This is a genomic window from Enterobacter sp. 148H3, from assembly GCF_034107425.1.
GTDB classification, from domain to species: domain Bacteria; phylum Pseudomonadota; class Gammaproteobacteria; order Enterobacterales; family Enterobacteriaceae; genus Enterobacter; species Enterobacter vonholyi.
Map to the genome: position 1 here is coordinate 1 of NZ_JAWNEI010000013.1, position 57256 is coordinate 57256.

The window sequence follows — 57256 nt, forward strand, 5'->3', positions numbered from 1 at the left end:
AATACACACTTAGAATACTAAATAGTAAGAATGATGGGTTGCAATATTGACGACTAGCGTTTTTCATTCATCATAGCCAATTTTATTAAACTATTCTTATATTTTACACCTGCATCCGATTTTTTCACATCAAATATATCGTCCAGAAATGGATAACACCCCCATAAATACTCACTTGTGAAATACAAAGAATGCCAGGCGTAGAATGTTTACAAGCGTCATAAACACATTTCGATTTATATAACCCACTAAAAATCGCCACAGGAAATATGCACTTCGGTCGAACAACGTTGCGAAGTACGCCGCAGTTTTTTGATATATACCATTAGAAAGTAACCCGTCACAGAACAATTTAGAGTAGCCGTTCCTGACCTGGGCATCCATGTGTTCTTTGTCACAGCAGGAATTAGGATTATGTGTGATAATTCTAATCTCGCAGGTTTAGAATGTCATCACACAACCGACTAGCCGAACTAAACGAACTCCATTACCTTGCGAACTGCATTTCTTAAAACTTAACGACCAAGATTATTACTAAACTCTCGGTCCAGGAAAAGCAGAAACTCTTTTCCAGAGCGCAGGTTAAGTTTAGCCGCAGCACTCGCCGTTTGTTGATACACCGTTTTTTCACTTAAACCAATTCTGCGCGCTATGTTTTTAATCGAGTTTCTCGAACTGTAGTATTGAGCAAACAAACGCTCGCTATCAGTCAGCGCTACCAGTCTTCTACACTCGTAAATACGCTCCAGCACAGCCTTTAGGCTATAACCAGTATGCATTTGATTCTTCAATACTGTGAGCGGTGAATCAAGAGAAATGACATTCAAAGGAAATAATATCTTTGAGCCAATATCATCCCCCACCAATAGAATTCGGCGACAAGATACCAAATCCCTGGAGTATATTTCGTATAATATATCTATAAGTGCATTGAAAGATTCAGTATCAATTACACAGGTATCTTCTGTTAAATTAAGCTCATCGTAAACAGAGTGAAGCGCAAGTCGCAGGAAATTATTTTTCGTAAGTACAACCAATGCCATAAAGTTTCACCACACCCAACCAGCACAAAAATATTGCGTGAATTTGCAAAAAGAATAACCTTTAGTATAAAAACAGCCTTATACACTTTAAAAATCATTGCGATACCAATATACCAGGCCACATCATTTATTCGTCATACTGTTTTTAGCGCCAGAAATAAGGAGGTGTCCGTTATATTGCTGCTATGTATCAAATATTGATCTTACCCGACCTTAAAATGAACACTGTATTTCTGCTAAAATCACTTCGTGAGCAACACAATATTAAGATAAAATATTTCCCTGCATCTTATTGATGCTGAAAGGAGTTCACCCGTCACCTGCAAACAAAATTTATACCTGAAGGAACTAAAACATAATGGCCCATAGACCCGCCGAGAATATACGTTCATGTACGTTAATGACAGGGCGAAATTTGTTTATAAATAGACATTATGTTATTCGCTGATTCAGGAGCAAAACAAATACTTAACAAATGTAGCGCGCCGTTACCCCCAATCAATACACCAGAGATGGCTATTACGTAGAGTCCCTAATGAGGAGGTGATGGTCTGCTGTTCGTGAAACACATCAGAATTGGCCACGCTTTCCCTCTGGTTGGATGAGGCGAATCTAAAGCCCAATGATATACTGGACGGATGCTGGAGCTTACAGCCTTTTTTACTACTACATACAGGCGAGAATTCCAGCAGCCAATATTACTACTCACTTTGCCACGGCACGCAAAGCTACGGGGCTACTCCGGGAAATGCCCCACCGCCCTCCATGAGCTTCGCGTTTGTCTGTCCGGCTAGATGCGAAACAACGTGATGATGAGTTCGCCCGGGCATACGTCTCGCGAGAAGTGCGAGAAATATCGTGACACAAGGGGCTGTGAGTGGGCTATAATTTCGAGCTAATTTCGAATGATTTTGAAATACCGCCTGTAACGCTATGAATTACATGGCAAAATAAGCAATGAATATAAGGATTAAAGCTATGGGTTTTCTTTCCGGTAAGCGCATTCTGGTGACTGGCGTTGCCAGCAAACTGTCCATCGCATACGGCATCGCTCAGGCAATGCATCGCGAAGGCGCTGAGCTGGCGTTCACCTACCAGAACGACAAGCTGAAAGGCCGTGTTGAAGAGTTTGCCGCGCAGCTGGGTTCCAGCATTGTTCTGGAATGTGACGTTGCACAAGACGAAAGCATCGACGGGATGTTTGCTGAACTGGCAAAAGCATGGCCGAAATTCGACGGTTTTGTTCACTCCATCGGCTTCGCTCCTGGCGACCAGCTTGACGGCGACTACGTGAACGCGGTTACCCGTGATGGCTTCAAAATCGCTCACGACATCAGCTCCTACAGCTTCGTTGCGATGGCAAAATCATGCCGTGCGATGCTGAACCCGGGCGCAGCTCTTCTGACTCTGTCCTACCTTGGCGCTGAACGTGCTATCCCTAACTACAACGTTATGGGTCTGGCGAAAGCATCTCTGGAAGCGAACGTACGCTACATGGCGAACGCAATGGGTCCTGAAGGTGTACGCGTTAACGCCATCTCTGCAGGTCCTATCCGCACCCTGGCAGCTTCCGGTATTAAAGATTTCCGTAAAATGCTGGCTCACTGCGAAGCGGTTACCCCGATTCGTCGTACTGTTACCATTGAAGATGTTGGTAACTCTGCAGCATTCCTGTGCTCTGATCTTTCCGCGGGTATTTCCGGCGAAGTGGTTCACGTTGACGGCGGCTTCAACATCGCTGCAATGAACGAGCTGGAAATCAAATAAGCTGTGACTCTCTTCCCGCACGGGAAGAGAGTATTTCCCCCCGCGTCACCCCTTCGTTATTCCGTTCTGCTATTTGTTATCACCTAACAATATTTTTCCCTTTATCTGCCTTAAGCCAGGATATTGATCGCCATTTTGAGATCAAGGAACGCACATGGAACAACGCCGTTTTTCCGGCAAAGGCCACTGGTATCACGAGACCCAGTCAAACCACGCGCAGACGGATGTTCTGCCCCTGGTGCCCGAAGCCGCTAACGTCGACGATCGTTTTTTGCTCGATTTAGCCTTGCCTGATGAGATTGTCGCCGCCTGTTCTGGCTGGCTTGCTCCTGCCAGAGCCTTATGCCACCAGCTGTTTCCGCTCTCGATTCCCGTGAACCGCCTGCATACGCTCAGCGCCTACGATCGGCTCAGTACCGCGCTAACCGTCGCACAGGCCTGCGGCGTTCAGCGGCTCTGTAACCACTATGCCGCCCTCCTCGCTCCGCTTCCCGGCCCGGACTCCTCGCGCGAAAGCAACCGACGTCTGGCGCAAATTACGCAGTATGCCCGCCAGCTTTCCAGCTCTCCTGATGTGATCGATGATAAAGCCCGCAACCAGCTTGACGAGGTGGGCCTGTCCACGTACGACATCGTGGTAATTAACCAGATTATCGGCTTTATCGGTTTTCAGGCGCGCGTGGTCGCAATTTTTCAGGCCCTGCTGGGACATCCTGTTCGCTGGTTGCCGGGACATCATATTCAGCCGCACACGCTCCCCGCGAGCCACGATGCGTGGACGCCGCTTTTACCTGTCGTTGAGCTGCGCTATGCGAATGCGCATCAGCTTGAGTCCTTGTCCCGCTGGCAGGCTGAACCCGCGCTTCAGGCGTTGACGCCGGTTCTTTGTCATGAGCCGACGCTGCTCGATCTGACCGGCGAAATCCTGTTAAACACTCGCGAAGAGATCCTGCTGACGTCCACCTCACTTTCAGCGGCGCTCGAACTGCTGACACGCTCTCCGGACCGCTTCAGCGCCGCGCAGTTTACCCCGATCACGGATCAAGGGCTCACGGGCGAACAAGCCATCAAGCTGCTTACCCGGAGTGCATTTGATGGCTGGCTTAATCGTCTGAAAGTCGCGTTTGGTAAAGAGGAATAACCACACTCATTACCCAAAGACCGCTTGCTGAGACAGTGAGAATCGCGTAAAACTGTCAGCCGCTCAATGGCTACGAAAATAGAACATTATGTTTCAGGACAACCCGCTGCTAGCGCAGCTTAAACAGCAACTGCATTCCCAGACGCCGCGTGCAGAAGGGGTCGTAAAAGCCACGGAAAAGGGCTTTGGCTTCCTTGAGGTTGACGCGCAGAAAAGCTACTTCATTCCGCCTCCGCAGATGAAGAAAGTGATGCATGGCGATCGCGTCATGGCCGTCATTCATACCGAGAAGGACCGCGAGTCTGCCGAGCCGGAAGAACTGATCGAACCGTTCCTAACCCGTTTTGTGGGTAAGGTACAGAGAAAAGACGATCGTCTTTCTATCGTGCCGGATCATCCCCTGCTGAAAGATGCTATTCCCTGCCGCGCCGCCCGTGGCGTTGAGCACGATTTTAAAGAAGGTGACTGGGCCGTAGCAGAAATGCGCCGTCATCCTCTGAAAGGCGATCGTGGTTTTTATGCTGAACTGACCCAGTTCATCACCTTTGGCGCCGACCATTTCGTACCATGGTGGGTCACGCTGGCACGCCACAATCTTGAAAAAGAAGCGCCGAACGGCGTGGCAACCGAGATGCAGGATGAGGGTCTGACCCGTCGAAATCTCACCGCTCTGGAGTTTGTCACCATCGACAGCGCCAGCACAGAAGATATGGATGACGCGCTGTACGCTGAAGAGAGCGCCGATGGCAAACTGCACCTGACCGTTGCCATTGCCGATCCCACCGCCTGGATTGCCGAAGGCAGCAAGCTGGATGACGCGGCGAAAATCCGTGCGTTCACCAACTACCTGCCGGGCTTCAATATTCCGATGCTGCCGCGCGAATTGTCAGACGATCTCTGCTCGCTGCGTCCAAATGAAGTGCGCCCGGTCCTTGCCTGCCGCATGACTATCGCCGCAGATGGCGCGATTGAAGACGATATCGAGTTCTTCGCCGCCACTATCGAATCGAAAGCCAAGCTTGCCTACGATAACGTCTCAGACTGGCTGGAAAATACCGGTAGCTGGAAACCTGAATCAGACGCCATTGCCGCGCAGATCCGTCTGCTGCATCGCATCTGTCTCAACCGCGGCGAGTGGCGTAAAACTCACGCGCTGGTGTTCAAAGACCGCCCGGATTATCGCTTTGTTCTGGGCGAGAAAGGCGAAGTGCTGGACATCGTGGCCGAACCGCGACGCATTGCAAACCGCATCGTTGAAGAGGCGATGATTTCCGCCAACATCTGTGCCGCACGCGTGCTGCGCGACAAACTGGGCTTTGGCATTTACAACGTTCACACCGGGTTTGACCCGGCGAATACCGAAGCGCTGGCGGCCCTGCTGAAGAATCACGATGTGCACGTTGATCCGGAAGAAGTGCTGACGCTGCCGGGCTTCTGCAAGCTTCGCCGCGAACTGGACGCGCAGCCGTCAGGTTTCCTGGACAGCCGCATTCGTCGCTTCCAGTCCTTCGCTGAAATCAGCACCGAGCCTGGGCCGCACTTTGGTCTTGGCCTTGAAGCTTACGCCACCTGGACATCGCCGATCCGTAAGTATGGCGATATGGTTAACCACCGTCTGCTGAAAGCGATTATCAAAGGTGAAACCATTGCCCGTCCTGAGGAGGACACCACGCAGCAGATGGCCGATCGTCGCCGTCTGAACCGCATGGCGGAACGTGACGTCGGGGACTGGCTGTACGCACGCTTCCTGCAGGATAAAGCAGGTACGGATACCCGTTTTGCCGCAGAGATCATCGATATCAGCCGTGGGGGGATGCGCGTCCGTCTGGTCGATAACGGCGCTGTCGCGTTTATTCCTGCGCCATTCCTGCATGCGGTTCGCGACGAAATGGTCTGTAGTCAGGAAAACGGTACCGTGCAAATTAAAGGTGAAACAGTTTACAAAGTCACCGACGTGATTGACGTTAATATCGCCGAAGTTCGCATGGAAACCCGCAGTATTATCGCGCGTCCTGTCGCCTGATAACCGCTTACATTGTCGGTCTTTTCGTTTCGGAAGGGCCGACAATTTTTATTTTAATCCTCGCCACAAAATCATTATTTTTCCTTACTATTTTCAGTATCCCTTCGCCTAAAACCGCCATAATTATCTACAGTAAAAGAGTGTTGTTATATTCGGTTGCATGAATTTTTATACGCTCAGTATCCTTTTTAACCTGACTCGTTTTATTATAAGAAAGCAGGGAAAAACAACAGGTTCACTTCGGTTTTGCCGCTGTTTCTCAACGGAAAAGTCGACAACAAATGAATAATTTGTGCGCTAATGAACAGCTGCGGGAGAAAACATGATGGACGATCTGGAGCAGAATTTGCTGTTTCGCTACATGGGGACTCACAGCCCGTGGTGGCGCTTATCAGCTGACAGCAACGCTCTGCACCTTTCCACCAGCGAAAATGCCGATGTCACTCAGGTCGTGGCGCTGGACGATGAACAGGCCGATCTCATCCGTCATTTAACCGTTATTACCTCCAGCATTTCCATGTCGCTCTCCCTGTACGGAGAAGATGTCCCGGTTCATCTTGTGGGTCGTAAAATTACCCGTAACGAGTGGGCCGGAACCGCTTCCGCCTGGAACGATACGCCCTCCGTGGCACGCGATCTGGCTCAAGGGCTCTCTTTTGCGGAACAGGTTGTCTCTGAGGCCAACTCCGTCATTGTTATTCTCGATCGGCACGGCAATATCCAGCGTTTTAACCGGCTTAGCGAAGAGTATACCGGCCTGAAAGAGCAAGAGGTGATTGGCCAGAACGTGTTTAAGCTGTTTATGAGCCGCAGCGAAGCGGCCGCTTCAAAGCGCAATATTACCGGTTTTTTTCGCAACGGCAGCTCCTACGAAGTCGAACGCTGGATCAAAACGCGTAAAGGGCAGCGGCTGTTTCTGTTCAGAAACAAATTCGTTCACAGCGGCAGCGGTAAAAATGAAATTTTCCTTATCTGTTCCGGGACAGATATTACCGAGGAACGCCGCGCTCAGGAGCGGCTGCGCGTGCTGGCCAATACCGATACCATCACCGGCTTGCCAAACCGCAATGCGATCCACGATCTGATTTCTGACGCCATCGTCAACCGCGGCGACACGCAGGTAGGCGTGGTGTATCTCGATCTGGATAACTTTAAAAAGGTCAACGACGCTTACGGGCATATGTTTGGCGATCAGCTGTTACAGGCTGTCGCCCTCGCCATTTTGAGCTGTCTGGATGAGGAACAGGTGCTGGCGCGACTGGGCGGTGATGAGTTTATCGTCATGGCCACCAATACCTCACAGGGCTCTCTGGAGGCGATGGCGTCGCGCATTTTAACCCGTCTGCGCCAGCCGTTCCGAATCGGTCTGATTGAGATTTATACCGGCTGCTCTCTGGGTATCGCCCTCGCCCCGCAGCATGGTAGCGACCGGGAAAGCGTCATTCGTAACGCCGATACCGCCATGTACACCGCCAAAGAGAACGGCCGGGGCAAGTTCTGCGTCTTCTCACCCGAGATGAACCAGCGCGTATTTGAGTATCTCTGGCTCGATACCAACCTGCGTAAAGCACTGGATAACGATCAGCTTCTAATCCACTATCAGCCCAAAATAACCTGGCGTGGGGAAGTCAGAAGCCTTGAAGCACTGGTCCGCTGGCAATCACCAGAACGCGGCCTGATCCCGCCGCTGGAGTTTATCTCTTATGCCGAGGAGTCGGGGCTGATTGTGCCGCTGGGCCGCTGGGTGATGCTTGATGTGGTTCGCCAGGTGGCGAAATGGCGCGATAAGGGAATTAACCTGCGCGTGGCGGTGAACGTCTCTGCACGACAGCTGGCCGACCAGACTATCTTCAGCGACTTAAAGCAGGCGCTGAAGGATCTGAATTTTGAATACTGCCCTGTCGACGTTGAGTTGACCGAAAGCTGTCTTATCGAGAACGAAGAGCTGGCGCTGTCCGTGATCCAGCAGTTCAGCAGACTCGGGGCGCAAATTCATCTGGATGATTTTGGCACCGGCTACTCTTCTCTTTCGCAGCTCGCCCGCTTCCCTATCGACGCCATTAAACTCGATCAATCCTTTGTCAGGGACATTCATAAGCAGTCCATTTCACAGTCACTGGTGCGCGCTATCGTCGCGGTGGCGCAGGCGTTAAATCTTCAGGTGATTGCCGAAGGTGTGGAAAATGCAAAAGAAGACGCCTTTCTGACCAAGAACGGCGTCAACGAACGGCAGGGTTTTCTGTTTGCTAAGCCTATGCCCGCTGCCGCATTCGAGCGATGGCTAAAACGATATCAAGCGCGAAATCAACGTTAACTGGCTTTACGCAGACCCGCCGCATGATGGCGGTTTTGCAGCGTGACCAGACGCTCCATGTAGGCGATATCTTTCGGCTCCAGGCAGAAAGCAGCATCCACCCAGTCTTCGGTTATGTCCATCAGTTCACTGCGAGGCAATTGTAGAACGCGGGTACGGGCGCGCAGCATCGCCCTTACGCCGTTCAGTTTTGGCCGCAGCGTATCGATGAAAGTTCGGGTGGAGACATAGCTTTGTCCGGGTTCAAACAGAACATCCACCAGCCCATGCTGTTCGTACCATTCAGCCGTATGGGATTCCCCTTTGTAGATGAGTTCTTCCGCCAGCTTCATGCCCGAACGGCGTGCGACCAGGGAATATCCCCCCATGCCCGGAAACAGATTGAAGGCAATCTCCGGGAAACCTAAACGGGCATCGCGCTGAGCCAGGGCGAAATGGTGCGCCAGAGCGGCCTCAAAACCGCCTCCTAGAGCACTGCCTTCGACCATTGCCAGAGTGATGGCTCCCGTATCAAACCCCCGTGAGGCCGCATGGACGCAATCAACGCAGGCGCGCGCGTACGCCCGCAACGCTTCCCGACGTCCGTTCTGAATGCACTCGACGAAGAACTGTAAGTCACCGCCCACATTGTACATCTCCGGAACCAGCGATCCGGTTACCCAAAAATCAACCGCAAAACCAGACTGGCGAACCAGCCATGAAAAGTTCATGATCTCCTCAATTAACGCATGGTTAAAGCAAGGTCGCGGCTGAGCCCGCAGCATCATCCAGACGGTGTGACGCTCCGCCTCGTAATAACCCGACAGCTGAGTGAACCGTTCAGTATCGGTAAACAGTGTACAGGTAGGCTGATTGATAACTGTCATAGTCTAATTCCTCTTATAAAAAAGCGCCTTGCGCGCAGTTTTAGACTAATCCACTCATTAAGCCTGCTGCATGAGGGGGAATAAATTTATCACTTACGTTTATGTAATTTAGTTATTGCATTTTTTCCCTTCTCTTTTGACCCTAATTTCTGCATCATTGAAAATATTAACTTTTCGCGCCTGGAGTGAGATTATGTCGACTATTGACGCACAAGCTGTAGCACAACGAATTGATACCGTGCTGGATATCCTGGTGGCAGGCGATTATCACTCTGCTATCCGTAATCTCGAGATCCTGAAGTCTGAACTTCTCGCTCAGAATGGCGCTGACAATACGCCTGAAAACGGACAGCCAAAAGCGCCGTGGGAAGTTTAACCCCACTGTCTCCGACCTCGTTTCGCTTTATTAAATGGATGCTATGAATTCCCGACAACAACTCATTTTGCAGATGGTCATCGATCAGGGACGCGTAAGCGTAGTCGATCTCGCTAAAACCACTGGCGTTTCTGAAGTCACCATCCGTCAGGATCTTAATCTGCTGGAAAAACAGAGCTATCTGCGTCGTGCGCACGGATATGCTGTCCCGCTGGACAGTGATGACGTTGAGACGCGCATGATGAACAACTACGCGCTCAAACGTGAACTGGCGGAATTTGCCGCGTCCCTGGTGAACAACGGCGAGACCGTCTTTATTGAAAACGGCAGCAGTAATGCCCTTCTGGCGCGCACGCTTGCCGATCAAAAAGACGTGACCATCATCACCGTCAGCAGCTATATCGCGCATTTGCTCAAAGAGACGCGCTGCGAGGTGATACTGCTCGGCGGAATTTACCAGAAAAAAAGCGAAAGCATGGTAGGCCCGCTGACCCGTCAGTATGTCCAGCAGGTTCATTTCAGCAAGGCATTTATCGGGATTGACGGCTGGCAACCAGAGACAGGTTTTACCGGCCGGGATATGATGCGCTCTGACGTGGTGAATGCGGTGCTGGAAAAAGAGTGTGAAGCCATTGTGCTGACCGACAGCTCTAAATTTGGCGCCGTTCACCCTTACACGATGGGCCCCGTTTCACGCTTTAGCCGCGTGATTACCGACGAGCGGTTGAGCGACGCGCACCGTATTAAACTGGAAGACAGTGGTCTGATCGTCAATATTATTAAAACCAGCGCCTGACTCCCCTCCGCGCCCGAACTTCGGGCGCATACGCCCTTCTTTCTCTGAGATGATTCTTAACCCTGCTTTAAGAGTTTTTACCTGTTTAACCTGCATTAAAGTCGTAAAATTACTGTTAGCGATATAACAGGAAGTGACTATCACCTGCGTGATGAAGTAACGCCTGCGCGACCAGCTTTCACGGGAAAAAGAATTAAGTATTCGATTCGTCTATACTTAATGCGCACATCTTTCCGTGAATCGATAATTCAGGAGAAAGTATTATGACCTTAACCAGCAAAAAATTAGCCGCCGCTGTTCTGGCAATCACTGTAGCAATGTCCCTGAGCGCGTGCTCTAACTGGTCTAAACGCGACCGTAACACCGCTATTGGTGCAGGTGCCGGTGCTCTCGGTGGTGCAGTATTAACGGATGGTAGTACGCTGGGTACATTAGGTGGCGCTGCCGTCGGTGGTATTATCGGTCACCAGGTTGGCAAATAATAACTATCCAAGCCTTCCCCGGTAATGCGATATTTAAACGCATTTCAGGTCTAACATACGCACGTATATAACACGAGCCACGGCATTTGCCGTGGCTCATTTATTTTAGCCGCCTGCCAGTTTGACTTTCATACCTTTGGCTTCCAGCAGAGATTTAATTAAATCACGTTTATCACCCTGGATTTCAATAATGCCGTCTTTCACGGCACCGCCGCAGCCACATTTCTTTTTCAGATCGGCAGCCAGCGCTGTCAGTTCAGCATCATCAAGGTCAATGCCGGAGATTAGACAAACCCCTTTTCCTTTTCGTCCACTGGTCTGGCGCTGGATCCGAACGATGCCGTCCCCCTTTGGACGTTCCACTTTCGCTTTCGGTTCGTCAATACGCCCGCTATCGGTTGAATAGACCAGGCGGCTGTTGGAATCGGTCATTACGCCCCCTTCTTCAGCGATGCGTTAATAGCCTTAAGCGTCTCAGCCGGGTTTGCAGACTGCGTCACCGGACGCCCAATGACCATGTAGTCAACGCCTGCAGCCAGCGCCTGCTCAGGCGTCATAATGCGGCGCTGATCGCCCACGTCGCTGCCTGCAGGACGGATACCCGGCGTGACCAGTTTAAAATCCTTGCCCAGCGCTGATTTGAAACGTACCGCTTCCTGCGCGGAGCAGACGACGCCATCCAGGCCGCAATGCTGGGTCAGACGCGCGAGACGTTCGGCATGTTCGGCGGGTGACAACGTCACTCCCAGGTCGCGTAAATCGTTTTCGTCCATACTGGTCAGCACGGTGACCGCAATCAGCAACGGTGCATCTTTACCGAACGGCAGGAGCGCCTCACGGGCAGCGGTCATCATTCTTGCCCCACCCGACGCGTGGACATTAACCATCCATACACCCAGTTCTGCGGCTGCGGCAACCGCGTGCGCCGTGGTATTCGGGATATCATGGAATTTCAGATCGAGGAAAACGTCAAAGCCGCGCTGCTGCAGATCGCGAACGATTTGCGGTCCAAACAGCGTGAACATCTCTTTGCCAACTTTCAGACGGCAGTCGCGAGGGTCAATGCCGTCGACAAACGCGAGTGCAGCGTCACGCTTATTGTAATCAAGCGCAACAACAACAGGAGAATCCGTAATTACTCGGGAAGTGGAGGATGTAACAGACGTCATGACCAGCCCTTTTCGTCTATGGGCGCGCAGCGGCGCGGAACAGATAAACGGCCAGCATTCTACCTGCCGTCGTCGCAAATTGACAGAATCCATTTATTTCCCTGACAGGCCAGCAAACCGCACGGTGTTGAGAAACCGTAAAACGCCATCAGTATGTTGTAACTAAAATGAAGGCTTTTAAAAAATTACTGCCCGTCCAGGCCACGGATTGGCTTGATAGTGGACCAGGCGCGGCAGGAAGGACAGTGCCAATAGAGCGTATACGCGGTAAAACCACACTTCTGACAACGATAGCGTGGCTTGCTGCGCACCTGCTCGCCAACCATGTCGCGCAGCACCATCAGGCTCTCTTTGGCGCGCCCTTCTTCCGCGTCGTTAAGGTGGTAATCCATCAGCTTATGGAAGACCCGCATGGTCGGATGACGCTGCAGCTGACGCGTAATGTAAACCTGCGCAGTGTCGCTTCCTTCATACTGTTCAACGACGTCTGAGAGCATCAGTTCAGCGGTGGCACCGGTGTTCTCTTCCACGCAGCGACGCAGGAATGCTACCCACTCTTCCTGCTTATCCAACTGCTGATAGCAGGTTTGCAGCATTTCCAGCGTTTCACTGACCAGCTCTTTGTCCTGGTCGATCACCCGCAGCAGGCTTTCAACGGCTTTGGCGTAGTCGCCATTCGCCATAAAGACACGCCCCATCATGATGGAGATTCGCGCGCTGTTGCGATCCGCAGCGGCACCTTTCTTCAGTAACGCCATGGCTTTGTCCATGTCGTCATTGCCCATCTGCTGAAGCGCAAGCTCACAGTAGAAATGGGCTATCTCAACGCGCTGCTTATCTTTCCCCAGCTTCACCAGACGTTCAGCCGTATCAATGGCTTTCTGCCAGTCGCTGGTGGCCTGATAAATCTGCAGGAGCTGCTGCAGCGCGCCGATGCGGAAATCTGTTTCATCCACCAGTTGGGAGAACATATCTTCAGCGCGATCGTACAACCCCGCGGCCATGTAATCCCGCCCCAGCTGTTGCACTGCAAGTAGACGTTGATCGTAGGTCAGAGAGGCGCTTTCCATCAGCGTCTGGTGAATACGAATGGCGCGGTCAACCTCGCCGCGCGAGCGGAACAGGTTTCCAAGGGTGAGATGCGCTTCAACCGTCCCGGTATCCTCTTTCAGCATATCGAGGAACAGGTCTACCGCTTTGTCCTGCTGATTGCTCAGGAGGAAGTTTACCCCCGCAACGTAGTCGCGGGAGAGCCGATTGGCCTCATCCTGTTTTGTTTGTTGCGCACTTCTGCGGCCCATATACCAGCCATAGGCTGCGGCTACAGGCAAAAGCAGAAACAACAACTCCAGCATAGTCGATTATTCCTTCACGACCGGCACACCAGAGCTTTCCGGGATGTCAGACGCAGGGGCAATGTTATTTTCAAGTCGCTTAATTTTACGTTCAGCGCGCGCAAGCGAAACACGGACTTTCAGCCAGAACAGACCGCAAACCAGCCAGCCAATGGCAAAGCCGGCAGCAAATAAGACCGCCAGCAGGCTCGAGACGCGATACTCACCCTGAGCCAGCAGATAGTTAAACGTCACCTGCTGATCGTTTTGTGCACCCAACGTGACTGAAATGACAAAAATCGCCAATACCAGTAAGAAAATGAGTAAATATTTCACATTACTTCCCGTTATGTGGTTCAAGCGAATAAAGTGTGTTCAATTCACCGCAATCAGCCTTATAAACTACCATTTTAGCGACGAGCGCGAAACGGAAAAAGTGACGCGCAGGTCATGGATCTATGGGCAAAATACGGAATATCAACCGTCAGGCGTCGGTTTGGTCCCTTTCGGCTATTTCTGCTTTCTCTTCTGGCGGCGGCGTTAGCGGGCCGCAGAATCGTTCAGTGAGCCAGGTCGCCAGCACGATCAGCAACCATGAGATGAGCGTGGCGACGACCAGGTCGCGCGGCCAGTGCATCCCCAGCAGCAAGCGGCTTCCCATAACCCCCGTCGCCCAGACCAGTAAAATCGCGATCGAAATCGTTCGACGCCTAGGCCAAAGCAGCCCAACCCCCAGCAACGCCCAGCTGGCCGCAAACATGGTGTGACCAGAAGGAAACGCGAACCCCGTCTCTTTCTGCCAGTGTTTACGCAAGAATTTCGGGATATCCTGCTGTTCCGCAAGCTGTTCTTTTACCAGCGCGCCACGATCTTTACGCTTTAAATTGTAGAACTCATCCACCGGAACATGATGGGTTTTTTCCAGCCAGACGACAAAAGGACGCGGCTCCTGAACGCGATCTTTCACCCAGGACTTCACCCCCTGACCGACAATGATAGCGCCACCGAGGATAGCAAAGAGCATCAGTGCTGCGCGCAGGCGAAAGCGCAGGCACCACAGAAACCAGGCGCAGAGGAGTACGTGGGTAATTATTCCCCATGGCTGGGTGACCGTTTCCGTTATCCAGTATAAGGTTTTCAGCCACATGGCATTATGCCCGGGCTGCCACATCCAGCCTGAAAGCCATACGGTCAGAGGCATAATCAGTAAAATGGCCGCACCTGCTGCCGTACGTCTGGCGATTGAAAGCATGTCTTCTCCTTTTTCGCTAAGCGTCACAATCATAACTGAAATTAATCCTTTGGGTGGATATGTCGGATCGTGCGTTTAACGTTCATATAGCATGGTGCCCATTAGGCGAACCTGCTGAGCTTGTGGCAAAATGAACTGATACAGAAAGCAAAACAGGGCAAAGACACGAAACGTGTCAGCCTACTCTGGAGAATCACATGCAGCTTAAACGTGTGGCAGAAGCCAAACTGCCAACCCCATGGGGCGATTTCCTGATGGTGGGTTTTGAAGAACTGGCAACCGGACAGGATCATGTCGCGCTGGTGTATGGCGACATTTCAGGGCAGACGCCGGTACTGTCCCGCGTCCATTCAGAGTGTCTCACCGGCGACGCGCTGTTCAGCCTGCGCTGTGATTGTGGTTTCCAGCTGGAAGCCGCCCTGTCCCATATTGCAGAAGAAGGCCGCGGCGTGCTGCTTTATCACCGTCAGGAAGGTCGTAATATTGGCCTGCTAAATAAAATTCGCGCCTACGCGCTTCAGGACCAGGGCTACGATACGGTTGAAGCAAACCATCAGCTCGGCTTTGCCGCTGACGAACGCGACTTCACCTTGTGCGCCGATATGTTCAAGCTGCTGGGCGTGGACGAAGTTCGCCTGCTGACCAATAACCCGAAAAAAGTGGAGATCCTGACCGAAGCGGGGATCAACATCGTCGAGCGTGTACCGCTGATTGTCGGCCGTAACCCGAAAAACGCACACTACCTTGATACCAAAGCCGCCAAAATGGGCCATCTGCTGAAAGAGTAATGCTAAAAAGCCCGGCACGCGTGCCGGGCTCGTTTCATCAATCCAGCATCTTACGAATCACATAATGTAAAATGCCGTCGTTCTGGTAATAGGTCAGCTCGGTTGCCGTATCTATACGGCACTGGCAATCCAGCACCTCGGTTTTCCCGTCTGCACGGGTTAACTTTACCGGCACCGTTTTACCCGGCTGCAGGCTTTGCAGACCGCTAATCTCAATCAGCTCTTCCCCGGTCAGGCCCAGCGTTTTACGCGTCACCCCCTGCGGGAACTCAAGCGGCAGGATCCCCATACCGATCAGATTCGAACGGTGAATACGTTCGAACGATTCGGCGATGACCACACGAACGCCAAGCAGACGCGGACCTTTCGCCGCCCAGTCGCGGCTGGAGCCGGAACCGTACTCTTTCCCGGCGATCACCGCCAACGGCGTACCTTCCTGCTGATATTTGACTGCCGCATCATAAATCGACACGACTTCCGTCCCCGGCAGATGACGGGTCATGCCCCCTTCCACGCCCGGTACCATTTCGTTACGAATGCGGATGTTGGCAAAGGTCCCGCGCATCATGACCTCATGGTTGCCACGACGCGATCCGTAGGAGTTAAAATCGCGACGCTCGACGCCCCGGCTCTGCAGGTAACGGCCCGCCGGGCTATCGGCTTTGATACTCCCCGCCGGAGAGATATGGTCCGTCGTGACGGAATCTCCCAGCATCGCCAGGATGCGCGCGCCGTGGATATCCTTAAGCGGTGCCGGCTCGGCGAGCATCTCATCAAAGAACGGCGACAGACGAATATAGGTCGAGTCATCCTGCCAGCCATAGGTATCCGAACCTGCAACGTTGATGGCTTTCCATTCCGGAGTGCCCTCAAAGACTTCCGCGTATTCTTTACGGAACATCTCGGTAGAAACCTTCTCAACGGCCAGCGCGATTTCACGCGATGATGGCCAGATATCTTTCAGATAGACAGGGTCATTCTTGCGATCGTGACCAATTGGATCGGTCGCCAGGTTGATATTCATGTTCCCTGCCAGGGCATAAGCCACAACCAGCGGCGGCGAGGCGAGCCAGTTGGTTTTCACCAGCGGGTGAATGCGCCCTTCAAAGTTACGGTTACCGGATAGAACGGCGCCTACCGTCAGGTCACCCTGTTTGATCGCCGTTTCAATGGGTTCAGGCAGCGGGCCGGAGTTACCAATACAGGTCGTACAGCCGTAGCCCACGAGGTTAAAGCCCAGTTCGTCAAGGTACGGCGTCAGTTTGGCCTGCGCCAGGTAATCAGATACCACTTTGGAACCCGGTGCCAGCGAGGCCTTGACCCATGGCTGAGGTTTTAGCCCAAGCTCTACCGCCTTTTTAGCCAACAAACCAGCCGCCATTAACACGCTTGGGTTCGAAGTGTTGGTGCAGGAGGTAATGGCTGCAATAACTACCGCGCCATCCGGGAGCTGATACTGATGTCCGTTCAGAACATAGTCTACGGGGCGATGGTCTTTCTGCGCCACGTTCACCTCCAGCGCATTGCTGGCGGCAAAGGCTTTTGGCACGTCACTCAGCGCAACCCGATCCTGCGGACGTTTCGGCCCGGCGAGGCTCGCCTCGACGCTTCCCATATCGAGTTCTAGCGTACTGGTGAAGACCGGTTCATCACCCGGGTTTCGCCACATGCCCTGCGCTTTGGTATAGGCCTCCACCAGCGCGACCTGCTCTTCGCTGCGCCCGCTAAGGCGCATGTATTCCAGCGTGACATCATCAATGGGGAAAAAGCCACAGGTTGCACCGTATTCCGGCGCCATATTGGCAATGGTGGCACGGTCGGCCAGCGGCAGCGAATCCAGACCATCACCGTAGAATTCTACAAACTTGCCCACCACACCATGCTTACGCAGCATCTGAGTGACGGTGAGCACCAGATCGGTGGCAGTAATGCCTTCAGACAGCTTACCGGTAAGCTTGAAGCCCACCACGTCAGGAATAAGCATGGACACCGGCTGGCCGAGCATGGCCGCTTCTGCTTCGATACCGCCGACGCCCCAGCCCAACACGCCCAAACCGTTAATCATAGTGGTATGGGAGTCCGTGCCCACCAGCGTGTCCGGATAGGCGACCCACTCTTTATCCTGCAACTCACTCCAGACGGCTTTCCCCAGATATTCAAGGTTAACCTGGTGACAAATCCCGGTACCCGGCGGGACCACGCTAAACCGGCTGAATGCCTGCTGCCCCCACTTCAGGAATACATACCGCTCGTGGTTACGTTCCATCTCGAGACGCACGTTCTCGCCAAAGGCGTCATCATCGCCAAAGCGGTCAACGGTTACGGAATGGTCAATGACAAGGTCTACAGGGGAAAGCGGATTCACTTTTGCCGTATCTCCGCCGAGACGCTTAACGGCCTCGCGCATCGCGGCTAAATCAACGACGGCAGGGACGCCGGTAAAGTCCTGCATCAGCACCCTGGCCGGGCGATAGGCGATTTCTCTGTCGGCATGGGCATTTTCAAGCCACCCTGCCAGCGCCTTGATATCATCGAGGGTGACAGAGTCACCGTCCTGCCAGCGCAAAAGATTTTCCAGTAAAACTTTCAATGACTTGGGTAAACGCGAAATGTCCCCAAGCGTTCTGGCAGCCAGCGGCAGGCTGTAGTAATGCCAGGTTTTATTTTCTGCCTGTAATGTGTCCTTACTGGCTTCGCGTAGGGTTAACGACATAAGCTCCTCCTTAATCACAGAGATGCCCCGACAATCATCAGGGCCGTAATTAAAGATAACACAAAGATGTCGTAACGTTTTGATAACAACCCAAATTGATAAATTTAGGATTGGTCCCGAACGGGAAAACAAAAAACCCCGCCGTAGCGAGGTTTTACAATTTAGTGGAGGGCCAACCAGATGAGCTGACTCCAGAACAGAATCGACACGGTAAAAACGCCGATCCATGACCAGTATTTGTGAGACGTCATGTTATTCATCATAGGGACACCAGGCATTATTTATAAAAAGTTCCGAGGTTTGTCCTCAGTGCTATATTGCTGATGTGTATTTATTAAAGAGTACAAAAGTGCAGAGTCGATATTCAGACTATTTGCATCATTACGCAATAAACTAAATTATTGTTTTTTGGGTTCGTCTTCTGCGAACACATCAATAAACGCCTGCTGCTGCGGCGTCAGTTTCCAGGACGCGGGTACAAGAGTCGCAGGTGCTTTACGCCCTCTGTGGCCGTTGTCACGATGCTGACACATCTGTTTTACCGAAGCTGTACGTACCGTCACTGCCATATTCAACCCCAATATTTCCAGGCCAGGAGAGCAACCACCACCCAAAACAGGGTAGAGACGAGAAAGACCGCCAGCCAGGCTTTACGCTTGAGCGCAGGATCCCTTTGCGGTTCTTCACTTCCTGAAGGCATTGCTAACCTCATACAATCGACATCGCTTATCATTTAGGACCAAACAATTGGTACAATTAATCATCTGTTGAGATAAATCCTAAAGAAACTTTAGCCGAAAAGCCAGTGAATTTACGCACCGGAAGGTATGAAATATTCATTCTTTTGACCAGAAATAAATAATTGAAAAGAAAAATTTGCGAAGGCGTTAATTAGTTTCTACTTTTGTCGTCAATTCACGACATTATAACCCTACTGATTAAATGGATAATGACATTATATGACAGGGGATACGCAGATGATGATAATTCTAATTTAGCTTTGAGGCGTTATTTCGGTATCTTTCCCTTAGGGAAAGATACCGGGTGTGATTATTTTTCGGGGAGTTTGATATCTTTAAACATCTCTTCAATATCTTCATTTGAGCGTAATGCAACGGCGGTATCAACAACGTCACGCGTTAAATGAGGGGCAAAGCGCTGAATAAAATCATACATATAGCTGCGCAGGAAGGTGCTGCGACGGAAGCCAATCTTAGTGGTGCTATGACTGAAAACATCGTGCGCATCAAGACGCACCAGATCAGGGTCTGACACCGGGTCCACCGCCATGCTGGCAATAACACCCACCCCCAGACCAAGCCGCACATAGGTCTTAATCACGTCGGCATCCGTCGCGGTAAAGACAATGCGTGGCGTTAACCCTGCCCGGTTAAAGGCCGTATCAAGCTCGGAGCGTCCGGTAAAGCCAAACGTATACGTCACCAGGGGATATTGGGCCAGCTCTTCGATAGTGACGGACCCTTTACCTGCCAGGGGGTGATCGGGGGTCACCACGATAGAACGGTTCCAGTGGTAGCACGGGAGCATCACCAGATCGTCATAGAGGTGAAGCGCTTCGGTGGCGATGGCGAAGTCTGCATTCCCCTTGGAAACGGCTTCAGCGATTTGCGTTGGCGACCCCTGGTGCATATGCAAAGAGACGCGAGGATAACGCTCTATAAAGCCTTTGATGACACCAGGTAACGCATAGCGCGCCTGAGTATGCGTCGTGGCAATATACAGCGAGCCTTTATCCGGCCAGGTATGCTCCCCGGCCACAGACTTGATCGCATCGACTTTAGAGAGGACTTCCCGCGCAATGCGAATGATTTCCTGCCCCGCAGGCGTCACCTGGGTAAGATGCTTACCGCTGCGGGCGAAGATCTGAATGCCTAACTCATCCTCCAGCATACGAACTTGTTTGCTGATGCCCGGTTGCGAGGTATATAACCCCTCGGCGGTAGAAGAGACGTTAAGGTTATGATTCACCACCTCAACGATATAACGAAGCTGCTGTAATTTCATGCCAGACCATCCGATTTAGCGCATGCGGTCAATCGCTTAAGACGATTTAATAATAAGAAATAGGTTAACTATAACCACTATATCATTTATAGCCTGACTGTATAGTACGGAACAAAAAATAATAACAAGGCAATAAAAAAGGGCCGGAAATCCGGCCCTTTTACAGGTAAGTTACGGTAAGGGAAGATTATTTCTTGCCTTCTACCCATTTGCCATCGACAAAGAAGGCTGACCATCCCGTCGCTTTACCCTCTTTCTCTGCCGCAACATACTGCTGCTTGGTTTTACGGCTAAAGCGCACCACGGTTTTGTTGCCTTCCGGATCCTGCTGTGGCGCATCGGCCAGATAACGCAGTTTCTCAGGCAGACGATCGCGGAAGCGATGCAGCTCTTCCACCAGCGGCGCGCGGGTTTCACGCGATTTCGGGAAGGTGTTGGCGGCCAGGAAGACACCCGCAGCGCCGTCACGCAGCACGAAGTACGCGTCGGATTTCTCACAAGGCAGCTCTGGCAGCGGAACCGGATCTTCCTTCGGCGGAGCCACTTCGCCGTTACGCAGAATTTTGCGCGTGTTTTTACAGTCGTCGTTGGTGCACGCCATGTACTTACCGAAACGCCCCATTTTAAGGTGCATTTCAGAACCGCACTTCTCACACTCCACAATCGGGCCGTCATAGCCCTTAATGCGGAACTCGCCCTCTTCGATCTCATATCCGTCACACGTTGGGTTATTACCGCAGACGTGCAGCTTGCGTTTTGGATCGATCAGGTAACTGTCCATTGCCGTGCCGCATTTCTTGCAGCGGCGTTTGGCACGCAGAGCATTCGTTTCCGCATCGTCACCTTCCAGCACGTTGAGAACTTCGTTCTCAGGCACCAGGTTGATGGTGGTTTTGCAGCGCTCTTTTGGCGACAGCGCATAGCCGGAGCAGCCAAGGAATACGCCCGTCGTGGCAGTACGGATCCCCATCTTGCGACCACAGGTTGGACAGTCGATGCTGGTCAGAACCATCTGGTTAGGCAGCATGCCGCCCTCTTCAGGGTCTTTCTCCGCTTTTTCAAGCTGGTCGGTAAAGTCGCTGAAGAAGCTGTCGAGTACCTTTTTCCATTCCGCCTGATGGCTGGCAACCTGGTCGAGGCTGTCTTCCATTTGCGCGGTGAAATCGTAATTCATCAGCTCGCGGAAGTTTGCTTCCAGACGGTCGGTGACGATCTCACCCATTTTTTCCGCATAGAAACGGCGGTTTTCAACGCGCACGTAGCCACGGTCCTGAATCGTCGAGATGATGGACGCGTAGGTCGAAGGACGACCAATACCGCGTTTTTCCAGCTCTTTCACCAGGGACGCTTCACTGAAGCGCGCAGGCGGCTTGGTGAAGTGCTGGGCTGGCACGAGGTCAACCAGCGAGAGTGCATCCCCTTTGTTCACCGCCGGCAGCGTTCGGTCTTCATCGCCTTTACGCAGCGCAGGCATCACTTTCGTCCAGCCGTCAAAACGCAGGATACGACCGCGAGCTTTAAGACGGAACTCACCCGCGCCTACGGTCAGCGTGGTGGAGTCGTACTGCGCTGGCGTCATCTGGCACGCCACGAACTGGCGCCAGATCAGCTGATACAGCTTCTGCGCGTCGGCTTCCATATCCTTAAGCGATTCAGCCAGGACAGAGACATCAGAAGGACGAATCGCTTCGTGCGCTTCCTGAGAGTTCTCTTTGCTGGCAAACTGATTAGCGCTTTCCGGCAGGTATTTCTTACCGAAGTTGTCGCTGATGTAGCCACGCACCATGTTGACCGCGTCCTGGCTCAGGTTGGTTGAGTCGGTACGCATGTAGGTGATGTAGCCCGCTTCATACAGACGCTGGGCCATCATCATGGTCTTCTTCACGCCGTAGCCCAGACGCGTGCTTGCAGCCTGTTGCAGGGTGGAGGTGATAAACGGCGCACCAGGCTTACTGCTGGTCGGTTTGTCTTCACGTTCCAGGACCTGATAGCGTGCCTTTTCAAGCAGCGCCACGGCGGCCATGGTCTGGTCGCGGTTTTCCGGACGGAAAGGCTTATCGTTCTGATGGCTTACCTGCAGCGGCAGAGCGTCACCGCCCGGCGTGGTCACATTGGCGTCAACTTCCCAGAACTCTTCCGGGACGAAGGCTTTAATCTCGCGCTCACGCTCAACGACCAGACGCACTGCGACGGATTGCACACGCCCTGCGGACAGGCCACGGGCAATCTTCTTCCACAGCAGTGGAGAAACCATGTAGCCCACAACGCGGTCCATAAAGCGACGTGCCTGCTGGGCGTTTACACGGTCAATATTCAGTTCGCCCGGCTTCTCAAACGCCTGACGAATCGCATTCTTCGTAATTTCGTTAAACACTACACGGCTGTAGCGTTTGTCATCACCACCAATCACTTCCCGCAGGTGCCACGCAATGGCTTCCCCTTCGCGGTCAAGGTCGGTTGCGAGATAGATGTGGTCTGCTTTTTCAGCAAGCTGCTTCAGCTCGTTAACGACTTTTTCTTTCCCTGGAAGCACTTCATATTGTGCATCCCAGTTATGCCATGGGTTAACACCCATGCGGTTGACAAGCGCGCTACGTTCATCCTTTTTAGGCTTTTTAGCCCCTTTGGTGGAGGTAGAGTCTGCGCTCTTTTTGCTGGCTGAGCCACTGGTCGGCAAATCGCGGATATGACCAACGCTGGACTTAACCACGTAGTCATTACCCAGATACTTATTGATCGTTTTGGCTTTTGCCGGGGACTCAACGATGACGAGAGCTTTACCCATATTCACCTTTACCTAATTTAATTCTTCCAGGAATACGCCGCACGTTGATTTCCCTTCCGCTGACGACGAGCCAATGATATTGCGACTGCGTCAGGAGATATCAACCCCTTTGTCTTACCGGGCGTTAAAGAAAAGACGCCCAGGTGATTGAGTTCTCGGGTATTTTTCTCACATCTCGTGTAATTCGTGACGAATTCCCGGTTGAATGTCAAGCAATTCTGTTGCCAGAATGACGAAAGCGCACACTCTACCTGATAAAATTCGTTACGCAACTTTATTAGCATGCAAAAGCAAATCCCGCCAGCCAGGCCCCTGCAGCTTATCCCCTCACATTACAGGGAAAATTTGCCCCCAAAGCGCCCCCGGCGTAGACTATTGTCACTGTTTAAGGAGTGGATTATGCAGAATACGACCCAACCTATTGACCGAGCCTCTCTGCTTATCGAAGCAAACAAGCTTATCCGTGACCATGAAGATACGCTGGCGGGTATTGAAGCCACCGGCGTAGAACAGCGTAATGGGGTGCTGGTTTTCAGCGGCGAATACTTCCTTGACGAACAGGGGTTGCCGACCCCGAAAAGCACCGCCGTGTTTAACATGTTTAAATATCTGGCGCATACGCTTTCAGAGAAATATCACCTGGTCGATTAATGCAAAACGCGAGGCATCTGCCTCGCGTTTTTGTTTACAACAGGGGTTTTTGCCCGCGCTGTAGCCAGCGCAGCAGCAGGCGGTCAGCACTTTCTGCCGCACTGTTGGTAAAGCGGTCAAGGAGTCGCTTACGCTGGGTAAAGCGCACGCCCACCAGTTCCCGGCCTTCCATCAGGTTGAGCAGCAGATCGTCGCTGGTTCCGACTTCATCCACCAGCCCTTTCTCCTGCGCCTGGACGCCATACCAGTGCTCGCCCGTCGCAACCTGCTCAATGTCCAGCGTCGGGCGCATACGGTGTACAAAATCTTTAAAGAGATGATGCGTTTCGTTGAGATCCTCACGGAATTTTTGGCGCCCTTCCTCCGTGTTTTCCCCCAGCAGCGTCAGGGTGCGTTTGTACTGACCCGCGGTATGAAGTTCAATATCAATCTCTTTATTTTTCAGGAAGCGGTTAAAGTTCGGGATCTGTGCGACCACGCCGATCGAGCCGATAATGGAGAACGGCGCGGCAACAATTTTGTCCGCCACACAGGCCATCATGTAGCCACCGCTGGCAGCCACTTTATCCACGGCCACGGTCAGCGGGATCTGTTTTTCACGCAGGCGCTGCAGCTGTGAGGCGGCCAGTCCGTAACCGTGAACCACCCCGCCCGGGCTTTCAAGACGCACGACAACTTGATCCTGCGGTGTCGCCACGGCCAGAACGGCGGTCACCTCCTCCCGCAGAGAAGAAACCTCATGCGCATCCATACTGCCTTTAAAATCGAGCACATAGACCCGTGGCGTGGCCTTATCCTGCGGCGCATTGAGTTTTGCTTTTGCTTTTGCTTTTGCTTTTGCCGCTTTAGCTTCCTGTTTATGCTTTTTCTTCTGCGCTTTCAGCCAGAGTTTCTGTTGATGACTATCAAGCAGCGCCAGAGACATATCATCCTGCATCTCTTTATACTGCTCGCTCAGGCGGGTGATGCGTAACTCCCCACGCTGACGCTTGCGCTGCGTCAGGTTGACAATCAGAACGGCAACTACCGCAATGGCAACCACCACCGTCGCGATTTTGGCCAAAAACAACCCATATTGAGAAAGTAATTCCACGCGTTCCACCTTGATTTAACCACGAATCTTTCACGGCAGTGTACAACAGCCCTGCCCATGCGTCTCGCTCGTGACATTACCTCTGCGAGCCGCCTTCAGGAATCCCCGAACTGGAGTTTAAATATTTGCAAATTGTTAATTTTACTGTAATGCGTCCTGTAGACTGATTGAATTATCAGGCGAATTCGGGCATAAAGCCGAAAAGTCATCATAAAGGCGCCATTGCGTTACCGGTCGCCTGAGGAGTCACCGTGCATTATCAACCGCAAAAAAATCTGCTGCAAAACCGGATCATTCTTGTTACCGGTGCGAGCGACGGGATTGGCCGCGAGGCGGCCCTGACATACGCCGAATATGGCGCGAACGTCATTCTGATCGGACGAAACGAAGAAAAACTGAAAAACGTCGCTCTGGAGATTGAGTCGGTATCTGGTACGCCAGCCCCGTGGTATACCCTCGATTTACTGACCTGCACGCCCGCAGTGTGCCAGGAATTAGCCCAGCGCATTAGCGCTCACTATCCGAGACTCGACGGCGTGCTGCATAACGCCGGTTTGTTAGGCGAAGTGCGTCCAATGGATGAACAGGACCCTGATATCTGGCAGCAGGTGATGCAGGTCAACGTTAACGGCACGTTTTTCCTCACACAGGCATTGCTTCCTTTATTACTCAAATCCGAGTCAGGGTCTCTGGTCTTTACCTCTTCCAGCGTTGGTCGTGAAGGACGCGCAAACTGGGGAGCCTATGCCGTATCAAAATTCGCGACCGAAGGCATGATGCAGGTACTGGCGGAGGAGTATCAAAGCCGCCATCTGCGCGTAAACTGCATTAACCCGGGCGGTACGCGCACTAAAATGCGCGCCAGCGCGTTCCCGAGCGAAGATCCGCAGAAGCTGAAAACCCCGGCAGACATTATGCCGCTCTATCTCTGGCTGATGGGCGACGACAGCCGTCGCAAAACCGGGATGACCTTCGACGCCCAGCCGGGCCGTAAACCAGGAATTTCGCAATGAGTGAAGAACGCCATCAGCAGCGCCAGCAGCGTCTGAAAGAACAGGTCGATGCGCGCGTCGCGGCAGCACAGGACGAGCGCGGGATCGTCATCGTCTTTACCGGCAACGGCAAAGGCAAAACCACCGCCGCGTTTGGCACCGCTACCCGCGCGGTCGGCCACGGGCAGAAGGTCGGCGTTATCCAGTTTATTAAAGGTGAGTGGCCTAATGGCGAGCGTAATCTGCTTGAGCCCCACGGCGTTGAGTTCCAGGTGATGGCGACCGGATTTACGTGGGACACCCAGAACCGCGAAACCGATACCGCAGCCTGTTTGGCCGTCTGGGAGCACGCTAAAAGAATGCTGGCCGATCCTTCACTCAATATGGTTCTGCTGGATGAGATCACGTATATGGTCGCCTACGACTATTTGCCGCTGGAAGACGTGCTTAATGCCCTGAAAGACCGTCCCGCCCATCAGACGGTTATCATCACGGGCCGCGGGTGCCATCGGGATATTCTGGAGCTGGCAGATACCGTCAGCGAGCTGCGTCCGGTTAAACATGCGTTTGATGCGGGAGTCAAAGCGCAAATAGGGATTGATTACTAAAGAAAAAAGCCCGGTGAATTCACCGGGCTTTTACATTAACCGTTGTTATTACGGCTGCCGGAGCGGCGGCTGCTGCTCACCTGGCTGTGGCGCTTCACGGCGCGACGGATTTGATTCGCCTTCATACGACGACGATCTTTTTCCACCGCCACTTTAGAGGTGGTTTCCGGCGTCAGGCCAACCAGCTCGCGAAGGTAGTTGGTTTGGGTCAGATCCAGTTCGGTATAACCACCGCGCGGCAGCCCTTTCGGCAGCAGGATGTCGCCGTAGCGGACGCGGATCAGGCGGCTAACCTGTACGCCCACCGCTTCCCAGAGACGACGCACCTCGCGGTTGCGGCCTTCGGTCAGGGTCACGTTGTACCACTGATTGATACCTTCTCCACCGGTGAACTTGATGGTTTTGAACGCCGCAGGACCGTCTTCCAGCTGAACGCCACGCGACAGGTCGCGCAGTTTATTCTCGTCAACCTGGCCAAACACGCGCACCGCGTATTCACGTTCCACTTCACGGCTTGGGTGCATCAGACGGTTCGCCAGTTCACCATCGGTGGTAAACAGCAGCAGGCCGCAGGTGTTTACGTCCAGACGACCAACGGCAATCCAGCGAGCGCCGCGCAGTTTAGGCAGACGGTCAAACACCGTCGGGCGACCTTCCGGGTCGTTGCGGGTGCACAGCTCGCCTTCCGGCTTGTAGTAAGCCAGCACGCGGCAGATTTGTTCGGCAGACTCTTTCACGGAGATAAGATGACCGTCGATACGGATCTTCAGCCCCGGTACGATTTCTACGCGGTCACCCAGCGTGGCGATTTTACCGTCCACACTCACGCGGCCCGCTTCAATAATGGCTTCGATTTCACGGCGTGAACCGTGGCCGGCACGCGCCAGCACTTTCTGTAACTTCTCGCTCATTGAGCTTCCTCAGGTGTCGCCTTCACAGGCGTCGAATCAGGTCAAAAGAGGGCTGAGCCCTGCTTTGATGGCCGCGTAGTATATCTGCTTATACCATTACAAGAAAGGCTTTACGTCACCCACGCCTTCTCGAATCACTTCCGGCGCATCTTCGGTTAAGTCGACCACGGTAGTGGGCTGCTGGCCGAGATAGCCGCCGTGAATAATTAGCTCGACCACCTTTTCCAGACGATCTTTGATCTCTTCCGGATCGGACTCGGTAAACTCGCTGCCGGGCAGCATCAGCGAGGTAGACAGCATCGGTTCGCCGAGGGTTTCCAGCAGCGCCTGCGCTATCGGGTTCGACGGCACGCGCATACCGATAGTCTTGCGCTTTTCCTGCAGCAGGCGGCGCGGCACCTCTTTCGTCCCTTTCAGGATGAAGGTGTAGTTACCCGGCGTATTGTTCTTAATCAGGCGAAACGCCACGTTATCCACATAAGCATAGGTGGACAGCTCAGAGAGATCGCGGCACATCAGGGTAAAGTTATGCCCGTCCGGCAGCTGGCGAATACGGCAAATACGTTCCATCGCCCCTTTGTCTTCAATTTTGCAGCCCAGCGCGTAGCCTGAATCGGTCGGGTAGACAATCACGCCGCCTTTGCGGACGATCTCCACGGCCTGGTTAATCAGACGTGGCTGCGGGTTATCCGGATGGATATAGAAAAACTGACTCATACTTCCCTCTCTTCAATTAGCTGCGGCTGTTCCCAGAGCTGCCAGACCGGCTCAACGCCAGCGGGCAGCCAGAGCTTGCGCCCCAGTTCGATCCACGCGCAGGGCTGATGAAAATCAGAGCCCTGTGACCCAAGCAGGCCGAACTGGCGGGCATAGGTCGCGAGCTGCACGCGCTCGTTGGGCGCCTGCTGACACTGGGCGACTTCCATCGCCTCGCCACCGCATTCGGCAAAGTGTGCCAGCAGCCTTTTCAGCCATTTAGCAGAAAGATTATACCGGCCCGGATGGGCCAGCACGGCCTTACCGCCAGAATGATGAATCACATCAATAGCTTGTTTTATTGTACACCACTGTGGAGGAACGTATCCGGTTTTCCCGCGCGCCAGATATTTTTTAAAGACGTCCGCCATCGTCGTGGCTTTACCTGCCTCTACAAGGAAACGGGCGAAATGACCGCGCGTGACCGCCCCGCCGTTCGCCAGCTTTTGGGCACCTTCCAGCGCGCCCGGAATATGCGCCTTTTCCAGACGCTCGCCGATCATCTCTGCGCGCTGGTTGCGGCGCGTTTTTTGTTCTTGCAAAAAGGCAGTAAGTGCCGGATGGTCTATATCGATGTTCAGGCCAACGATATGAATCTCATGGTTTTCCCAGACGGTCGAAATTTCGACGCCGGACACCAGATTGAGCGCCAGCCCGCTGCGGGCGATCTCGGCGCGCGCCGCCGGTATTGCATCCGTCGTATCGTGATCGGTTATCGCCAGCGTACCAACGCGCATTTCAACGGCACGATGAACCAGGGCTTCGGGTGTCAGCAGGCCATCAGAGGCCTGAGTATGGCTGTGTAAATCATAAATAATAGCGTAGGTGGTATCGCTCAAAGCACTTCCCATAACAGGTTGGAGACATCCGAAACCATCATGATACCGACTTATATCGAAATTCTGAAATCAAGGGTTGACAACACGCCATCGAACTAGTTAACTAGTACGCAAGTTCACACGAGAAAGGTATCTGAAAATGACAGCACATTTCACTCTGCACGGTTGGTGGCGTACTTCCTGATCTTCGGGCAGTGTCACGCGTCTGCGAAATGCAAACAGATACCCAGCCCGCTTCCAAGCGGGCTTTTTTTTGAACAGAAAATGAGAACAATATAATGCAAACAGCCAAACCTCATCTCGAACTGCTGACCTGCGAGGCGGCCTACCGCCACAACCCGACCGCGCTGTTTCATCAGGTATGCGGTGCACGTCCGGCGACGCTGCTGCTGGAATCTGCGGACATCGACAGCAAGGACGATCTCAAGAGCCTGCTGCTGGTCGACAGCGCGTTGCGCATTACCGCTCTAGGTGACACCGTCACAATTAAGGCTTTATCAGACAATGGCGCCTCGCTGCTGCCGCTGCTGGATGCCGCCCTGCCTTCAGGCATTGAAAACGAACGTCATCCAGAAATGCGCATTCTGCATTTCCCGCCGGTTAGCCAACTGCTGGATGAAGACGCGCGCCTCTGCTCCCTGTCCGTCTTTGATGCCTTCCGCCTGCTGCAGAACCTGGTCACCGTTCCGCACGATGAGCGTGAAGCGATGTTCTTTGGCGGGCTGTTTGCCTACGATCTGGTCGCTGGCTTTGAAGATTTACCGGAAACCGAGCAGGGCAATCGCTGCCCGGACTATTGTTTCTATCTGGCCGAAACCCTGCTGGTGATCGACCATCAGAAACAATACACCCGCATTCAGGCCAGCCTGTTCACGCCTTCGACCGCTGAGAAAAACCGTCTTGAGCATCGCATCGCGCAGCTTCAGCAGCAGATGACGGAAGCGCCTCCTGCACTTCCGGTGCAGCGAGTGGAAAAAATGACCTGCGATGTGAACCAGACCGACGATCATTACGGCGCCGTGGTTCGCCAGATGCAAAAAGCGATTCGCGCCGGGGAAATTTTCCAGGTTGTACCGTCCCGTCGCTTCTCGCTGCCCTGCCCGTCTCCGCTGGCGGCCTACGACGTGCTGAAGAAAAGCAATCCAAGCCCGTACATGTTTTTCATGCAGGACAACGACTTCACGCTGTTCGGCGCCTCGCCGGAAAGCTCGCTGAAGTACGACGCCACCAGCCGCCAGATTGAAATTTACCCGATCGCCGGTACCCGTCCGCGCGGACGTCGCGCAGACGGCTCGCTGGATCGCGATCTCGACAGCCGCATCGAACTGGAAATGCGTACCGACCATAAAGAGCTCTCCGAGCACCTGATGCTGGTGGACCTGGCGCGTAACGACCTGGCACGCATTTGCACCCCGGGCAGCCGCTACGTGGCGGATCTGACCAAAGTTGACCGTTATTCGTTCGTAATGCACCTGGTTTCCCGCGTGGTCGGTGAGCTGCGCCACGACCTCGACGTGCTGCACGCCTACCGCGCCTGCATGAATATGGGCACCCTGAGCGGCGCGCCGAAAGTGCGCGCCATGCAGCTGATTGCCGCCGCCGAAGGGCGTCGTCGCGGCAGCTACGGCGGCGCGGTGGGTTACTTCACCGCCCACGGCGACCTCGATACCTGCATCGTGATCCGCTCCGCCTATGTAGAAGACGGCATTGCCACCGTCCAGGCGGGAGCCGGGATTGTTCTTGATTCCGTTCCGCAGTCTGAAGCTGACGAAACGCGCAGTAAAGCCCGAGCGGTCCTTCGCGCCATTGCTACCGCACACCATGCACAGGAGATTTTCTGATGGCTGACATTCTGCTGCTCGATAATATCGATTCCTTTACCTACAACCTGGCAGATCAGCTGCGTGCGAATGGCCATAACGTCGTTATCTATCGCAACCACGTGCCGGCCCAGACCTTGATTGACCGTCTGGCAACCATGCAAAACCCGGTGCTGATGCTCTCTCCTGGGCCTGGCGCACCGAGCGAAGCGGGCTGTATGCCGGAGCTGCTGACCCGTATGCGCGGCAAGCTGCCGATTATCGGTATCTGCCTCGGCCATCAGGCGATTGTGGAAGCCTACGGCGGCTACGTTGGCCAGGCGGGAGAGATCCTGCACGGTAAAGCGTCCAGCATTGAACATGACGGCCAGGCAATGTTTGCCGGGCTGCCGAATCCGCTCCCGGTCGCGCGCTACCACTCGCTGGTCGGCAGTAACATTCCCGCCGGGCTGACCATCAACGCCTCGTTTGAAGGGATGGTGATGGCGGTGCGTCACGACGCGGATCGCGTCTGCGGGATGCAGTTCCATCCGGAATCCATCCTGACCTCTCACGGTGCCCGCCTGCTGGAGCAGACGCTCGACTGGGCGTTACAGAAGCTGGAGCAGACCAACACCCTGCAGCCGATCCTGGAAAAACTGTACCAGGCGCAGACCCTGAGCCAGCAGGAGAGCCACCAGCTCTTCTCCGCCGTGGTTCGCGGTGAGCTGAAGCCTGAGCAGCTGGCGGCCGCGCTGGTGAGCATGAAGGTCCGCGGCGAAAGCCCGCAGGAGATCGCCGGTGCCGCTACGGCCCTGCTGGAAAATGCCGCCCCGTTCCCGCGCCCGGACTATCAGTTTGCCGATATCGTCGGTACCGGGGGAGACGGCAGCAACAGTATCAATATTTCAACCGCCAGCGCCTTCGTAGCGGCGGCGTGTGGTTTAAAGGTCGCGAAGCACGGTAACCGCAGCGTGTCCAGCCGGTCAGGCTCGTCCGATCTGCTCGCCGCATTCGGCATTAATCTCGATATGAACGCCGAACGTTCCCGTGAAGCGCTGGATGACCTGGGCGTCTGCTTCCTGTTTGCGCCGAAGTATCACACCGGTTTCCGCCACGCGATGCCAGTTCGTCAGCAGCTTAAAACCCGCACGCTGTTTAACGTGCTCGGCCCGCTGATCAACCCGGCGCACCCGCCGCTGGCGCTGATCGGTGTCTACAGCCCGGAGCTGGTCCTGCCGATTGCCGAGACGCTGCGCGTGCTGGGTTACCAGCGTGCCGCCGTGGTGCACAGCGGCGGAATGGACGAAGTGTCACTGCATGCGCCGACGCTGGTGGCCGAACTGCGAGACGGTGAAATCCTGAGCTACCAGCTCGAAGCCGATGACTTTGGTTTAACTCCGTATCACCAGGAAGCGCTGGCAGGCGGTACCCCGGAAGAAAACCGTGACATTCTGACGCGCTTATTACAAGGTAAGGGAGAGGTCGCCCATGAGGCCGCCGTTGCCGCCAACGTCGCCATGCTGATGCGTTTGCACGGTGAGGAAGACCTGAAGGCCAACGTTCAAAAAGTTCTGGATGTACTGCGCTCCGGTGCAGCTTACGATCGCGTTACCGCACTTGCGGCAAGAGGGTAAAGAATGCAGACCGTTTTAGCGAAAATCGTTGCCGATAAGGCCATCTGGGTGGAAGCCCGCAAGCAACAGCAGCCGCTTGCCAGTTTTCAGAACGACGTCGTCCCGAGCAGCCGTCGTTTCTATGACGCCCTGCAGGGTGCGCGCACCGCGTTTATTCTTGAGTGCAAAAAAGCGTCCCCGTCCAAAGGCGTTATCCGTGACGATTTCGACCCGGCGCGCATTGCCGGTATTTATAAGCATCATGCCTCAGCCATCTCCGTGCTGACGGATGAGAAATATTTTCAGGGCAGCTTCGATTTTCTGCCGATCGTCAGCGGCATCGCGCCGCAGCCGATCCTGTGCAAAGACTTTATTATCGACCCTTATCAGATTTGGCTGGCGCGCTTTTACCAGGCCGACGCCTGCCTGCTGATGCTCTCGGTGCTTGACGACGAGCAGTACCGCCAGCTCTCTGCCGTCGCGCACAGCCTGAAAATGGGCGTGCTGACCGAAGTGAGCAACGAAGAGGAGCTGGAACGCGCGATTGCGCTGGAAGCCAAAGTGGTCGGCATTAACAACCGCGATCTGCGTGACCTGTCTATTGACCTGAACCGCACGCGCCAGCTGGCGCCGCGTCTGGGCGCTGGCGTCACGGTGATCAGCGAATCCGGCATTAACAGCTACGCCCAGGTGCGCGAGCTGAGCCACTTCGCCAACGGTTTCCTGATTGGCTCCGCCATGATGGAACATGACGATCTCAATGCAGCAGTGCGTCGCGTGCTGCTGGGTGAAAACAAAGTCTGCGGCTTAACCCGCGAACAGGACGCCCAGGCCGCGTATGAAGCCGGAGCGATTTATGGCGGGCTGATTTTTGTGGATTCCTCTCCTCGCGCGGTTAGCGAAGAGCAGGCGCGTAAGATCATCGCCGCGGCACCGCTCAGCTATGTTGGCGTGTTCCGCAATGCGGATATCGCCGAGGTGGTTGAAAAAGCCGACGCGTTATCCCTGAGCGCGGTGCAGCTGCACGGCGATGAAGATCAGGCCTATGTCGATGCCCTGCGCGACACGCTGGCGCCGCAGGTACAGATCTGGAAAGCGCAAAGCGTTGGCGATACGTTGCCCCCGCGTAACCTGAACCACGTGGATAAATACGTTCTCGATAACGGCCAGGGCGGAAGCGGCCAGCGTTTTGACTGGTCTCTGCTGAATGGCGAAAAGCTGGACAACGTCCTGCTGGCGGGCGGATTAAGCCCGGACAACTGTGTAGAAGCCGCGAAAACCGGCTGCGCAGGCCTCGATTTCAATTCAGGCGTAGAGTCCCAACCGGGTATCAAAGATGCCAGCAAGCTGGCCTCGGTTTTTAAAACTCTGCGTGCATATTAAGGAAGAGAAGATGACGACATTACTTAACCCGTATTTTGGTGAGTTCGGCGGGATGTACGTCCCGCAAATCCTGATGCCCGCGCTGCGCCAGCTGGAAGAAGCGTTTGTCAGCGCGCAAAAGGATCCGGCGTTTCAGGCTGAATTTACAGACCTGCTGAAAAATTACGCCGGTCGTCCGACCGCGCTGACCAAATGCCGCAATCTGACGGAAGGCACGAAAACCACGCTGTATCTTAAGCGTGAAGACCTGCTGCACGGCGGCGCGCATAAAACTAACCAGGTGCTGGGCCAGGCGCTGCTCGCCAAGCGCATGGGCAAAACTGAAATCATCGCCGAAACCGGCGCGGGCCAGCACGGCGTGGCCTCGGCGCTCGCCAGCGCCCTGCTCGGCCTGAAATGCCGCATCTATATGGGGGCGAAAGACGTTGAGCGTCAGTCTCCGAACGTCTTCCGTATGCGCCTGATGGGTGCGGAAGTGATCCCGGTGCACAGCGGCTCCGCGACGCTGAAGGATGCCTGTAACGAAGCGCTGCGCGACTGGTCCGGCAGCTATGAAACCGCGCACTATATGCTCGGAACCGCGGCGGGCCCGCACCCGTTCCCGACCATCGTGCGCGAATTTCAGCGCATGATCGGGGAAGAGACCAAAGCGCAGATCCTTGAAAAAGAGGGTCGCCTGCCGGATGCGGTGATCGCCTGCGTCGGCGGCGGGTCAAACGCCATCGGCATGTTCGCAGACTTTATCGACGACACCAGCGTGGGTCTGATTGGCGTCGAGCCTGCCGGTCACGGCATTGAATCAGGTGAACACGGCGCGCCGCTGAAGCATGGCCGCGTGGGGATCTACTTCGGCATGAAATCCCCGATGATGCAGACCGATGAGGGCCAGATTGAAGAGTCTTACTCTATCTCTGCCGGCCTCGACTTCCCTTCCGTCGGGCCGCAGCACGCCTATCTGAACAGTACGGGTCGCGCGGACTATGTCTCCATTACCGATGACGAAGCGCTGGAAGCGTTTAAAACGCTGTGTCGCAGCGAAGGGATCATCCCGGCGCTGGAGTCTTCCCACGCCCTGGCGCACGCGCTGAAAATGATGAAAGACAATCCGGAAAAAGAGCAGCTGCTGGTGGTGAACCTTTCCGGCCGCGGTGACAAAGATATCTTCACCGTTCACGATATTCTGAAAGCACGAGGGGAAATCTGATGGAACGCTACGATAACGTATTTGCAGAACTGAAATCCCGCCAGGAAGGCGCGTTCGTTCCCTTCGTCACCCTGGGAGACCCGGGCCCGGAACAGTCGCTAAAGATTATCGACACCCTGATTGAGGCCGGTGCCGACGCGCTGGAGCTGGGGATCCCCTTCTCTGACCCGCTGGCGGATGGCCCAACCATTCAGAATGCGACGCTGCGCGCGTTTGCCTCGGGCGTCACGCCAACCCAGTGCTTTGAGATGCTGGCGGCAATTCGCCAGAAGCATCCGACCATTCCCATTGGCCTGCTGATGTACGCCAACCTGGTGTTCAACCGCGGTATCGATGAGTTTTACGCCGAGTGCGCACGCGTAGGCGTTGACTCCGTTCTGGTGGCAGACGTGCCGGTCGAAGAGTCCGCGCCGTTCCGCCAGGCTGCGATGCGTCACAATGTCGCCCCGATTTTCATCTGCCCGCCAAACGCTGATGACGAATTGCTGCGCCAGATTGCCTCTTACGGGCGCGGGTATACCTATCTTCTCTCCCGCGCAGGCGTGACCGGTGCCGAGAATAAAGCCGCCCTGCCGCTGCATCATCTTGTGGAAAAGCTGGCCGAGTACCATGCCGCGCCGCCGCTGCAGGGGTTCGGGATCTCTTCTCCGGATCAGGTCACCGCGGCGATTGACGCGAAGGCTGCGGGTGCCATCTCTGGCTCTGCAATTGTGAATATCATCGAGAAGAACGTGGATAAACCCGAGCAGATGCTGGCCGAGCTGAAAGCGTTTGTGACTGCCATGAAGGCGGCGACGCGTAAAGCCTGACACCTCCACCGTCTGGCACCCCTGCCAGACGGTTACCCTTTCTTCCCCGCCTTCAACAAAGTATTACGTCAAAATTGATCCTTTCGATATTTTCGGTGTGAATGGCTTTTCAAACTGTTATGTAAGCGTATGATCTGGACTCTTTTTTATCTTTAATCCTTCTGAGTTCAGAGGCTTATTCATGTCATGGCAATCCTTCAAACAGGCTTACCTGGTTAAGTTCTGGTCACCCGTTCCGGCCGTTATCGCGGCTGGCATTCTCTCAACTTATTATTTTGGCATTACCGGTACGTTCTGGGCAGTGACCGGCGAGTTCACCCGCTGGGGTGGTCAGCTGCTGCAGCTCGCAGGCGTGCATGCCGAAGAGTGGGGTTACTTTAAACTCATTCATCTGGACGGCACCCCGCTTACCCGCATCGACGGGATGATGATCATCGGCATGTTTGGCGGCTGCTTCGCGGCGGCGCTATGGGCAAACAACGTTAAGTTGCGGATGCCCAAAAGCCGGATCCGCATTCTTCAGGCAGTTGTCGGCGGTATCATTGCCGGGTTTGGGGCCCGTCTGGCAATGGGCTGTAACCTTGCAGCCTTCTTTACCGGTATTCCTCAGTTTTCGCTGCACGCATGGTTTTTTGCCGTCGCCACGGCCATCGGCTCTTACTTTGGGGCAAAATTTACCCTGCTGCCGCTGTTCCGCATTCCGGTGAAAATGACAAAAGTCAGCGCAGCGTCTCCGTTAACCCAGAAGCCCTCTCAGGCACGCCGCCGTTTCCGTCTCGGAATGCTGGTCTTTTTCGCTATGGTGGCATGGGCGCTGTGTACAGCTCTGAACCAGCCCAAACTCGGTCTGGCGATGCTGTTCGGCGTGGGTTTTGGTCTGCTCATTGAACGCGCGCAGATCTGCTTCACCTCCGCGTTTCGCGATATGTGGATCACCGGCCGCACGATGATGGCGAAGGCGATTATCGCCGGGATGGCGGTCAGCGCCATCGGCATCTTCAGCTATGTTCAACTGGGCGTCGAACCAAAAATCATGTGGGCCGGTCCTAACGCGGTCATTGGCGGCCTGCTGTTCGGCTTCGGGATCGTGCTGGCCGGCGGGTGTGAAACCGGCTGGATGTATCGCGCCGTTGAAGGTCAGGTGCACTACTGGTGGGTGGGTCTTGGGAATGTGATTGGCTCGACGATCCTGGCGTACTTCTGGGACGATTTGTCCCCGGCGCTTGCCACAAGTTGGGACAAGGTCAACCTGCTGAGCACCTTTGGGCCTCTCGGCGGCCTGCTGGTCACCTACGCCCTGCTGCTGGTCGCTTTTTTACTGGTTGTCGCGCAGGAGAAACGTTTTTTCCGCCGTGCGAGCGTTAAAACAGAAACGCAGGAGAATGCAGCATGAAAGAGATTGTGCCTGATTATCGTCTGGATATGGTTGGCGAGCCCTGTCCATATCCGGCGGTGGCTACGCTTGAAGCGCTACCGCAGCTAAAGAAAGGGGAAATTCTGGAGGTGGTGAGCGACTGCCCGCAGTCCATCAACAACATACCGCTGGATGCGAAAAACCACGGTTATACGGTGCTGGATATCCAGCAGGATGGCCCGACCATTCGCTATCTGATTCAAAAATGATCGCTAAGGGCCTCGCCAGGGGCCTTTATCGTATTGAATTATAAGACATCTTGATCCACGGCAAAAACGCGATTTTTGACTTAAGTAAAATCTCATTTCCCTTTTGAAGGAGGTTTTCACGATTTGATGTATTTACGAGCTTTACTGGTTTTCGCCTTATTGATTCCCTTCCATGCGCTGTCCCTGAATTTCTCTTCCACCTTCCTGCGCCTTGATTGTCCGCAAAGAGGACTTGTCGAGGTTATTCTGCACGTTTATGACCATACCCAGGAACGATGGCGCGGTCATTTTGAAACCGGCGCGGGACATAAACGTGCGGGTGATACAGAAATTATCCCGTTTGCCAACGGCGATATTCTCTTCCATTCCCTGTCCAGCGACGCTTTCAGCTATTTATATGATGGGGAGACGATGCTGAGGCACTGCGTAAAGCTTGATGAGCGGCCGGTTTATCCGTCGTTTTGAAGTGAGCAAAGCAAACTGGCCACAGGGTGGCCAGTTTGAAGGGGGATTAGAAACGATAACCCGCGGAGAACATAAACACCCACGGATCCAGTCGCGTGTTGATACTTTGCTGCTGACCGCCCGCCTTGAAGCGTACGTCCGTATCAATATCCATATACCAGACGGAGGCGTTAATTAACCAGTCGCGGTTAATCAGGTAATCCAGACCGACCTGCCCCGCCATGCCCCACGAATCTTTCAGGCTGAGGTCCGTCAGACCCGCCTCTTTACCGGTATCGTTGAATTTCTCATCAAAGAAGGTGGTGTAGTTCACACCGGCGCCAATATAAGGACGCACCTTGCTGCTTGAGTCGCCAAAGTACCATTGCGCCATCAGCGTTGGTGGTAAATGGTGAACCGTAGCAATATCACCGGTTGCGCCCAGACCCACGCGATGACGGAACGGCGTTGCAGCCAGAAGCTCAACGCCCACGTTATCCGTCGCCATATAGGTGAAAGTTAAACCTAACTGGGTGTTATTACTGACGTTAAAACCGCCCATTCCCAGCACGTTATCCGAACCTTCAGTTGGGCGAGCCGTAGCCGAACCGGCACGAATAAAGAATTCGCCTGCTTCATGCGCGTACGCGCCGCCAGAGAGACTGCTTAATACAAGGGCTGCCACCGCTAATTTTTTCATATCCGCTCCATCGTTGTGGTTTTAATCGCGGATGAGAATATACTCACAAAAGGGTAATAAGTGATCTGCCACAGATCACATTAAAACCAGTAACTTAACATTCATTGATCTGGGTTAATTTTTTGTGGCGTGTTCAAAAGCGATAAGTTGTTTCCATGTCAATTTTTGGCATTTCACGGTTACAAAATTTTCCCTTTTCCTCCTCTTGCTCTTCCTCTGGCGGCTGGATAATTTATCGCTCTCACAAATTGATTTGATGCGTTCTTCTTTTGCAGGTGTGCCATGAGTGATATTAACCCGTGCATGACGTGCGGAGCCTGTTGTGCGTATTTTCGAGTCTCTTTCTACTGGGCCGAAGCCAGCGATGGCGGCGGTACCGTTCCGGTTCATCTTACCGAGCCGTTAACCCCCTTTTTGCGCTGCATGAGCGGCACGAACCAAAAGCAGGCTCGCTGTGTGGCGCTACAGGGTGAGCCCGGGGTCTCTACCCGATGTTCCATCTATGAGGATCGGCCCAGTCCGTGCCGGGAATTTGCCATGTCGGGGGAAGATGGCCAGGTCAACGAAGCCTGCAATCGCGCCCGCGCACGCGTGGGATTACCGCCGCTTTACAAAGATATGCTTTTCCATACAAGCCTTGATGCTGCCACAGCAGGTGCATCCGGTGTACAATTGCCGGCTAATTAACACCTGCAATACTCAAGGAGAGTGCATGTCTATCACGGCGAAGTCTGTCTACCGTGACACGGGAAATTTTTTCCGCAATCAGTTCATAACCTTTTTACTGATCGCGTTGCTTTGCGCCTTTATCACGGTGGTGCTGGGTCATGCGTTTTCACCGAGTGAAGAACAGATTGCCAGCCTGAGCCAGGGCGACCATCTTGCGGGTAGCGTGGGGTTGTTTGAGCTGGTGCAAAACATGACGCCGGAACAGCAGCAAATCCTGCTGCGCGCCTCTGCCGCGTCCACGTTCTCGGGCCTGATTGGTAATGCAGTTCTGGCGGGCGGCGTTTTGCTGATGATTCAGCTTGTATCGGCGGGTCACCGGGTCAGCGCCTTACGGGCGATTGGTGCCAGTGCGCCGGTCTTACCTAAGCTGTTTATCCTGATCTTTTTGACCACCCTGCTGGTGCAGATGGGGATAATGCTGGTCGTGGTGCCGGGCGTACTGCTGGCTATCGTGCTCTCGTTTGCCCCGGTGATGGTCGTGCAGGATAAGATGGGTATTTTTACCGCGATGCGCAGCAGCATCCGACTGGCATGGGCTAATATGCGTCTGGTGGCGCCCGCCGGTATCGGCTGGCTGCTTGCTAAAACGCTTCTGCTTTTGTTTGCGCCGAATTTTGCGGTATTAACGCCTAACGTTGGCGCCGTGGTGGCGAATACGTTAAGCAATCTGATTTCAGCGGTACTGCTGGTCTATCTGTTCCGCCTGTATATGTTAATTCGTCAGTAATCCAGAGGCGGGAGGCATCGCAGTCTCCCGCCCCGCTCAGAAGATGGAATCACAGAATGAAGCAGTTTCTTGATTTTTTACCGCTCGTGGTCTTTTTTGCTTTTTATAAGCTGTACGATATTTATGCCGCGACCACTGCGCTGATCGTTGCAACGGCAGTTGTTCTGATCTACAGCTGGGTTCGCTATCGTAAAGTCGAAAAAATGGCGCTGGTCACCTTCGTGCTGGTCGCCGTATTCGGCGGACTGACTCTGTTCTTCCATAACGATGAATTTATCAAGTGGAAAGTGACCGTGATTTACGCCCTGTTTGCGGGCGCATTATTAATCAGCCAGTGGGTGATGAAAAAACCGCTGATCCAACGCATGCTGGGCAAAGAGCTGACGCTGCCTCAGGAAGTCTGGTCCCGTCTGAATATCGCGTGGGCGGTCTTCTTTATTCTCTGCGGTCTCGCTAACATCTATATTGCTTTCTGGCTGCCGCAGAATATTTGGGTCAACTTTAAGGTCTTCGGCCTGACCGCACTGACCCTTATCTTCACGCTGTTAAGCGGCGTATACATTTATCGCCACATGCCGCAGGACGACAAGCACTGATTAACGACTGACCAGAACGTCAGAGACAGGCGTTCTGGTCTATTCTCTCCGCTGTAAAATCATAGTAGCATCCCGCCTGAAGTCTTCCGTTACGAGTTAAAACAATGACAACAACTAACGCCCCGCAGGGCGAACTGGTTTTACGCACACTGGCAATGCCCGCTGACACCAATGCCAATGGCGATATTTTTGGCGGCTGGCTGATGTCGCAGATGGATATGGGCGGCGCAATTCTGGCAAAAGAGATCGCCCACGGGCGCGTGGTGACTGTGCGAGTGGACGGCATGACCTTCCTGCGCCCGGTTGCGGTAGGTGATGTGGTTTGCTGCTACGCGCGCTGCGTCAAACGCGGCAATACCTCTATTTCAATTAACATCGAAGTGTGGGTTAAGAAAGTCTCTTCTGAGCCGATTGGGCAGCGTTATAAGGCCACTGAGGCGCTGTTTATTTATGTCGCAGTGGACAGCGAGGGTAAACCTCGTCAACTTCCTCAGGCCTGATCGACAAGTAAAAAAAAGCCTCCTTTCGGAGGCTTTTTTTATTCCATCTGCGCCCCGCCGTTCAGACGGAAAACGATATTCACAATCAATCCGCTGCCCGGCTTGCCTGGCTCATAACGCCATCTGCGCATTGCAGATTTCACTTCGCGCTCAAACATATTAGAAGGCTGAGCGGACAAGATTTCCACGTTATCCACTCGGCCATCCGCAGTCACGTCAAATTTCACCCTTACGCGGCCTTCAATACGCAAAGCCTGAGCTCGCGCCGGATACTGAGGCTGGTTGCGGCTTACGGCACGCGGGCCCGCTGGCGCACTAACCGTTGGCTTTGGTGTCGTTGCCGTATTGTTCATCACCGGACGTGAAGGCGCTGCATTTTCAACCGGCTGGGTCGCACGCGGTTCAACCGGACGTTCCTCACGTTTCGGACGCTCCTCGACCTTCTTCACCGGCTTTGGCTTCGGCTTAGGTTTTGGCTTCGGTTCAGGTTTGTGGATCACCACCGGCGCTTCCTTCGGTGGCTCCGGAACAGGCTCGGGTTCTGGCTCAGGTTCAGCCACCGGCTGTGGCGGCGGAGGGGCAACCTGCGGCGGTTCGAGATCCGCTGGCGATACCATCGTTACCGAAATCGGCTGCGCGGGCGCGGGCATTTCAATAACCTGATGAACCGAGGTATACAGCAAACCCGCCACAACGGCACCGTGAATCACGACAGAAAGCAGCGTCGGCCAGGGAAAGCGGCGAGGTAAATCAAGGGTCATCGAAGTCATATTCATCAACGTTAAAAAACCGAATCATGATTTTAAATGCAAATAGCAATCATATTCAATAAGACACTTTGTTCTGGGGCAACTTTAGCGCCTGAGAGGCCAAAAAAGGCGCAGTCAGATCAGGGTATTAACATTGTTTTTATTTTACATTGCAGTCGTTTGCCCTTTCACATAACGTAACTGACACTTTTACCGGTTAAGGAGCTTCGCCGTGTTTTACGTAATTTACTCTGAAGATGTTGCTGATTCGCTCGAAAAACGCCAGTCTGTGCGCCCTGCGCATCTGGCACGTTTGCAGCTGCTCCAGGATGAAGGCCGATTACTGACCGCTGGCCCCATGCCCGCAGTCGACAGCAACGATCCGGGTGCTGCCGGTTTTGCCGGCTCCACGGTTATTGCTGAATTTGAATCCCAGGAAGCCGCTCAGGCCTGGGCTGACGCAGACCCGTACGTTGCAGCGGGTGTGTATGCAAAAGTGACGGTGAGACCGTATAAAAAAGTGTTCTGATACCGAAGCGGCTCCGAAAGGAGCCTTTTTTATGGTGGCGATTACGCGTCACTGTACCGGGTAAACTGCTGTTCTGTAATCAGGCTCCCCCACTGCTCGCCTTCCCACTCCTTTACCAGCGTAAACCCAAACGACTCGTACAGACGCCGGGCGGCGGTCAGCTTATTGAATGTCCAGAGGTGCACAGCAGAAAAACCGGCCCTGTCGCAGAACCGCATCGCTTCATTCAGCAGTTTTTTCCCCACGCCGTGTCCCCGACAGCCATCATCAAGAATAAACCAGCGAAGATGGGCTTCATCCGGCGCCAGATCCTCGCCATCGATCGCCACCGAGCCGACAATTTTGTCGTTGAGTACTGCCAGCCAAATCTGGTTACAGGGCTTCTCCAGTCTTTCACTGAACTCGGCCAGTCCTGAAGCCACTTTGGCCTCGAAGAAGCGACCAAAGTTATGCTCCCGCGAATAATAGCTGCCATGCATCTCCGCTATACGGCCAATCATGCCGGGGATGTACCCCTGCACTATCTTCAACTCGTCGGGCTGCATATCGTTACCCCCCTCACGGCATGCCAGCAGCGCGTTGGCATAAAGGGAGAGACCCTCAGAAATGGTCTGCTGCTGGGCAGGAGCAAGACGCTTTATTGCTGTGACCACGCGCTCGTTGCTGAAGGCATTAATTTTGCTGACCGTCTCGTGACCTTTCGCGGTCAGCCTGAGGCTCTTTGCTCTCGCATCCTCAGTAGAAATGACCTCCTCAAGTTCGCCCGCGGCAATCAGGCGAGCCAGCATCCGGCTGACGCTGGACTTTTCCAGGCCCAGCAGTTGCACCAGCTGACTCGCCGTCATCTCCTTACGCAGAGCAATTTCGACCAGAGTATGGACGGCCGAAGGCGAGTAATTCGTTGAGGCCAGGGTAGACCCCATAAAACCTAACTCTCGCACCATAAGGCGCGAGGAACGTCGAATAACACTGACTACCGGGGTTTCGCTGTGCATGTTATGTCCTCACCATTTAGTTGTACTATACAACTAAATGGTGAGAGATTGTCAAACAGAATAAAAAAGGCTCCCGCAGGAGCCTTTCATACATCAATGCAGCGACGCTAACCTCGCCGCAAATCCGACAAATAGCAGCCCTATCAGCCCGTTCCCCAGCTTCGCCAGTTTCTTTTTTGTTTTCAGATAACGCGTGACAAACGCACCGGAGAAGATCAGGAAGCTCATGTACATAAAGCTTATTAACTCCAGCGTCGTCGCGAGGATCAGGAAGGAAGTGCCGGTACTCTTCGCATTCACGTCAATGAACTGAACGAAGAACGATACGTAGAACAGAATCGCTTTGGGGTTGGTCAGGCTTAACACCAGGGAACGTTTCATGATCATGCTGGCAGGTTCGGGGCCGCTCTCATGCGCGTTTTTTTGACGGTTTACCACCGACCAGAGCATTTTGCCCCCCAGCCAGAGCAGATAGAAAGCCCCGAGATAGCGCACGATATTAAACAGTACCGGCGTGGTCTGGATTAATGCCGCGACGCCCGCCCATGCGAGAAACATCAGCACCGCATCGCCAATAAATACGCCCGTAGCGGCGAGATACCCTTTTTTAACACCGTGACCGATCCCGGTTTTTAGCACGAACAAGGTATTCGGTCCTGGCACCAGAACGATAAAAAATGCGCCAACAACATACGTCCAGAAATTCAGTACGCCAAACTCCGCAAACACTTCTCCCTCCTTTTGCTAAACACAACAGGAACAACGCTGCAAATACGCTATCCCCAAAAAATCAGACGCTATAAAATCAGCGGGCACCAGTTACGGTGCCCTCATGTTTCTCAGATATCCTGGACTGCGAACAGCAACGCATTGCGGTGCCGCGTCAATCCACATTTTCTGATGGCGTGAATACGCATATTGCGGCGGGATTGTGCTTCCAGCCAACGAGCCTTGCGACGACTCACCTGTCGCAACATGCGCCAGCGCCCTACTTCTGTTCTACTGCGCTTCATGTCTACAACTCTTAAACTAACTGAGCCGCCATTATAAACCCAACCCGGCAGCAAACCAGCGCTTTTACCTGGCGTTTTTATTTGCCAGATGAATCCTGATGCGTACACTCATAACAATACGCTTTCAAAAGGATTTTTTTACCTATGACAACCTTCTACACCGTGGTGAGTTGGCTGGTCATTCTGGGATACTGGCTGTTAATCGCGGGTGTGACATTACGCATCCTGATGAAGCGCAGAGCCGTACCCTCTGCCATGGCCTGGCTTCTGATCATTTACATCCTCCCGCTGGTGGGAATTATTGCCTATCTCTCTTTTGGTGAGCTTCATCTTGGTAAACGCCGTGCCGAGCGCGCCCGTGCCATGTGGCCCTCCACCGCGAAGTGGCTGAACGATCTTAAAGCCTGCAAACATATTTTTGCCGAGGAGAACAGCAGCGTCGCCTCCTCACTGTTTAAGCTGTGCGAGCGCCGCCAGGGGATTGGCGGCGTTAAGGGCAATCAACTGCAGCTGCTGACCTCGTCTGACGACGTCATGCAGGCGTTAATCCGCGATATTCAGCTGGCTCGTCATAATATCGAGATGGTTTTTTATATCTGGCAGCCCGGCGGGATGGCTGACCAGGTCGCTGAGTCGCTGATGGCCGCCGCGCGGCGCGGCATTCATTGCCGCCTGATGCTTGACTCCGCGGGTAGCGTGGCATTTTTCCGCAGCCCCTGGGCAGGCATGATGCGTAATGCCGGGATCGAAGTGGTCGAAGCGTTGAAGGTAAATCTCCTTCGCGTGTTTCTGCGCCGGATGGATCTCCGCCAGCATCGCAAAATGATCATGATCGATAACTATATTGCCTACACCGGCAGCATGAACATGGTCGACCCGCGCTTCTTCAAGCAGGACTCAGGAGTAGGTCAATGGGTTGATTTGATGGCGCGAATGGAGGGGCCGATTGCCACCTCGATGGGCATCGTTTATTCCTGCGACTGGGAGATTGAAACCGGCAAGCGTATCCTGCCGCCGCCGCCGGACGGCAATATTATGCCGTTTGAGGAGGCCAGCGGTCATACCATTCATACCATTGCTTCCGGGCCAGGCTTCCCGGAGGACTTGATCCATCAGGCGCTGCTGACGGCAACCTACTCGGCGCGTGAATATCTGATCATGACGACGCCCTACTTTGTCCCCAGCGATGACCTCCTGCACGCCATCTGTACAGCCGCGCAGCGCGGTGTCGATGTGAGCATCATTTTGCCGCGCAAAAATGACTCTCTCCTGGTGGGCTGGGCCAGCCGGGCATTCTTTAGCGAACTGCTGGCCGCCGGGGTGAAAATTTACCAGTTTGAAGGCGGATTGCTCCACACCAAGAGCGTGCTCGTCGACGGTGAGCTGAGCCTGGTGGGCACGGTCAACCTGGATATGCGCAGCCTGTGGCTCAACTTTGAAATCACGCTGGTCATTGATGATGCCGGCTTTGGCGGCGATCTCGCGGCGGTGCAGGATGATTATATCTCCCGCTCGCGTCTGCTGGATGCCAGACTGTGGGTAAAACGTCCGCTGTGGCAGAGAATTGCCGAACGACTGTTTTACTTCTTTAGTCCGTTGCTGTAAAACGTGCCCAACGATGTTAAACAGGTAGTCATCATGGAAATGGATCTGAACAATCGCCTGACCGAAGACGAAACGCTCGAGCAGGCCTATGACATTTTTCTCGAACTGGCGGTTGATAACCTCGATCCCGCAGACGTGATCCTTTTTAATCTGCAGTTCGAAGAGCGCGGCGGTGCCGAGCTGTTTGACCCTTCAGAAGACTGGGCTGAGCATGTGGATTTCGACCTGAACCCTGACTTTTTTGCCGAAGTGGTGATTGGGCTGGCAGATGAAGACGGTGGCGAAATTAACGATATTTTCGCTCGCGTCCTGCTGTGTCGAGAGAAAGACCATAAGCTGTGCCATATACTCTGGCGCGAATAATAAAAAAGGCTGCGATTGCAGCCTTTTTTATTTACTCCGGCAATTTATTGCCACAGCGATGACAAAACCGCGCGTCGTGATCATGTTCACCCTGCTGGCAATGAGGACACTTGCGCTGCTGCTTGCGGCTCTGAAACGCGCTGCTCATGTGTGTGGTAATAAGTCCAGTCGGAATGGCAATCACCGAATAGCCAATCAAAATCAGCACTGACGCCACAATGCGGCCCAGCGGCGTGTGGGGAGTAATATCACCATAACCCACGGTCGTGACGGTCACAATCGCCCAGTAGACGGAGGCATTGAGCGTCGTAAAGCCATATTTGGGACCTTCTATTAAATACATCAGCGCGCCGAAAACAATCATGACGATGGCAATAAACGAGTAGAACAGAATGAGCTGATGCCGTGCGCTGACGATTGCACTCCAGAACACGCGCAATGAGGGCATAAAACGCAGTAATTTCAGAATACGTAATACGCGAATAACGCGCATCGCTCGCCAGGCAAAGACATAGCTCAGGCTGATTTCCGGCCACAGCCACATGACGTATAGCGGCAGAATGGTGGCTAAATCAATAAATCCCCAGAAGCTGAAAACATATCGGGCCGGGTTGGGCCAGGCTATTACCCGGAGGAGATATTCAGCGGTAAAAACCAGGGTAATCGCCAGCTCAAGCCAGACAAAGATGTGCCATTCGTCAAACGTCAGGTGATATTGCGTCCCGGCACCCGATTCAATAAAGATGACGACCACGCTGAGAAGCGCAAATAAACCGCAAAGACCTTCGAAGCGACGTCCGGATACCGTTTCAGGATCGAATAAAAAATGATAAAGCCGCCGACGGGCTGACGTTAATAAACGCGACACAGTAACCTCGCAAAAAATAAGGGCTGACATCATGTCAGCCCTTGCGATTATAACGGGTCTACTTTCAGGCAGGAAACCGCATGTCGGAAACTGCCTTCCAGAACTGGACGCGTTTTTGCACATTCCGGCCCGGCCATTGGGCAGCGCGTGCGGAAGACGCAGCCCGACGGTGGGTTAATCGGTGAGGGCAATTCACCTTCCAGCAGCTGGATGGTCTTATTCTTTTCCAGATCCGGATCGGGGATTGGCACAGCGGACATCAGCGCTTTGGTGTAAGGGTGCAGCGGATTGTGGTACACCTCGTCATAGGTACCCAGCTCCACGGCGTGACCCAGATACATCACCAGCACGCGGTCTGAAATGTGTTTCACTACGGCCAGGTCATGCGCGATGAAGATCAGCGACAGCCCCATTTCACGCTGCAGCTTCTGCAGCAGGTTAACCACCTGTGCCTGAATGGACACGTCCAGCGCGGAAACCGGCTCGTCGCAGATAATCAGCTTCGGTTCGAGGATCAGCGCACGGGCGATACCAATACGCTGGCACTGGCCGCCGGAGAATTCGTGCGGGTAGCGGTTGATGAGGTTAGGCAACAGGCCGACTTTCATCATCATCGCCTTAACGCGATCGCGCACTTCCTGACGAGACATCTTCGGATGATAGGTCCGCAGCGGCTCGGCAATAATCTCGCCGATGGTCATACGCGGGTTAAGGGATGCCAGCGGATCCTGGAAAATCATCTGGATATCGCTGCGCACCTCGCGCCACTCGTCGGGTTTCATGCCCAGCAGATCTTTACCCAGCCAGGCCACTTTGCCGTCGGTCGCTTTTACCAGACCGATAATGGCGCGCGCAAAGGTCGATTTACCGCAGCCGGACTCTCCGACCACGCCCAGGGTTTCCCCTTCGTACAGGCGCAGCGTAACGCCATCCACCGCTTTCAGGGTCTTCGACGGCTGCCAGAACCACTGTTTTCCGTCTTTAATGTCGAAATGCACCTTTAGGTCAGCAATTTCGAGCAGCACGTTGCGTTTTTCATCTAATGCGTTCATACCAGCTCCTCCTGCGGCTTAAAGCAGGCGCGCAGACGGCCTGGTGCAAACTCTTCCAGCGGCGGAGCGCTGTTGCAGATTTCCATCGCGTGCGGGCAGCGCGGCTGGAACGGACAGCCTTTCGGCAGGCGCAGCAGGTTTGGCGGGTTGCCAGGAATGGTGAGCAGGGATTCCCCTTCCGCATCAAGACGCGGCACCGCGTTCAGCAGGCCAATGGAGTACGGGTGAGCTGGCTGATAGAAGACATCGCGCGCTTTGCCATATTCCATCGTTCGCCCGGCGTACATCACCAGCACTTTGTCACAGATGCCCGCCACTACGCCCAGGTCGTGGGTAATCATGATAATCGCCGTGTTGAACTCACGCTTAAGCTCGTTCAACAGGGTCATGATTTGCGCCTGAACGGTAACGTCCAGCGCGGTAGTGGGTTCATCGGCAATCAGCAGTTTTGGCCGACACAGCAGCGCCATCGCAATCATCACGCGCTGACGCATACCGCCAGAGAACTCGTGCGGGAACATGCGCATGCGCTTGCGTGCCTCCGGCATTTTCACCGCATCGAGCATTTTGACCGACTCTTCAAAGGCTTCGGCTTTGCCCAGACCTTTGTGCAGCATCAGGACTTCCATCAGCTGCTCACCAACGCGCATGTACGGGTTCAGAGAAGTCATCGGATCCTGGAAAATCATCGAGATCTGTTCGGCGCGCAGCTTGTTCAGCTCTTGCTCCGGCAGGTTAAGGATTTCACGACCGTTGAATTTCGCGGAGCCCCCAATCACACCGTTTGCTGCCAACAGGCCCATTAAAGCAAAGGCGGTCTGAGATTTCCCGGATCCGGATTCACCGACGATGCCGAGCGTTTCACCCGCGCGCAGGTTAAAGTTGAGATCGTTCACGGCGGTCACATCCCCGTCCGGAGTCTTAAAGGTGACGCGAAGATCTTTTACGTCCAGCAGAAGGTCGCTCCGCTGCTGCGCCTGTGGCGCGGTTGCCGTTTCAATAATTGTCATGACGGCGCTCCTTAACGGTCTTTCGGGTCGAGGGCATCACGCAGGCCATCGCCGATAAAGTTAAAACAAAACAGGGTAACGACCAGGAAACCCGCCGGATAAAGCAGCAGCCACGGAGACACTTCCATTGAGTTTGCGCCATCGCTGAGCAGCGCGCCCCAGCTGCTCAGCGGCTCTTGTGTACCGAGCCCCAGGAAACTCAGGAAAGATTCAAACAGGATCATGCTTGGCACCAGCAGTGAGGCATAGACCACCACCACGCCCAGCACGTTAGGAACGATATGGCGAACCACGATATTCCCGGTAGAGACACCGCCTACCTGCGCCGCTTCGATAAACTCTTTGCGTTTGAGGCTCAGCGTCTGGCCGCGAACAATACGCGCCATATCCAGCCATGACACCATCCCGATGGCAACGAAGATCAACAGGATATTCTGACCAAAGAAGGTCACCAGCAGGATGACGAAGAACATAAACGGGAAGGAGTTCAGAATTTCAAGCAGACGCATCATCACCGAGTCCACTTTGCCGCCAAGGTAGCCGGACAGTGAGCCATAGAGCGTCCCCACGATCACCGCCACCAGAGCGGCAGCAATACCGACCATAAGAGAGATACGACCACCGATAGCGACACGCACCAGCAGATCGCGTCCTGAGGAGTCCGTGCCAAAATAGTGGCCTGATTCCATATCCGGCGCGCTGGACATCATGCCCCAGTCGGTGTCGAAATAGGTAAATTGCGACAGCATCGGCGCCAGGGTCACAAACAGCGCGATGATCACCAGAACCACCAGACTCGCAACCGCCGCGCGGTTGTGCATAAAGCGACGGCGCGCGTCCTGCCAGAGGCTACGACCTTCCACTTCCAGTTTTTCACTGAAGTTTTCCAGCGCCTCGCTGTTTTTCTTACTCAACATCATGGCGTGCTCCAGTTAGTAACGGATTTTCGGGTCGATGACGGCGTACAGGACATCAACGATAGCGTTAAAGAGAATGGTCAGCGCACCGACGAGAATAGTCAGGCTCAGTACCAGCGAATAGTCGCGGTTAAGCGCGCCGTTAACAAACAGCTGGCCGATGCCCGGCAGGCCGTAAATTGTTTCGATAACCATCGAGCCGGTAATGATCCCGACGAATGCCGGTCCCATGTAGGAGAGCACGGGCAACAGTGCCGGCTTAAGCGCGTGGCGGAAGATAATCCGACGCATCGGCAGCCCTTTAGCGCGTGCGGTACGAATGAAGTTCGAGTGCAGCACTTCGATCATTGAACCTCGGGTGATACGCGCGATACTGGCGATGTACGCCAGAGATAATGCCACCATCGGCAAAATCATGAACTTCAATGCCCCGCCGTTCCAGCCGCCGCCAGGCAGCCACTTCAGCGTAATGGCAAATATCATCACCAGTAATGGCGCAACAACGAAGCTGGGTATGACTACCCCGGTCATCGCCACCCCCATTACGGCATAATCCCATTTGGTATTTTGTCTGAGCGCGGCGATAACGCCTGCGGTGACCCCGAAAACGATCGCCAGAATGAATGCCGCAGCACCCAATTTCGCCGAAACCGGGAAGCTGGAGGCCACCAGGTCGTTAACGGAATAGTCTTTATATTTAAATGACGGTCCAAAATCACCGTGGGCCAGCTGCTTCAGGTAATTGAAGTACTGGGTAGAGATAGGATCGTTTAAGTGGTATTTCGCTTCGATATTCGCCATGACTTCTGGCGGCAGCGTACGCTCACCGGTAAATGGACTTCCCGGCGCGAGGCGCATCATGAAGAAGGAAATCGTGATAAGAATAAATAGCGTTGGAATCGCTTCAAGACAGCGACGTAGGATAAATTTCAACATTGCCCGTACCTTCTGGCGTGTGCCTATATAGTGTGACGTTGGTTAGACACCGTGGGGCGAGCGAGCCCGCCCCACTCATTGCCATTAATGCTTGATAATATACAAGTTTTTAACGTAGATATTATCCATCGGGTCTTTACCGGTATACCCACCTACCCACGGTTTCACCAGACGGGCGTTAACGTAGTAGTAAACCGGAACGATCGCGGAATCTTTATCCAGCTGCTGCTCGGCTTTAGAGTACAGTTCTGTACGTTGTGCTTCGTCAGTGGCTTTCAGCGTGTCGCCAATCAGCTTGTCGAATGCCGGGCTCTTATAGTGCGCGGTATTGTTTGAGCTGTCACTCAGCATGGTGTTCAGGAAGGAGGTCGGTTCGTTATAGTCCGCACACCAGCCAGCACGCGCCACGTCAAAGGTACCCTGATGACGGCTGTCGAGGAAGGTCTTCCACTCCTGGTTCTCCAGCTTCACGTTCGCGCCCAGGTTCTTTTTCCAGATCGAGGCGACGGCGATAGCCAGTTTTTTGTGCAGATCGGAGGTGTTGTACAAGAGGCTGAAGGTTAGCGGCTTATCTGCGGTGTAGCCCGCTTCGGCCAGCAGTTTCTTCGCTTCTGCGTTACGCTGTTCCTGAGTCTGTTTGAACCAGTCTGGCTCGGTCAGTTTTGCGCCATCGGTGTATGGAGGGGTATAGCTGTACGCAGGCAGATCGCCCTGGTTTTTCACTTTGTTGACGATGATATCGCGATCCAGTGCCAGCTTCAGCGCGGTACGAACACGTACGTCGGTAAACGGTGCTTTCTGGTTGTTGATTTCATAGTAATAGGTGCACAGGTACGGATCGACGTGAACTTCTTTAGGGATCTCTTTCTTCAGTTTCTGGAACAGTTCAATCGGCATGTTGTTATAGGTCATGTCGATTTCACCGCTGCGGTAGCGGTTAACGTCAGTCACTTCGGACGAAATTGGCAGGTAGGTCACCTGATTAATAACGGTTTTAGCGTTGTCCCAGTATTGCGGGTTACGCTCAAGCACCATACGCTCGTTGACCACCCAGTCTTTCAGCTTATAGGCACCGTTGGTCACGATATTGGCAGGCTGGGTCCATTTCTCACCAAATTTTTCCACGGCAGATTTTGGTACCGGGGAGACGGACGGGTGAACCAGCAGCTTATAGAAGTACGGAACAGGTTCGCTCAACGTCACTTCGAAGGTATTGGCATCGATCGCTTTAACGCCCAGATCGGTGATTGGTTTTTTGCCCGCGATGATGTCATCAATATTGGCGATGTGGCCATATTGCAGGTAGCTCGCATACGGAGAGGCGGTAGTAGGATTCGCCAGACGCTGCCAGCTATAAACGAAATCTTCAGCCGTGACCGGCGTACCGTCGGACCATTTCGCATCCTTACGCAGATGGAAGGTCCAGACTTTGAAATCTTTGTTTTCCCATTTTTCTGCGACACCCGGTGCCGGGTGGCCGTCTACGTCTGTCACCAGCAGGCCTTCGAACAGGTCGCGGTTAACGTTAGACTCAGGAACACCTTCAATTTTGTGCGGGTCAAGAGACTGAACTTCCGCACCGTTGTTACGCACCAGCGTCTGTTTCTCAGCCAGTTGAACACCTGCAGGAACGTCCGCAGCCATTGCAGCGTTGCCCGCGATTAGCGCAGTTAAAATCCCCGCCGCTACCAGATTTTTTTTTGTGATGATGGACATTGTGTTGGTACTCCACTCATTATAATGACTGGCCTTCGCCAGCTGTGTAATCCCCTGTTGGGGCCTGTACAGCGCAGGAGTTTTTTTTGCTGCTGTCAGGTTCTTCTTTTACTGCTTGCTATCACCGACTTTTTTATTACTGACCGCTCGTATGGCCGTCTTGCGTCGATTCTTTACAGGCCTCCCCTGTTTGAGGCCTGGGCTGGATATCTGAGATGAGAACCATATGAAAATAATTCTCATCTGCTTGTTTTATGCTGCAAAATATTAGGCCGGAAAGTATCAAATGGCGTAAACGTGCGCCAATACATTTTGCAAATTTGTTAAGCAATTCTCTTTTACGGTGAGTGCCGTATCGTTGAGGGCAGCCTTGCCGGACATCGAACATCACTAAAAAACATGACATTCAATAGGATAGAGAAAACTTTCTCTACAAGCGCGTCGCTGCGCTATCATCGAGTGATTTTGTACAAAAATTTAACAACTGGTTATTATTTAGCACATTCATCTAGGGGAATGTTGAAATTACTAATATCATTTCGGTTATCTCTCAGCAAGCCCCAGAGTATCATGTGAGTAAAATAACAGAGCGATCGAAGATTTTCTGTGCAGGCGGGTTTTAGGGGGATTAATAACTTATTGAAATACAAGTAATGAACATTATTAGTAGAATTTATTATGATATGTGAGCATTTCAACTTTAGTTATAGGATTTACTGATAATGACGTAAAAAAACGGAGCCGTTGCTCCGTTCTTTCATACGAAATATCAGTGCAGCAAACCGGGGAAAATACTTTTAATTCCCGTCACGATAAATTCAATCCCTAACGCCATCAACAGCAGGCCCATGATACGCGTTATGACGTTAATTCCCGTCTGCCCCAACAGGCGTACAAGCCAGGGCGCCATGCGGAACACTCCCCAACAGCAGAGCGCAAAAATAGCAATTGCGACGGAAAAACCGATCAGGTGCATCAGGCTATGGTATCGCGTCCCCCAGACAATGGTTGAACTAATGGCACCAGGACCGGCCATGAGCGGTAAGGCCAGTGGCACCACGCCAATACTTTCGCGGATGGCAGTTTCTGACTTCTCCTGCTTGTTCTGCTTATCCTCGCCGAGCTTACCGCTGATCATGGACATAGCGATGGTTACCACCAGGATCCCACCCGCAATACGGAAAGAATCGATTGAAATCCCGAACAGTTGAAGAATCGTGTCTCCAAGAAAAAGGGAGGTCAGCAATATGATAGCGACCGACAGGTTAGCGGTAAGGTTGGTCTTGTTCCTGGCCGCCGCCGTCTGGTAACTCGTCATACTAATGAAGACAGGAATGATCCCCACCGGGTTGACCAGGGCAAACAAACCAATAAAAAATTTAAAATACGTTGGAAAATCAAAGAGCGTTTGGATCACGTTTTGCTCCGCTTATACACATGCCCGGGACTGACAATTTGTCGTGAGAAATCGCGCTGAAGATACCCTTTTTATCAGCATACTTCACTTGAAATCTGTACCAAAACGTTATCATTTCAGGATGTTAAACAGATGTATAATCAATGATAGTGCTGCTTCCAATACTTACTTAATTATTTAACACTGGAAAAATCTCAAAGAAATAACCCTGCTGAAAGGTATCAGCTTGGGGAAAAATTGACACAGATCATGATTTCAGTACTCAGAAGTGAGTAATCTTGGTTACACCCCCAGGGAGGTCACCTGACAAAAAGGGATGATGCTAAGGTAAGGCTCTTTTAGTAAATTAGTGTGCTGATGCAGAAAGTAACTCTTTGTTTTACTTTGTGTTACGCAAGTCGTATCGGCTCTGTCTATACTGTGTGACGTATCGAGCGCTGGTTTACTAAAAGAGTTTAAACATTATCAGGAGAGCATTATGGCTGTTACTAATATCGCTGAACTGAACGCCCTCGTCGAGCGCGTTAAAAAAGCCCAGCGTGAATATGCCAATTTCACCCAAGAACAGGTTGATAAAATCTTCCGCGCGGCCGCACTGGCTGCTGCAGATGCTCGAATCCCTCTCGCTAAAATGGCCGTTGCCGAATCCGGCATGGGTATCGTGGAAGATAAAGTGATTAAAAACCACTTCGCTTCCGAGTATATCTACAACGCCTATAAAGATGAGAAAACCTGTGGCGTGCTGTCCGAAGACGACACCTTCGGTACCATCACTATCGCTGAACCTATCGGCATTATCTGCGGTATTGTTCCGACCACTAACCCAACGTCTACAGCTATCTTCAAATCACTGATTAGCCTGAAGACCCGTAACGCAATCATCTTCTCTCCACATCCACGTGCGAAAGACGCGACTAACAAAGCTGCGGATATCGTCCTGCAGGCGGCGATCGCAGCTGGTGCACCAAAAGATCTGATTGGCTGGATCGACCAACCTTCCGTTGAGCTCTCCAATGCGCTGATGCATCACCCGGACATTAACCTGATTCTGGCGACCGGTGGTCCTGGCATGGTTAAAGCTGCATACAGTTCCGGTAAACCAGCGATCGGTGTTGGCGCCGGTAACACCCCTGTTGTTATCGACGAAACCGCTGACATCAAACGAGCCGTTGCGTCTGTACTGATGTCTAAAACCTTCGATAACGGCGTTATCTGTGCATCTGAACAGTCTGTTGTTGTCGTAGACTCTGTTTACGACGCAGTTCGTGAACGTTTCGCCAGCCACGGCGGCTACCTGCTGCAGGGCAAAGAGCTGAAAGCAGTTCAGGACATTATCCTGAAAAATGGCGCGCTGAACGCCGCTATCGTGGGTCAGCCAGCGTACAAAATCGCTGAACTTGCAGGCTTTACCGTCCCGGCTACAACCAAAATCCTGATCGGTGAAGTGAAAGTTGTCGACGAGAGCGAGCCGTTTGCACACGAAAAACTGTCTCCTACGCTTGCCATGTACCGTGCGAAAGATTTCGAAGACGCGGTAGAGAAAGCTGAGAAGCTGGTTGCCATGGGCGGTATCGGTCACACGTCTTGCCTGTACACCGACCAGGATAACCAGCCAGAACGCGTCGCTCACTTCGGTCAGATGATGAAAACTGCGCGTATCCTGATCAACACCCCTGCTTCCCAGGGTGGTATCGGTGACCTTTACAACTTCAAACTCGCACCTTCCCTGACTCTGGGTTGTGGTTCCTGGGGTGGTAACTCCATCTCTGAAAACGTTGGTCCAAAACATCTGATCAACAAGAAAACCGTTGCTAAGCGAGCTGAAAACATGTTGTGGCACAAACTTCCGAAATCTATCTACTTCCGCCGTGGCTCACTGCCAATCGCGCTGGATGAAGTGATTACTGATGGCCACAAACGTGCGCTCATCGTGACTGACCGTTTCCTGTTCAACAACGGCTACGCTGACCAGATTACCTCTGTGCTGAAAGCGGCTGGCGTTGAAACTGAAGTGTTCTTTGAAGTTGAAGCTGACCCTACCCTGAGCGTTGTACGTAAAGGTGCTGAGCTGGCTAATTCCTTCAAACCAGATGTGATTATCGCACTGGGCGGTGGTTCCCCAATGGATGCCGCGAAAATCATGTGGGTCATGTACGAGCACCCTGAAACCCACTTCGAAGAACTGGCGCTGCGCTTTATGGATATCCGTAAACGTATCTACAAGTTCCCGAAAATGGGCGTAAAAGCCAAAATGATCGCGGTAACCACTACTTCCGGTACCGGTTCAGAAGTTACACCATTTGCGGTAGTAACAGACGATGCGACAGGTCAGAAATACCCACTGGCTGACTACGCGCTGACCCCAGACATGGCTATCGTTGATGCAAACCTGGTCATGGAAATGCCTAAGTCACTGTGTGCTTTCGGTGGTCTGGATGCGGTAACTCACGCCCTGGAAGCCTACGTTTCTGTACTGGCATCTGAGTTCTCTGACGGTCAGGCTCTGCAGGCTTTGAAACTGCTGAAAGAAAACCTGCCAGCGTCCTACAATGAAGGGTCTAAAAACCCAGTAGCACGTGAACGCGTTCACAGCGCAGCAACCATCGCCGGTATCGCGTTTGCCAACGCCTTCCTGGGTGTTTGCCACTCAATGGCGCACAAACTGGGTTCACAGTTCCACATTCCTCACGGTCTGGCGAACGCCCTGTTGATCAGCAACGTTATCCGTTATAACGCTAACGACAACCCAACTAAACAGACTGCTTTCAGCCAGTACGACCGTCCACAAGCACGTCGTCGCTATGCTGAAATCGCTGACCACCTTGGTCTGAGCGCACCGGGCGACCGTACTGCTGCGAAGATTGAGAAACTGCTGGCATGGCTGGAAAGCCTGAAAGCTGAGCTGGGTATTCCTAAATCTATCCGTGAAGCAGGCGTTCAGGAAGCTGACTTCCTCGCTCATGTAGATAAGCTGTCTGAAGATGCCTTCGATGACCAGTGTACTGGTGCTAACCCGCGCTACCCACTGATCTCCGAGCTGAAACAGATTCTGCTGGATACCTACTATGGTCGTGAGTTCAAAGAAGGTGATGTTGCCGCTGTGAAAACAGAAGTTCCTGTCATCAAAGCTGACAAGAAAGCGAAGAAAAGCGCTTAATTGACAGCAGCAGATGAAAAACCCGCCTTATTGGCGGGTTTTTTTATGTCTGAATAACAAGACTGACATTATTTT

General features: G+C 53.4%; 59 protein-coding genes and 1 other annotated feature (1 of these 60 cut by a window edge). Of the genes, 28 read left to right on the forward strand and 31 right to left on the reverse strand.

Going from position 1 to position 57256, the window contains the following annotated elements; genetic code table 11:
* Positions 1 to 515: 515 nt before the first annotated feature.
* Positions 516 to 1043, reverse strand: a complete 528-nt coding sequence (locus tag USH94_RS17685; RefSeq protein ID WP_111965960.1) for a helix-turn-helix transcriptional regulator — start codon at positions 1041 to 1043, stop codon at positions 516 to 518.
* Between the two features lie 978 nt (positions 1044 to 2021).
* Here USH94_RS17685 and fabI point away from each other — a divergent pair.
* The 4 genes from fabI (at position 2022) to pdeR (ending at position 8288) form a co-directional block, all read left to right on the forward strand.
* The gene (gene fabI / locus USH94_RS17690) at positions 2022 to 2810 is read left to right on the forward strand and encodes an enoyl-ACP reductase FabI (RefSeq protein WP_003856831.1); all 789 of its coding nucleotides are present in this window, start codon (positions 2022 to 2024) and stop codon (positions 2808 to 2810) included.
* Positions 2811 to 2964: 154 nt separating this feature from the next.
* A complete protein-coding gene (locus USH94_RS17695) occupies positions 2965 to 3951 on the forward strand; it encodes a CMD domain-containing protein (RefSeq protein WP_111965959.1) in 987 nt (328 codons plus the stop codon).
* 88 nt (positions 3952 to 4039) lie between these two features.
* Complete coding sequence (locus USH94_RS17700) at positions 4040 to 5974, forward strand: exoribonuclease II (protein ID WP_111965958.1); 1935 nt, start codon at positions 4040 to 4042, stop codon at positions 5972 to 5974.
* Between the two features lie 322 nt (positions 5975 to 6296).
* A complete protein-coding gene (pdeR, locus tag USH94_RS17705) occupies positions 6297 to 8288 on the forward strand; it encodes a cyclic di-GMP phosphodiesterase (protein WP_111965957.1) in 1992 nt (663 codons plus the stop codon).
* Here pdeR and USH94_RS17710 read toward each other — a convergent pair.
* Positions 8285 to 9154 carry a crotonase/enoyl-CoA hydratase family protein gene (locus tag USH94_RS17710; RefSeq protein ID WP_111965956.1) on the reverse strand — a complete coding sequence of 290 codons (870 nt, stop codon included), beginning with the start codon at positions 9152 to 9154 and terminating at the stop codon, positions 8285 to 8287. The genes pdeR and USH94_RS17710 overlap by 4 nt on opposite strands.
* 193 nt (positions 9155 to 9347) lie before the next feature.
* Here USH94_RS17710 and USH94_RS17715 point away from each other — a divergent pair, with 193 nt between their 5' ends.
* The 3 genes from USH94_RS17715 (at position 9348) to osmB (ending at position 10808) form a co-directional block, all read left to right on the forward strand.
* Entirely contained in the window at positions 9348 to 9530 is a 183-nt protein-coding gene (locus tag USH94_RS17715) for a hypothetical protein (RefSeq protein WP_111965955.1), read from the forward strand.
* A gap of 43 nt (positions 9531 to 9573) precedes the next feature.
* Positions 9574 to 10326, forward strand: coding sequence for a DNA-binding transcriptional regulator YciT (locus USH94_RS17720; RefSeq protein ID WP_111965954.1), 753 nt, complete (start codon positions 9574 to 9576; stop codon positions 10324 to 10326).
* A gap of 263 nt (positions 10327 to 10589) precedes the next feature.
* Positions 10590 to 10808, forward strand: coding sequence for an osmotically-inducible lipoprotein OsmB (gene osmB, locus USH94_RS17725; protein ID WP_008501216.1), 219 nt, complete (start codon positions 10590 to 10592; stop codon positions 10806 to 10808).
* 105 nt (positions 10809 to 10913) lie between these two features.
* Here osmB and yciH read toward each other — a convergent pair whose 3' ends face one another.
* The 5 genes from yciH to pgpB all read right to left on the reverse strand — a co-directional run bounded on the left by yciH (position 10914) and on the right by pgpB (position 14563).
* On the reverse strand, positions 10914 to 11240 hold the full coding sequence (yciH, locus tag USH94_RS17730) for a stress response translation initiation inhibitor YciH (protein ID WP_111965953.1): 327 nt from the start codon (positions 11238 to 11240) through the stop codon (positions 10914 to 10916).
* Positions 11240 to 11977 carry an orotidine-5'-phosphate decarboxylase gene (gene pyrF / locus USH94_RS17735; RefSeq protein ID WP_023335943.1) on the reverse strand — a complete coding sequence of 246 codons (738 nt, stop codon included), beginning with the start codon at positions 11975 to 11977 and terminating at the stop codon, positions 11240 to 11242. Before pyrF ends, yciH begins: the two co-directional genes overlap by 1 nt.
* Positions 11978 to 12162: 185 nt before the next feature.
* On the reverse strand, positions 12163 to 13332 hold the full coding sequence (gene lapB, locus USH94_RS17740; RefSeq protein ID WP_111965952.1) for a lipopolysaccharide assembly protein LapB: 1170 nt from the start codon (positions 13330 to 13332) through the stop codon (positions 12163 to 12165).
* Between the two features lie 6 nt (positions 13333 to 13338).
* A complete protein-coding gene (locus USH94_RS17745; protein WP_023312067.1) occupies positions 13339 to 13647 on the reverse strand; it encodes a LapA family protein in 309 nt (102 codons plus the stop codon).
* A 148-nt stretch (positions 13648 to 13795) separates the two neighbouring features.
* Positions 13796 to 14563, reverse strand: coding sequence for a phosphatidylglycerophosphatase B (gene pgpB, locus USH94_RS17750; RefSeq protein ID WP_111965963.1), 768 nt, complete (start codon positions 14561 to 14563; stop codon positions 13796 to 13798).
* 197 nt (positions 14564 to 14760) lie between these two features.
* On the opposite strand from pgpB, the gene ribA reads away from it, so the two are divergent.
* Positions 14761 to 15351: a GTP cyclohydrolase II gene (ribA, locus tag USH94_RS17755; protein WP_008501210.1), complete on the forward strand. Its 591-nt coding sequence runs from the start codon at positions 14761 to 14763 to the stop codon at positions 15349 to 15351.
* A 37-nt stretch (positions 15352 to 15388) separates the two neighbouring features.
* Here ribA and acnA read toward each other — a convergent pair whose 3' ends face one another.
* The 6 genes from acnA to topA form a co-directional block, all read right to left on the reverse strand.
* Entirely contained in the window at positions 15389 to 18064 is a 2676-nt protein-coding gene (gene acnA / locus USH94_RS17760) for an aconitate hydratase AcnA (protein ID WP_111965950.1), read from the reverse strand.
* Between the two features lie 161 nt (positions 18065 to 18225).
* Positions 18226 to 18324 (reverse strand): small membrane protein YmiC, encoded by a 99-nt coding sequence (gene ymiC, locus USH94_RS17765; protein ID WP_032623144.1) that lies wholly within the window; start codon positions 18322 to 18324, stop codon positions 18226 to 18228.
* Between the two features lie 138 nt (positions 18325 to 18462).
* Entirely contained in the window at positions 18463 to 18633 is a 171-nt protein-coding gene (locus USH94_RS17770) for a hypothetical protein (RefSeq protein WP_181574058.1), read from the reverse strand.
* Positions 18634 to 18635: 2 nt separating this feature from the next.
* The gene (locus USH94_RS17775; RefSeq protein ID WP_213327741.1) at positions 18636 to 18776 is read right to left on the reverse strand and encodes a YmiA family putative membrane protein; all 141 of its coding nucleotides are present in this window, start codon (positions 18774 to 18776) and stop codon (positions 18636 to 18638) included.
* Positions 18777 to 19114: 338 nt separating this feature from the next.
* Positions 19115 to 20089, reverse strand: coding sequence for an HTH-type transcriptional regulator CysB (gene cysB, locus USH94_RS17780; protein ID WP_008502814.1), 975 nt, complete (start codon positions 20087 to 20089; stop codon positions 19115 to 19117).
* A gap of 187 nt (positions 20090 to 20276) precedes the next feature.
* Positions 20277 to 22874, reverse strand: a complete 2598-nt coding sequence (gene topA / locus USH94_RS17785; RefSeq protein ID WP_111965949.1) for a type I DNA topoisomerase — start codon at positions 22872 to 22874, stop codon at positions 20277 to 20279.
* A gap of 399 nt (positions 22875 to 23273) precedes the next feature.
* Between topA and USH94_RS17790 the strand changes: the two genes are divergently transcribed.
* On the forward strand, positions 23274 to 23525 hold the full coding sequence (locus USH94_RS17790; protein ID WP_003856804.1) for a YciN family protein: 252 nt from the start codon (positions 23274 to 23276) through the stop codon (positions 23523 to 23525).
* A 34-nt stretch (positions 23526 to 23559) separates the two neighbouring features.
* Here the strand turns inward: USH94_RS17790 and sohB are convergent, their stop codons facing one another.
* Entirely contained in the window at positions 23560 to 24618 is a 1059-nt protein-coding gene (gene sohB, locus USH94_RS17795; protein WP_111965948.1) for a protease SohB, read from the reverse strand.
* 251 nt (positions 24619 to 24869) lie between these two features.
* Between sohB and USH94_RS17800 the strand changes: the two genes are divergently transcribed.
* Entirely contained in the window at positions 24870 to 25631 is a 762-nt protein-coding gene (locus tag USH94_RS17800; RefSeq protein WP_111965947.1) for a YciK family oxidoreductase, read from the forward strand.
* Positions 25628 to 26218: a cob(I)yrinic acid a,c-diamide adenosyltransferase gene (gene cobO, locus USH94_RS17805; RefSeq protein ID WP_111965946.1), complete on the forward strand. Its 591-nt coding sequence runs from the start codon at positions 25628 to 25630 to the stop codon at positions 26216 to 26218. The genes USH94_RS17800 and cobO overlap by 4 nt, the downstream gene beginning before the upstream one ends.
* 35 nt (positions 26219 to 26253) lie before the next feature.
* Here cobO and rluB read toward each other — a convergent pair whose 3' ends face one another.
* From rluB to rnm, 3 genes are all read right to left on the reverse strand, one after another.
* Positions 26254 to 27129: a 23S rRNA pseudouridine(2605) synthase RluB gene (gene rluB, locus USH94_RS17810; RefSeq protein WP_023312076.1), complete on the reverse strand. Its 876-nt coding sequence runs from the start codon at positions 27127 to 27129 to the stop codon at positions 26254 to 26256.
* A gap of 96 nt (positions 27130 to 27225) precedes the next feature.
* Entirely contained in the window at positions 27226 to 27846 is a 621-nt protein-coding gene (locus tag USH94_RS17815) for an L-threonylcarbamoyladenylate synthase (protein WP_003856793.1), read from the reverse strand.
* A complete protein-coding gene (rnm, locus tag USH94_RS17820) occupies positions 27843 to 28724 on the reverse strand; it encodes an RNase RNM (protein WP_111965945.1) in 882 nt (293 codons plus the stop codon). The genes USH94_RS17815 and rnm overlap by 4 nt, the downstream gene beginning before the upstream one ends.
* 139 nt (positions 28725 to 28863) lie before the next feature.
* Here rnm and trpL point away from each other — a divergent pair, with 139 nt between their 5' ends.
* The 9 genes from trpL to USH94_RS17860 all read left to right on the forward strand — a co-directional run bounded on the left by trpL (position 28864) and on the right by USH94_RS17860 (position 37623).
* Positions 28864 to 28908 (forward strand): trp operon leader peptide, encoded by a 45-nt coding sequence (gene trpL / locus USH94_RS22560; protein WP_106993556.1) that lies wholly within the window; start codon positions 28864 to 28866, stop codon positions 28906 to 28908.
* Positions 28885 to 28979, forward strand: a sequence feature (Trp leader region). (Overlaps the previous gene by 24 nt.)
* A 23-nt stretch (positions 28980 to 29002) precedes the next feature.
* Positions 29003 to 30565 (forward strand): anthranilate synthase component 1, encoded by a 1563-nt coding sequence (locus USH94_RS17825; RefSeq protein ID WP_111965944.1) that lies wholly within the window; start codon positions 29003 to 29005, stop codon positions 30563 to 30565.
* Positions 30565 to 32160: a bifunctional anthranilate synthase glutamate amidotransferase component TrpG/anthranilate phosphoribosyltransferase TrpD gene (gene trpD, locus USH94_RS17830; RefSeq protein ID WP_111965943.1), complete on the forward strand. Its 1596-nt coding sequence runs from the start codon at positions 30565 to 30567 to the stop codon at positions 32158 to 32160. Before USH94_RS17825 ends, trpD begins: the two co-directional genes overlap by 1 nt.
* A gap of 3 nt (positions 32161 to 32163) precedes the next feature.
* On the forward strand, positions 32164 to 33522 hold the full coding sequence (gene trpCF, locus USH94_RS17835; protein WP_111965942.1) for a bifunctional indole-3-glycerol-phosphate synthase TrpC/phosphoribosylanthranilate isomerase TrpF: 1359 nt from the start codon (positions 32164 to 32166) through the stop codon (positions 33520 to 33522).
* 10 nt (positions 33523 to 33532) lie between these two features.
* On the forward strand, positions 33533 to 34726 hold the full coding sequence (trpB, locus tag USH94_RS17840) for a tryptophan synthase subunit beta (protein WP_024907111.1): 1194 nt from the start codon (positions 33533 to 33535) through the stop codon (positions 34724 to 34726).
* A complete protein-coding gene (gene trpA, locus USH94_RS17845; protein WP_111965941.1) occupies positions 34726 to 35535 on the forward strand; it encodes a tryptophan synthase subunit alpha in 810 nt (269 codons plus the stop codon). Before trpB ends, trpA begins: the two co-directional genes overlap by 1 nt.
* A gap of 181 nt (positions 35536 to 35716) precedes the next feature.
* Entirely contained in the window at positions 35717 to 36928 is a 1212-nt protein-coding gene (yedE, locus tag USH94_RS17850; protein WP_111965940.1) for a selenium metabolism membrane protein YedE/FdhT, read from the forward strand.
* Entirely contained in the window at positions 36925 to 37158 is a 234-nt protein-coding gene (yedF, locus tag USH94_RS17855; RefSeq protein WP_003856774.1) for a sulfurtransferase-like selenium metabolism protein YedF, read from the forward strand. The genes yedE and yedF overlap by 4 nt, the downstream gene beginning before the upstream one ends.
* 126 nt (positions 37159 to 37284) lie before the next feature.
* Complete coding sequence (locus tag USH94_RS17860; protein WP_111965939.1) at positions 37285 to 37623, forward strand: hypothetical protein; 339 nt, start codon at positions 37285 to 37287, stop codon at positions 37621 to 37623.
* 46 nt (positions 37624 to 37669) lie between these two features.
* On the opposite strand, the gene ompW is transcribed toward USH94_RS17860, so the two are convergent.
* Positions 37670 to 38302 carry an outer membrane protein OmpW gene (ompW, locus tag USH94_RS17865; RefSeq protein WP_111965938.1) on the reverse strand — a complete coding sequence of 211 codons (633 nt, stop codon included), beginning with the start codon at positions 38300 to 38302 and terminating at the stop codon, positions 37670 to 37672.
* Between the two features lie 114 nt (positions 38303 to 38416).
* Positions 38417 to 38692: a hypothetical protein gene (locus USH94_RS17870; protein WP_181574059.1), complete on the reverse strand. Its 276-nt coding sequence runs from the start codon at positions 38690 to 38692 to the stop codon at positions 38417 to 38419.
* On the opposite strand from USH94_RS17870, the gene USH94_RS17875 reads away from it, so the two are divergent.
* From USH94_RS17875 to yciA, 4 genes are all read left to right on the forward strand, one after another.
* Positions 38585 to 38989: a YkgJ family cysteine cluster protein gene (locus USH94_RS17875; RefSeq protein ID WP_021240310.1), complete on the forward strand. Its 405-nt coding sequence runs from the start codon at positions 38585 to 38587 to the stop codon at positions 38987 to 38989. The genes USH94_RS17870 and USH94_RS17875 overlap by 108 nt on opposite strands.
* A 25-nt stretch (positions 38990 to 39014) precedes the next feature.
* Entirely contained in the window at positions 39015 to 39758 is a 744-nt protein-coding gene (locus USH94_RS17880) for a YciC family protein (RefSeq protein WP_111965937.1), read from the forward strand.
* 56 nt (positions 39759 to 39814) lie between these two features.
* On the forward strand, positions 39815 to 40354 hold the full coding sequence (locus USH94_RS17885) for a septation protein A (RefSeq protein ID WP_025756566.1): 540 nt from the start codon (positions 39815 to 39817) through the stop codon (positions 40352 to 40354).
* Positions 40355 to 40458: 104 nt separating this feature from the next.
* On the forward strand, positions 40459 to 40854 hold the full coding sequence (gene yciA / locus USH94_RS17890) for an acyl-CoA thioester hydrolase YciA (protein WP_008502796.1): 396 nt from the start codon (positions 40459 to 40461) through the stop codon (positions 40852 to 40854).
* Between the two features lie 38 nt (positions 40855 to 40892).
* On the opposite strand, the gene tonB is transcribed toward yciA, so the two are convergent.
* Complete coding sequence (gene tonB, locus USH94_RS17895) at positions 40893 to 41615, reverse strand: TonB system transport protein TonB (RefSeq protein WP_111965936.1); 723 nt, start codon at positions 41613 to 41615, stop codon at positions 40893 to 40895.
* 220 nt (positions 41616 to 41835) lie between these two features.
* On the opposite strand from tonB, the gene USH94_RS17900 reads away from it, so the two are divergent.
* A complete protein-coding gene (locus tag USH94_RS17900) occupies positions 41836 to 42132 on the forward strand; it encodes a YciI family protein (protein ID WP_023327637.1) in 297 nt (98 codons plus the stop codon).
* A 41-nt stretch (positions 42133 to 42173) separates the two neighbouring features.
* Here USH94_RS17900 and USH94_RS17905 read toward each other — a convergent pair whose 3' ends face one another.
* From USH94_RS17905 to USH94_RS17915, 3 genes are all read right to left on the reverse strand, one after another.
* On the reverse strand, positions 42174 to 43127 hold the full coding sequence (locus tag USH94_RS17905) for a helix-turn-helix domain-containing GNAT family N-acetyltransferase (protein WP_111965935.1): 954 nt from the start codon (positions 43125 to 43127) through the stop codon (positions 42174 to 42176).
* Between the two features lie 93 nt (positions 43128 to 43220).
* Positions 43221 to 43856 (reverse strand): leucine efflux protein LeuE, encoded by a 636-nt coding sequence (gene leuE, locus USH94_RS17910; RefSeq protein WP_045404924.1) that lies wholly within the window; start codon positions 43854 to 43856, stop codon positions 43221 to 43223.
* Between the two features lie 110 nt (positions 43857 to 43966).
* The gene (locus USH94_RS17915) at positions 43967 to 44140 is read right to left on the reverse strand and encodes a YciY family protein (RefSeq protein ID WP_086379783.1); all 174 of its coding nucleotides are present in this window, start codon (positions 44138 to 44140) and stop codon (positions 43967 to 43969) included.
* Positions 44141 to 44284: 144 nt separating this feature from the next.
* Here USH94_RS17915 and cls point away from each other — a divergent pair, with 144 nt between their 5' ends.
* Positions 44285 to 45745 (forward strand): cardiolipin synthase, encoded by a 1461-nt coding sequence (gene cls / locus USH94_RS17920; protein WP_008502791.1) that lies wholly within the window; start codon positions 44285 to 44287, stop codon positions 45743 to 45745.
* 33 nt (positions 45746 to 45778) lie between these two features.
* The gene (locus tag USH94_RS17925; RefSeq protein WP_006810881.1) at positions 45779 to 46108 is read left to right on the forward strand and encodes an HI1450 family dsDNA-mimic protein; all 330 of its coding nucleotides are present in this window, start codon (positions 45779 to 45781) and stop codon (positions 46106 to 46108) included.
* A gap of 31 nt (positions 46109 to 46139) precedes the next feature.
* On the opposite strand, the gene USH94_RS17930 is transcribed toward USH94_RS17925, so the two are convergent.
* From USH94_RS17930 to USH94_RS17960, 7 genes are all read right to left on the reverse strand, one after another.
* A complete protein-coding gene (locus USH94_RS17930; protein ID WP_181574057.1) occupies positions 46140 to 47009 on the reverse strand; it encodes an ion transporter in 870 nt (289 codons plus the stop codon).
* A gap of 14 nt (positions 47010 to 47023) precedes the next feature.
* Positions 47024 to 48028 (reverse strand): murein tripeptide/oligopeptide ABC transporter ATP-binding protein OppF, encoded by a 1005-nt coding sequence (gene oppF / locus USH94_RS17935; protein WP_045404928.1) that lies wholly within the window; start codon positions 48026 to 48028, stop codon positions 47024 to 47026.
* Positions 48025 to 49038 (reverse strand): ABC transporter ATP-binding protein, encoded by a 1014-nt coding sequence (locus USH94_RS17940; protein ID WP_008502788.1) that lies wholly within the window; start codon positions 49036 to 49038, stop codon positions 48025 to 48027. Before USH94_RS17940 ends, oppF begins: the two co-directional genes overlap by 4 nt.
* Before the next feature lie 11 nt (positions 49039 to 49049).
* Complete coding sequence (gene oppC, locus USH94_RS17945; RefSeq protein ID WP_008502787.1) at positions 49050 to 49958, reverse strand: oligopeptide ABC transporter permease OppC; 909 nt, start codon at positions 49956 to 49958, stop codon at positions 49050 to 49052.
* 12 nt (positions 49959 to 49970) lie between these two features.
* The gene (oppB, locus tag USH94_RS17950; RefSeq protein WP_008502786.1) at positions 49971 to 50891 is read right to left on the reverse strand and encodes an oligopeptide ABC transporter permease OppB; all 921 of its coding nucleotides are present in this window, start codon (positions 50889 to 50891) and stop codon (positions 49971 to 49973) included.
* Positions 50892 to 50975: 84 nt separating this feature from the next.
* A complete protein-coding gene (oppA, locus tag USH94_RS17955) occupies positions 50976 to 52607 on the reverse strand; it encodes an oligopeptide ABC transporter substrate-binding protein OppA (RefSeq protein WP_111965934.1) in 1632 nt (543 codons plus the stop codon).
* Between the two features lie 769 nt (positions 52608 to 53376).
* Positions 53377 to 54024: a YchE family NAAT transporter gene (locus USH94_RS17960; RefSeq protein ID WP_008502784.1), complete on the reverse strand. Its 648-nt coding sequence runs from the start codon at positions 54022 to 54024 to the stop codon at positions 53377 to 53379.
* 478 nt (positions 54025 to 54502) lie between these two features.
* Between USH94_RS17960 and adhE the strand changes: the two genes are divergently transcribed.
* Complete coding sequence (adhE, locus tag USH94_RS17965) at positions 54503 to 57181, forward strand: bifunctional acetaldehyde-CoA/alcohol dehydrogenase (RefSeq protein WP_059446810.1); 2679 nt, start codon at positions 54503 to 54505, stop codon at positions 57179 to 57181.
* 68 nt (positions 57182 to 57249) lie between these two features.
* On the opposite strand, the gene tdk is transcribed toward adhE, so the two are convergent.
* Positions 57250 to 57256 carry the end of a thymidine kinase gene (gene tdk, locus USH94_RS17970; RefSeq protein WP_111965933.1) on the reverse strand. 608 nt of this gene lie beyond the right edge of the window, so the window shows 7 of its 615 coding nt (coding positions 609–615); its start codon lies off the right edge, out of view; its stop codon occupies positions 57250 to 57252.

Coding starts and splice junctions, on each gene's coding strand:
- trpCF (WP_111965942.1), top strand. CDS start 32,164: ATGCAGACCGTTTTAGCGAAAATCGTTGCCGATAAGGCCATCTGGGTG.
- USH94_RS17880 (WP_111965937.1), top strand. CDS start 39,015: ATGTCTATCACGGCGAAGTCTGTCTACCGTGACACGGGAAATTTTTTC.
- USH94_RS17860 (WP_111965939.1), top strand. CDS start 37,285: ATGTATTTACGAGCTTTACTGGTTTTCGCCTTATTGATTCCCTTCCAT.
- cysB (WP_008502814.1), bottom strand. CDS start 20,089: ATGAAATTACAGCAGCTTCGTTATATCGTTGAGGTGGTGAATCATAAC.
- oppB (WP_008502786.1), bottom strand. CDS start 50,891: ATGTTGAAATTTATCCTACGTCGCTGTCTTGAAGCGATTCCAACGCTA.
- USH94_RS17685 (WP_111965960.1), bottom strand. CDS start 1,043: ATGGCATTGGTTGTACTTACGAAAAATAATTTCCTGCGACTTGCGCTT.
- pdeR (WP_111965957.1), top strand. CDS start 6,297: ATGATGGACGATCTGGAGCAGAATTTGCTGTTTCGCTACATGGGGACT.
- USH94_RS17720 (WP_111965954.1), top strand. CDS start 9,574: ATGAATTCCCGACAACAACTCATTTTGCAGATGGTCATCGATCAGGGA.
- USH94_RS17930 (WP_181574057.1), bottom strand. CDS start 47,009: ATGATGTCAGCCCTTATTTTTTGCGAGGTTACTGTGTCGCGTTTATTA.
- ompW (WP_111965938.1), bottom strand. CDS start 38,302: ATGAAAAAATTAGCGGTGGCAGCCCTTGTATTAAGCAGTCTCTCTGGC.
- rluB (WP_023312076.1), bottom strand. CDS start 27,129: ATGAGCGAGAAGTTACAGAAAGTGCTGGCGCGTGCCGGCCACGGTTCA.
- osmB (WP_008501216.1), top strand. CDS start 10,590: ATGACCTTAACCAGCAAAAAATTAGCCGCCGCTGTTCTGGCAATCACT.
- cls (WP_008502791.1), top strand. CDS start 44,285: ATGACAACCTTCTACACCGTGGTGAGTTGGCTGGTCATTCTGGGATAC.
- oppC (WP_008502787.1), bottom strand. CDS start 49,958: ATGATGTTGAGTAAGAAAAACAGCGAGGCGCTGGAAAACTTCAGTGAA.
- lapB (WP_111965952.1), bottom strand. CDS start 13,332: ATGCTGGAGTTGTTGTTTCTGCTTTTGCCTGTAGCCGCAGCCTATGGC.
- trpB (WP_024907111.1), top strand. CDS start 33,533: ATGACGACATTACTTAACCCGTATTTTGGTGAGTTCGGCGGGATGTAC.
- yciH (WP_111965953.1), bottom strand. CDS start 11,240: ATGACCGATTCCAACAGCCGCCTGGTCTATTCAACCGATAGCGGGCGT.
- oppF (WP_045404928.1), bottom strand. CDS start 48,028: ATGAACGCATTAGATGAAAAACGCAACGTGCTGCTCGAAATTGCTGAC.
- USH94_RS17915 (WP_086379783.1), bottom strand. CDS start 44,140: ATGAAGCGCAGTAGAACAGAAGTAGGGCGCTGGCGCATGTTGCGACAG.
- USH94_RS17700 (WP_111965958.1), top strand. CDS start 4,040: ATGTTTCAGGACAACCCGCTGCTAGCGCAGCTTAAACAGCAACTGCAT.
- USH94_RS17715 (WP_111965955.1), top strand. CDS start 9,348: ATGTCGACTATTGACGCACAAGCTGTAGCACAACGAATTGATACCGTG.
- pgpB (WP_111965963.1), bottom strand. CDS start 14,563: ATGCTTTCAATCGCCAGACGTACGGCAGCAGGTGCGGCCATTTTACTG.
- USH94_RS17870 (WP_181574059.1), bottom strand. CDS start 38,692: ATGAACCGGAACGGTACCGCCGCCATCGCTGGCTTCGGCCCAGTAGAA.
- yedE (WP_111965940.1), top strand. CDS start 35,717: ATGTCATGGCAATCCTTCAAACAGGCTTACCTGGTTAAGTTCTGGTCA.
- cobO (WP_111965946.1), top strand. CDS start 25,628: ATGAGTGAAGAACGCCATCAGCAGCGCCAGCAGCGTCTGAAAGAACAG.
- ymiC (WP_032623144.1), bottom strand. CDS start 18,324: ATGAATAACATGACGTCTCACAAATACTGGTCATGGATCGGCGTTTTT.
- oppA (WP_111965934.1), bottom strand. CDS start 52,607: ATGTCCATCATCACAAAAAAAAATCTGGTAGCGGCGGGGATTTTAACT.
- USH94_RS17885 (WP_025756566.1), top strand. CDS start 39,815: ATGAAGCAGTTTCTTGATTTTTTACCGCTCGTGGTCTTTTTTGCTTTT.
- trpD (WP_111965943.1), top strand. CDS start 30,565: ATGGCTGACATTCTGCTGCTCGATAATATCGATTCCTTTACCTACAAC.
- USH94_RS17940 (WP_008502788.1), bottom strand. CDS start 49,038: ATGACAATTATTGAAACGGCAACCGCGCCACAGGCGCAGCAGCGGAGC.
- USH94_RS17815 (WP_003856793.1), bottom strand. CDS start 27,846: ATGAGTCAGTTTTTCTATATCCATCCGGATAACCCGCAGCCACGTCTG.
- USH94_RS17790 (WP_003856804.1), top strand. CDS start 23,274: ATGCAGAATACGACCCAACCTATTGACCGAGCCTCTCTGCTTATCGAA.
- adhE (WP_059446810.1), top strand. CDS start 54,503: ATGGCTGTTACTAATATCGCTGAACTGAACGCCCTCGTCGAGCGCGTT.
- yciA (WP_008502796.1), top strand. CDS start 40,459: ATGACAACAACTAACGCCCCGCAGGGCGAACTGGTTTTACGCACACTG.
- tonB (WP_111965936.1), bottom strand. CDS start 41,615: ATGACCCTTGATTTACCTCGCCGCTTTCCCTGGCCGACGCTGCTTTCT.
- USH94_RS17925 (WP_006810881.1), top strand. CDS start 45,779: ATGGAAATGGATCTGAACAATCGCCTGACCGAAGACGAAACGCTCGAG.
- yedF (WP_003856774.1), top strand. CDS start 36,925: ATGAAAGAGATTGTGCCTGATTATCGTCTGGATATGGTTGGCGAGCCC.
- USH94_RS17770 (WP_181574058.1), bottom strand. CDS start 18,633: ATGGCAGTGACGGTACGTACAGCTTCGGTAAAACAGATGTGTCAGCAT.
- USH94_RS17905 (WP_111965935.1), bottom strand. CDS start 43,127: ATGCACAGCGAAACCCCGGTAGTCAGTGTTATTCGACGTTCCTCGCGC.
- topA (WP_111965949.1), bottom strand. CDS start 22,874: ATGGGTAAAGCTCTCGTCATCGTTGAGTCCCCGGCAAAAGCCAAAACG.
- USH94_RS17775 (WP_213327741.1), bottom strand. CDS start 18,776: ATGAGGTTAGCAATGCCTTCAGGAAGTGAAGAACCGCAAAGGGATCCT.
- trpA (WP_111965941.1), top strand. CDS start 34,726: ATGGAACGCTACGATAACGTATTTGCAGAACTGAAATCCCGCCAGGAA.
- ribA (WP_008501210.1), top strand. CDS start 14,761: ATGCAGCTTAAACGTGTGGCAGAAGCCAAACTGCCAACCCCATGGGGC.
- USH94_RS17710 (WP_111965956.1), bottom strand. CDS start 9,154: ATGACAGTTATCAATCAGCCTACCTGTACACTGTTTACCGATACTGAA.
- fabI (WP_003856831.1), top strand. CDS start 2,022: ATGGGTTTTCTTTCCGGTAAGCGCATTCTGGTGACTGGCGTTGCCAGC.
- USH94_RS17695 (WP_111965959.1), top strand. CDS start 2,965: ATGGAACAACGCCGTTTTTCCGGCAAAGGCCACTGGTATCACGAGACC.
- USH94_RS17825 (WP_111965944.1), top strand. CDS start 29,003: ATGCAAACAGCCAAACCTCATCTCGAACTGCTGACCTGCGAGGCGGCC.
- pyrF (WP_023335943.1), bottom strand. CDS start 11,977: ATGACGTCTGTTACATCCTCCACTTCCCGAGTAATTACGGATTCTCCT.
- USH94_RS17875 (WP_021240310.1), top strand. CDS start 38,585: ATGAGTGATATTAACCCGTGCATGACGTGCGGAGCCTGTTGTGCGTAT.
- acnA (WP_111965950.1), bottom strand. CDS start 18,064: ATGTCGTTAACCCTACGCGAAGCCAGTAAGGACACATTACAGGCAGAA.